Origin of the sequence: Pseudomonas sp. DWP3-1-3b3 (assembly GCF_049896305.1) — a bacterium.
Lineage (GTDB): Bacteria > Pseudomonadota > Gammaproteobacteria > Pseudomonadales > Pseudomonadaceae > Aquipseudomonas > Aquipseudomonas azotoformans_A.
The window spans coordinates 282167-338719 of sequence record NZ_JAFCUA010000003.1 but is presented as its reverse complement, the minus strand read 5'-3'; the positions used below and the strand labels follow the sequence as shown (position 1 = coordinate 338719).

Genomic DNA, 56553 nt, shown 5'->3' with positions numbered 1-56553 from the left:
GCGCGCGCCGGCATGGATAATTTCACCAAGACCGCCGCCTTCGAATGGGGCTACGCCGGCGTGCGGGTCAACGCCGTGGCGCCGGGCTGGATCGCCTCCAGCGGCATGGACACCTACGAAGGCGCGTTCAAGGCGGTGATCCCGACGCTGCGCGAACACGTGCCGCTCAAGCGTATCGGCACCGAGTCGGAAGTCAGCGCGGCCATCGTGTTCCTGCTCAGCCCCGCCGCCGCGTTTATCAGCGGCAGCACCCTGCGCATCGACGGAGCGGCCAGCCTGGGCAGCCGCGCCTGGCCGCTGCACAAGGCGCAGGCGCCGAGCGAGCCCTTCAATGGCTTTCACCGCGCCTACCTGCCGGATGTACTCAAGGCGGAGCAATAGACCATGCCGGTGATTGAATCCCAGATCGACGCCCACAGCGCCCAGTTCGCGCAAAACCGCGAGGCCATGCTCGCGGCCATCGCCCAGCTTCACCAGTTGGAATCCAACCTGCTCGCCAAGGCTCAGGAAGCCAAGCCCAAGTTCGACAAGCGCGGCCAACTGCTGCCCCGCGAGCGCCTCAACCGGCTGCTGGACCCCGGCGCGCCGTTCCTGGAACTGGCCAGCCTGGCCGGCTACAAGCTGCACGACGACAAGGATGGCAGCGCCGCCGGCGGTGGGCTGATCGCCGGCATCGGCTATGTCAGCGGCGTGCGCATGCTGGTGGTAGCCAACAATAGCGCGATCAAGGGCGGCACCATTTCCCCCACCGGCCTGAAGAAGTCCCTGCGTCTGCAACAGATCGCCCTGGAGAACAAGCTGCCGGTGGTGACCCTGGCCGAAAGCGGCGGCGCCAACCTCAACTACGCCGCCGAGATTTTCGTCGAAGGCGCGCGCAGCTTCGCCAACCAGGCACGTATGTCGGCCATGGGCTTGCCGCAGATCACCGTGGTACACGGCTCGGCCACGGCCGGCGGCGCGTATCAGCCAGGGCTGTCGGATTACGTGGTGGTGGTGCGTGGCCGGGCCAAACTGTTCCTCGCCGGGCCGCCACTGCTAAAGGCCGCGACCGGTGAAGTAGCGACGGATGAGGAGTTGGGCGGCGCCGAGATGCACGCACAAATCGCCGGCACGGCCGAATACCTGGCAGAAAACGATGCAGACGGCGTGCGCATCGCACGGGAGATCGTCGGCCTGTTGCCCTGGAATGATCGGCTGCCAATGACGCCAAAACGCACCTACGCAGAGCCGCTGTATCCCATCGAAGAACTGCTGGGCCTGATCCCCGACGACCCGAAAAAACCCTACGACGTCCGCGAAATTCTCGCGCGCCTGGCCGACGGCTCGCACTTCCTCGAATTCAAAGGCGAGTTCGATGCCCACACCGTCTGCGGCCACCTGCATATCCAAGGCCGCGCCGTCGGTGTGATCGGCAACAACGGCCCCATCACGCCCAAGGGCGCGAGCAAGGCCGCGCAATTTATCCAACTGTGCGACCAGAGCCGCACGCCGCTGCTGTTCCTGCACAACACCACCGGTTTCATGGTGGGCACCGAGTCGGAGCAGCAAGGGGTGATCAAGCACGGTGCGAAGATGATCCAGGCGGTGGCCAATGCACGGGTGCCTAAACTGACGATAGTGGTCGGCGGTTCTTATGGGGCTGGCAACTACGCAATGTGCGGGCGCGGCCTGGACCCGCGCTTTATCTTCGCCTGGCCCAACAGCCGCACGGCGGTGATGGGTGGTGCGCAGGCGGGCAAGGTGCTGCGCATTGTCACCGAGGCCAAGCAATTGAAGGACGGTCTGGTGCCGGATCCCAAGGTGCTCGACATGCTGGAACAGGTCACCGCGCAGAAGCTCGACAGCCAGTCCACCGCGCTCTACGGCAGCGCGAACCTGTGGGATGACGGGCTGATTGATCCACGGGACACGCGGACCTTGCTGGGCTTTCTGCTGGATATCTGCCACGAAGCCGAGGTGCGTGAGTTGCAGGCAAATACCTTCGGTGTAGCGCGTTTTTAGGAGAACCATAAAAATGATCTTTACCCAGGAACACCAGGAACTGCGCCGCACCGTCCGCGCCTTTGTCGACCGCGAGATCAACCCCCATGTCGACGCATGGGAAAAGGCCGGGCGCTTTCCCATCCACGATATTTTCCGCAAGGCTGGCGACCTCGGCCTGCTGGGCATTTCCAAGCCGGAGCAATTCGGCGGCATGGGCCTGGACTACAGCTATTCCATCGTCGCCGCCGAAGAGTTTGGCACCATCCGCTGTGGCGGCATTCCCATGTCCATCGGCGTGCAGACCGACATGTGCACCCCCGCCCTCGCCCGCTTCGGCAGCGATGAACTGCGCGACGAATTCCTGCGCCCGGCCATCAGCGGCGAGCAGGTCGGCTGCATCGGCGTCTCGGAAACCGGCGCCGGCTCCGACGTGGCCGGGCTCAAGACCCACGCGCGCAAGGACGGCGACGACTACGTGATCAACGGCAGCAAAATGTGGATCACCAACTCGCCCAGCGCGGACTTCATTTGCCTGCTGGCCAACACCTCCGACGACAAGCCGCACATCAACAAATCGCTGATCATGGTGCCGATGAACACCCCCGGCATCAGCGTCAGCCCGCCCCTGGAAAAACTCGGCATGCACAGCTCCGAGACCGCTCAGGTGTTCTTCGATAGCGTGCGCGTGCCCCAGCGCAACCGCATCGGCCACGAAGGCGCGGGGTTCATGATGCAGATGCTGCAATTCCAGGAAGAACGCCTGTTTGGCGCGGCCAATATGATCAAGGGCCTGGAGCATTGCATCGACAGCACCATCGAGTACTGCAAGGAGCGCCAGACCTTCGGCAAGGCACTGATCGACAACCAGGTCATCCACTTTCGCCTGGCTGAACTCGCCACCGAAATCGAATGCCTTCGCGCGCTGGTCTACCAGGCCACCGAGCAATACATCAAAGGCCAGGACGTGACGCGCCTGGCCTCCATGGCCAAGCTCAAGGCCGGGCGCCTGGGCCGTGAAGTCAGCGACAGTTGCCTGCAATATTGGGGCGGCATGGGCTTCATGTGGGACAACCCCGTGGCCCGCGCTTACCGCGACGTGCGCCTGGTCTCGATTGGCGGCGGCGCCGACGAAATCATGCTGGGCATCATCTGCAAATTGATGGGCACCTTGCCGGGGAAAAAACCATGAACACCCTGCTGCTCGAACCCCATAACGGCGTACTGCACATCACCCTCAACCGACCGGAATGCCGCAACGCGATGAGCCTGGCAATGGTCAATGAACTGCGCAGCGTGCTGACGCAGTTGGACAGCCAGACCCGAGCCGTGGTGATCAGCGGCGCAGGCGGGCACTTTTGCGCCGGAGCGGATGTGAAGGACCTGGTCACCGCGGGCAATCAACTGCAAGCACTGAATCGGGCATTCGGCAGCTTGCTGCAGACAGTGGAAGCCGTGCCGCAAGTGGTGATCGTGGTGCTGCAAGGCGCGGTGCTGGGCGGCGGTTTTGGCCTGGCGTGCGTGAGCGATATCGCCATCGCCGATCACCAGGCGCAATTCGGCCTGCCGGAAACCAGCCTGGGCTTGTTACCGGCGCAGATTGCACCCTTTGTGGTGAAGCGAATTGGCCTGACCCAGGCACGCCGCTTGGCACTCACCGCCGCGCGCTTTGATGGCGTAGAGGCGGAGCGACTGGGTGTCGTGCACTTTACCGAGCGCGATTCCCAGGCGCTGGCAGAACGATTGGATGAAGTGTTGGGCCAGGTGCTTAAGTGTGCGCCAGGCGCCAATGCACGGACCAAAGCGCTGCTGCTTGCGAGCGTGGATGAGCCGCTGGAGGCGGTGCTGGATCGCGGAGCGCAGTGGTTTGCCGAGGCGGTGAGGAGTGAGGAAGGGATTGAGGGGACGCAGGCGTTTGTGCAGAAGCGAAAACCGAAGTGGTGCAGATGACGCCTTCGCGGGCAAGCCCGCTCCCACATTTTTGACCTCGCACGACGCACAAAAAAGGTCGGCTTTCAGGCCGCCTCGCTTTTGATCTGGCTTTTGATCTGGAGCGCCCCGTCAAACACGCTGGCCGAACGCAGGCTTGAATCCGTGGGTAACCCGGCAGGACGCCGGGTTAGCCGTCCTGGGCCAAGGATGGCCCATGACGGCGGCCCACGGATTCAAGCCGGAGTGAGGGCACACCGAGCCTAGGCGAGGTGCCGAGTGTTGGGGCGAGGACCTTTTGGTTACTTTTGGGTCCTTCCAAAAGTGACCCGCTGTAAGAGCGGAACCGCCAGCAGCCGTTACCGCAGAAATGGATATGTACCCGAGGACCGCAGCAATGCCGCAGCTAACAAAAATCCTGATCGCCAACCGCGGCGAAATCGCCTGCCGTCTCCAGCGCACCGCCCAGGCCTTGGGCTATCGCACCGTGGCCATCTACAGCGACGCCGACGCCCAGGCCCTGCATGTACAGATGGCTGACGAAGCCGTGTACATCGGTCCGGCCCCTGTCCAACAGTACTATCTCAATATCGCAGCGATTCTGGAGGCAGCGCGCAAAACCGGCGCCGACGCCATCCACCCCGGTTACGGCTTCCTCTCCGAAAACCCCGACTTCGCCCGCGCCTGCCAACACGCCGGCCTCACCTTCATCGGCCCCAGCGTTGAGGCCATCGAACTGATGGGCAGCAAACGCCTGTCCAAACTCGCCATGCTCGACGCCGGCGTACCCTGCATCGCCGGCTACCAAGGCAACGCCCAGGACGACGCCACCCTGCAACAGGAAGCCGACCGCATCGGCTACCCGCTGATGATCAAAGCCAGCGCCGGCGGCGGCGGTCGCGGCATGCGCCTCGTCCACCAATCGAAAGACCTGCTGGACAACCTGCACACCGCCCGTTCGGAAGCCAAAAACGCCTTCGGCAGCGACGAACTGATCCTCGAACACGCCCTGGTCGACCCGCGCCACGTCGAAATCCAGCTGTTTGGCGACAGCCACGGCCACCTCATTTACCTCGGCGAGCGCGACTGTTCGATCCAGCGCCGCCATCAAAAGGTCATCGAAGAAGCCCCCTGCCCTGTCATGACGCCCGAGCTGCGCCAAGCCATGGGCGAAGCCGCGCTGAAGGCTGGACGTGCGGTGAACTACGTCGGCGCCGGCACCGTGGAATTCCTGCTCGACCGCCACGGCCGTTTCTACTTCCTGGAAATGAACACGCGCCTGCAAGTGGAACACCCAGTGACCGAACTGATCACCGGCCTCGACCTGGTGGACTGGCAGCTGCAGATCGCCGCCGGCCAGCCGCTGCCCCTGACACAGGCCGACGTCACCCTCAGCGGCCATGCCATGGAAGTGCGCCTGTACGCCGAAGACCCGGCCCAGGGCTTCCTGCCGCAAACTGGCGATGTAGTGCGCTGGGAGCCAGCCACTGGCGTGCGTATCGACCATGGCGTGATCGAAGGCCAACGCATCAGCCCGTTCTATGACCCGATGCTGGGCAAGCTCATCGCCCATGGCGCCACCCGCGAAGAGGCGCGTCGCAAATTGCTCCGGGCGGTGGAAGACACGGTGTTGCTGGGCGTCGCGACCAATCAGCCGCTGCTGGTGAGTTTGCTCAAGCATCCGGACTTTGTTGGCGGCGATTTCAGTACCGGGTTTATCGCTGAGCACTTTAGCGATATCCCAACCCTGACGCCGTCACCCGAACAACTCGCCCTGGCCGCCGCGCTGTTTTACCAGCACAGCGCCAACCAGCATCCCCAAGGCCTGGCGGGGTGGCGCAACAACGCCAGCGCGCCTTGTATTTATCGCTTGGAGGTCAACGGAGACATCCACACCGTCAGTGCCGAACCCCTGCAACTCACCACCGACGGCCGCCACGCCACCCTGGTATTCAACGGTATCCGCCGCCGCACCGCCTATCACCTTGACGGCAACCAACTGTGGCTACCCGGTCTCAGGGTGATCGACTGCACCCAGCAAGTCGCCAGCCGCCAGGCCGACGCCAGCAGCGGCACAGTCAAGGCGCCGATGGACGGCGCAATCGTCGATGTGCGGGTCAGCGCCGGCGACAGTGTGACCAAAGGCCAACTGCTGCTGGTGCTCGAAGCCATGAAAATGGAGCATCCGCTGACAGCCGGTATCGACGGCGTGATCAAAGGCGTGCAAGTGATTGCCGGTGATCAGGTGCGCAATCGTCAGGTTCTGCTGGAGATCGTCTGACCCCTAGGCGGAACTACAGGGCCGGGCTACGCTCTATCCCCAACAGAAAGGGAAGAGTACGGGAACCTGCACGATGCCTCATTGGCTGATTATTGACCTTGAAGCCACAACGGATGAAGGCGGCTGGCCCGTGACGGAGATGGAAGTCATCGAGATCGGCGCGAGCCTGGTCAACCGCCAGGGCCGCGAGCTGGACCACTTCCAGCGCTTTGTGCGGCCGCTGCGCCGGCCTTTGCTGACGCCCTTTTGCCGCCAACTGACCCACATCACCCAGGCCAACATCGATGGTGCGGCGCCGATCACCGAGGTGTGGCCGCTGTTCGAACGCTGGCTGAGCCAGCATCAGCCGCGCCTGGAAGGCTGGGCCAGCTGGGGCGACTATGATCGCCGGCAACTGGAACTGGAATGGCAACGCCATGGCCTGGCCAGCGCCCTCGCCACCACGCCCCATGTGAACCTCAAGCAGCGCTTCGCCAAGGCCCGGCGCCTGGACAAGCCCCTGGGACTCAATGGCGCCCTGCAATTGGCGGGGATGCAGTTCCATGGCCAGCAACATCGGGCGCTGGAGGATGCACGCAATACGGCGCGCCTGCTGCCGCTGATATTGCCGGTCTAGGCAGCTTCCCTGCCCTTGGGCATACTGGCCGACCTTTCCAGACCCTTTTCCGAGGAATCGCCCATGTTTAAAGTCAACGAGTACTTCGACGGCACCGTCAAGTCGATCGCTTTCGGCACCGCAGAAGGTCCGGCGACCATCGGCGTCATGGCCCCCGGCGAATACGAGTTCGGCACCGCCCAGCGTGAAATCATGCACGTGGTGTCCGGCGCCCTGACCGTCAAACTGCCGGATGCCAGCGAGTGGGAAACCTTCGCCGCCGGCAGCCAGTTCAACGTGCCGGCCAACAGCAAATTCCAGCTGAAGGTTGCCGTGGACACCGCTTACCTGTGCGAATACCGCGGCTAAGGGTTTCCCGGAAGCAAAAAAATGCCCGTCTCGCAGGAGACGGGCATTTTTTATGCGTGAAGAAAACTATTCCAGGATCGTCACCGGCATCCCGACTTCCAACTGCCCAATGCCATCGTTGACCAGGTTCTGGCCGAAAATCGCGCCGTCTTCTGTCTTGCGGTAAGCCTCCAGCGTGGCGAAGGGTTCGCGGTCAACGCTGCGCTCGCCGGTCTGCGGGTCAATGGTGGTGAGGATACAGCGCGAACACGGCTTGACCGCGCGGAACTCCACGTCGCCGATACGCAGGCGTTTCCAGCCGTCTTCGGCGAAGGCTGCGCTGCCTTCGATGACCAGGTTGGGACGAAAACGCAGCATTTCCATGGGGCGGCCGATGCGTTGGGAAAGATCGTCCAGCGACGCCTGGCCGATCACCAGCAGCGGGTAACCGTCGGCAAACGCGACCTGGTCATCGTCCTTGCCGTAACCGGCCTGGGTGGTGCGGGCGCGTTCGACGGGGATCTGTACCAGGCGCGTCGGCTTGCCGATGAAATCGCTGACCCAGGCCGCCGCCGCGTCGCCCGCGTCGGGCACGCGCAAGGTGTCACGCCAGATGGTCACGCCACGCAACTCGGCGTCGTTGCCGGGCAGCGCCACGTCCAGCGGCGTGTAGCCCGGCGAGCTCAGGGTGAGGCCGCCGCTGCTGTTCCACAGTGCCGACAGTTGGCTCATCTTCGCCACGGCACGCTGCGTGAGGAAACGCCCACTGCCTTCATCCACCAGCATCCAGCGTCGGTCCCCGTCCACCCCGAGCTTATCCAGGCCGACCTGTTGCAGGGTTTCGGCCTTGCCGGACTTCAAGGGGTAACGGTACAACGCGCTGAGACGAAGCATGGGCCTGCATTCCTGAGGGGCAAAGCCATCACCCTAAGGTCAAGCGGGCACTTCGTCCAGCATCAGACGCTGACGCACCACATCCACCAGCTTGTCGGGCTGGAATTTGGACAGGAAGTTGTCGCAGCCGACCTTCTTCACCATCGAGTCGTTGAAGCTGCCCGACAACGACGTGTGCAGCACCACATACAGGCCACGCAGGCGCGGATCGTTGCGGATCTCGGTGGTGAGGCGGTAGCCGTCCATCTCGGGCATTTCAGCGTCGGTGAAGATCATCAGCAGCTTGTCGGTCATCACCTGGCCGCTGTCGGCCCAGGCCTTGAGCATGTTCAGTGCCTTGAGGCCGTCGCTGGCGATGTGCATCTTCACGCCCAGTTGACCGAGGGTGTCGCGCAGTTGCGAGAGGGCCACGTTGGAGTCGTCCACCAGCAGCACTTCGCGGCCACGGGCGCGCTCCAGCACCGGATCTTCGAGTTTTTCCCGGGAGACCTTGGCGTTGTACGGCACGATCTCGGCCAGGACTTTTTCCACGTCGATGATTTCCACCAACTGGTCGTCGACCTTGCTGATGGCCGTGAGGTAATGCTGGCGACCGGCGCTGGTCGGCGGCGGCAGGATGGCTTCCCAGTTCATGTTGACGATGCGGTCCACGCCACCCACCAGGAACGCCTGCACCGAGCGGTTGTACTCGGTGACGATAATGGTGCTGTTGGGGCCCGGCACCAGCGGGCGCATGCCGATGGCCTGGGACAGGTCGATCACCGGCAAGGTCTGGCCCCGCAGGTTGACCACGCCACACACGAACGGATGGCGCTGCGGCATCAAGGTCAGCTTGGGCAGTTGCAGCACTTCCTGCACCTTGAACACGTTGATCGCGAACAGCTGACGCCCGAACAGGCGGAACATGAGGATCTCCAGGCGATTCTCACCCACCAGTTGCGTGCGTTGATCTACCGTGTCGAGAATGCCGGCCATTAAAAGCTCCTGATGCGCTAAGGGATTGTGCAGCTCACTTAAGGCTTGTTATCGGCGGCAAGCGCCAGACCTTGACCCGTGTAAAATGCCACGTAAATTCATTGATGTCACACTGACATCATGGTTTACTGCGCTGGCCTCTCCAGAGAGGGGTAGAGCGACGTTGCGCGACATTCAATTCGACGCAAGGTTCCGCCATGTAAGGGATTCCCCTACGCACAATCAGGCCCAACCTGATATTCGCAATATCTAATAGCCATTAATGTGACGCCATTCTCAATGCATGAATGGAGTCAGGCTTTTGTTTGCCATCCCAAGCCCTCGGCCCACGGGCCTTCCAGACATTCAACTGTCGGCAATTGAAGGTGTGCAATTGACCCCGTTCATGAGGGCCGCGCACAGCCGTCGCCATCACTCTAATAAGCTTCCTACTGATAATTCAGAAGCAACCTACAGATACCAGTCATATTTCAGCGCTACTTTTAAGCCATTCACCCGGTGCGACATCTCATCACCCGACCTTATGTTGTGGAGACTTGCATGATGAACAGCGCAAATGAATGGCAGACCACACTTCCTGAATTCTTGCTTGAAGCGGAAACCCTGCTGGCCAAGTCGGAAGAGTGCCTGAGCCATCTGCACCTGATCCGCGACGACAGCGATGCTATCGAGTGCATGAAATCCAGCCTGACCAAACTGGCCGAGAAGGCTGACAGCCTGGCCCTGCAGGCGATCAGCGAGTTTTCCCGGCATATCCAGTACCTGATTGCCAATGCTGTAAGCCCGATGCAATTGCATGATCAGGCGCTGGATGCCTTGCACGCGTGCCTGACGCTACTCGCGTGGCAGCTTGAACTGATCGACACCCGCACCGGCGAACTGGGTATGGATGAGAGTGAGCAAGCAACATTGATCGCCACTGTCACGCTGCAGATTCCGCAAAAAGACTTCAGCTATAAACCGCAGCAACGTGTGCACCACGCGTCTTGAGCGAATATCGAGTCGCGTTTAAACCTGAAGTTATCTGAAAACGACACGGCCCATTAATCCAGTGGAATTGAATTGCGCAGACAAAGATATCAATTAGCCATTAACGGTAATAACGATACAACCAAACAGCAATAATATAACTCCCCTACTCCATGAACTCTGGGAATACCGCCCGGAGCATTTGCGCGGCTAATAACTCAGTCGGACACAGCACCAGGCGACCAACGGTAATAGTGGTGGTACTATGCCCCGCTCGAAGTGACTCAACTTCATCATGCATAAAAACGATTCGATAACGCATTCCAAACAAAGCCCTGTCAGCCGCCGTGACCGGACTTCCCGCAGCGAACCTTCATTGGCTCCATCCGCTATGTACGCCAACCTCAAGACACTCATCGCAAGGTCCGCGTCCCGCAGTAATGCACGCCGTCTGATCCTCGCCCTGTGCCTTGGCTCGCTGCTGCTGAGCCTGTGGGCCTACAGTTTTTCCGCCGCCCTGCCGCTGCTGGTGCTGCTGAACCTGGCCACGCTGGTGGTGGTTGGCCTGCAACAGTGGCACTCGCGCAAATCCATCAAGTTCCAACCCCAGGAACTGGCCGATCGCCTGCTGCAAGTGCAGGAAAACGAACGCCACCGCCTGAGCCGCGAGCTGCATGACGATATCGGCCAGTTGCTCACCGCCGCCAAGCTGCAAAGCGAATGGCTCAAGCGCCGCCTGCCCGAAGACCTGCAAAGCCAGTGCACAGTGCTGTGCAACACCCTCAATGAAACCCTGGCCAAGGTGCGTGACGTCTCGGCCATCCTCAACCCGCGCCAACTGGCCAGCCTGGGCCTGGAAGCCAGCCTGCGCGCGCACCTGCTCAAGACCCTGGAAAACACCCCCATTCACTGGAGCCTGGAATGCCAGCAGCGGCTTACCGGTATCCCGGAAGAAATGGCCGTTGCGGCCTTTCGCATCACCCAGGAAGCGGTGACCAACATGCTACGCCACGCCCAGGCGCGCAATCTGTTGGTACGCCTGCAACGCCTGCCCGAGGGCCTGTCGCTGAGTATCTGCGATGACGGCCAGGGTTTTTCGCCGGCCATCAACCCGGGCCTGGAAGGCCAACGGGGCATGGCCGGCATGTCAGAGCGGATTGATCAGCTTGGCGGTTCGTTATCCGTCAACAGCCAACCAGGCAAAGGGACACGGATCGACGCGCTTTTCCCCTGGGCGCCACGCGCCCTCGAACGGGCCAGTTCCCCTAAGGTTCTCGAGTGACCTGCACATTACTCCTGGTGGATGACCATGCACTGATCCGGGCCGGCGTACGCGCGCTGGTCCAGGACATTCCCGGCTACACGGTGGTCGGTGAGGCCAGCGATGGCGCACAGTTGCTGGAGCAGTTCAGCGCCCTGCTGCCCGATATCGTGCTGTTGGACCTGTCGATGAAACACACCGGCGGCCTGGATGCCCTGCAGCAACTCAAGCGCGCCTATCCCAAGAGTCGCGTGCTGATCCTGTCGATGCACACCGACCCGGAACTGATCATGTGCGCGCTGGAATCCGGCGCCCATGGCTACCTGCTCAAGGACACCACCGCCAACGAGCTGGAACACGCGCTGCTGGCCCTGCGCAACAACGAGCGCTACCTGAGCCCGGCGATTGCCCACACCGTGATCAATCAGGCGCTGGTACGCAGCCAGGGCCCCACTACCCCGGCCGGTCACAGCCACAACCTTACGGCGCGGCAGCTGGAGATCCTGCGGTTGATTGTGCGCGGCAAGTCCACTCGGGAAATCGCCCACGGCCTGGGCCTTAGCATCAAGACCGTGGAAGCTCACCGCTCGCAGATCATGAAACGCCTGCAGATTTTCGACGTGGCCGGCCTGGTGTTATTCGCGGTGCGCGAGCAGATCATCAGCCTGGACGACTAACGGCGAATCCACCGGCAGGTGCACGCGCAAGGCCTTGGGCAGGGCCTCGAAGTGCAGGTCATCACCCTCCAGCGGTTCGCCATCCAGGTTGATGTACAGGCCCTGTGCGACCTTGATATTCACCCACGGCAGGCGCGCCCGGACGAACATGGTGTCCAGGCCCCAGCCGTTGTTCATCAACTCACGCAAGGTACCGACCACCTCCTGGGGCGCGGGCAGGATGCTGACATCCAGCAAGCCATCATCGGCCATGGCGCCTGGGCATAGCTCATGGCCGCCGCCTGCTTGGCGACCGTTGCCGATGCCCAGGGCGAGCAGCTCGCCTTTCCAGTGGAAATCGGGGCCATCGAGTTCGGCGTAGGCTGCCTTTAACTCGCTGAAACGGGTCAGGCCGGTGAACAGGTAGGCGGCGCCGCCGAGGACTTTCTTCAAATCTTCGGAGGTGTTGGCGGTGACTTGGCTGCCGAAACCGCCGGTGGCCATGTTGAGGAAGATTTGCCCGCCGACCTGGCCGAGGTCGATGGCCCTTGGCGGTACATCCAGCAGCGCCAGCGCCTGGGCGGGTTCGAGCGGCACGCCGGCGGCCTTGGCGAAGTCGTTGGCGGTGCCCAGTGGCATCAGCACCAGGCTGGCGTCGGTCTTGGCCTGGGCCATGGCTTCGGCGACGTCGCGCAAGGTGCCGTCGCCGCCGCCGGCGATGATGTGGGTGTAGCCGTCTGCCAGGGCTTCGTTGACCAGGCGTTGGGCGTCGCCGCCTTCCCATGTGACCCGCACCGCCAACTCGCCGCCCTGCTTGCGTCGGGCCTGCACGGCAGAGCGTACGTCCTCGTTGAGGGCTTGCTTGCCGTGGAGGATCAACAGGGCTTTGGGGGTGGTCATTGCGGGAATCTCCTGATTCAAGGGTGCTTGGAGGATGTGGACCTTGGGCGGGGAGAAAAAAGCCATTGGGGTTGGAAATTATTTGTTGGTCTATGCGGGGGCATATCCGTTTCTGCGGTAACGGCTGCTATTGGTTCCGCTCTTACAGCGGGTCACTTTTGGAAAAGAGCCCCAAAAGTAACCAAAAGGGCTCTTGCCCCAACACTCGGCACCTCGCCTAGGCTCGGTGTGCCCGTAATCCGACAGTGATTTGGGGGGTCGCCTCAGATCAAAAACAAAGCCAGAGCCAGAGCCAGAGCCAAAGCCAGAGCCAGAACTGAATCGGATCTGCTTTTCTGTGGGAGCTGGCTTGCCTGCGATGGCATCAACTCGGTGTGCCTGATATACCGAGGTGTCTACATCGCAGGCAAGCCAGCTCCCACATTTGACCGAGTTCGACCACACAATACCGGTCGGCTCTAAGGCCGCCGCGCTTTTGCTTTTGATCTGGGGCGCCCCGTCAAACACGCTGGCCGAACGCAGGCTTTGGAGCGTGGGTAACCCGGCAGGACGCCGGGTTAGCCGCGCTGGGCCAAGGATGGCCCATCGCGGCGGCCCACGCTCCAAAGCCGGAGTGAGGGCACACCGAGCCTGAGCGAGGTGCCGAGTGTTGGGGCGAAGCGTTTTTGGTTACTTTTTGCGCTTTTCAAAAAGTGACCCGCTGTAAGAGCGGAACCATAAGCAGCCGTTACCGCAGCAACGGATATGTACTCAAACCCCAATCAACTCTTATGCAACTTACTCATCAGTTGCGCCTCAGCCTGCGTCAACCCACACGACTGAGTAAGCTCATCCACCGTAGCCCCCATCCCCACCAACTTGGCGGCCTGGACAAACGAAAGACTCGAAGGATCCCGCTGCTCAATCTGCGCGAGTTTGTCAGGCAACGGCGCAAGAATCGCGCGCAATTCATGCACCTCGTCCCCGACTTTCACCGCACTCTGCTGAAAGTGATCAACCCGCTTGACCAGCTCCAGCACCCGCCGATCACGCAGAGCATCACGCTCAGCCTGCTGCAACAACAGTTCACGCTGCTGACGCACATAGCGCAACAGAAATGCCAAAGTCCCGGCCCACAGCAGGGCCAGGACAATCACCGCGGCCTCAAGGAACAATCAGATGCTCTCCAGTTCCGACCATTCTTCTTCGCTCATCATCTTGTCCAGCTCAACCAGAATCAGCAGCTCGCCGTTCTTGTTGCACACGCCCTGGATGAACTTGGCGGACTCTTCGTTACCCACGTTCGGCGCGGTTTCCACTTCCGATTGGCGCAGGTAGACCACTTCGGCCACGCTGTCGACCATGATCCCGACCACTTGCTTGTCGGCCTCGATGATCACGATACGCGTGTTGTCATTGACTTCAGTCGGCACCAGGCCGAAACGCTGGCGGGTGTCGATCACCGTCACCACGTTGCCGCGCAGGTTGATGATGCCCAGCACGTAGCTCGGCGCACCCGGCACCGGGGCGATCTCGGTGTAGCGCAGCACTTCCTGCACGCGCATCACGTTAATGCCGTAGGACTCGTTGTCCAGTTTGAAGGTCACCCATTGCAGGATCGGATCATCCAAACCTTGTGCGGACGCTGACTTGTTCATACCCCTGACCCCTTCAAATGCCGCATGACACGGCGTGTGTGCTTCACTGACCGCATTCGCATGCGGCCCTTATTGTTCAATCAACTGTGTTTGTTCAGTGGCATCGACTTGACGGCACCGCTGGCGATCAACTCGGCCAGTTGGGCGACGTCGAGCAACGCGCACATGTGTTCGATCACGGTGCCCGCCAGCCAAGGCCGTTGGCCGCGGTGGCTGCGCCATTTGATTTCGTTCGGGTCCAGGCGCAACGAGCGGCTGACTTGATGCACCGCCAGCCCCCACTCGTAGCCCTGCACCGAGATCACGTATTGCAGGCCCTGGCGGAAGTCGTCGCGGTAGCGGTCGGGCATGACCCAGCGCGCGGTGTCCAGCACTTTGAGGTTGCCGGCCTGGCTGGGCAGGATGCCGAGGAACCACTCCGGTTGCCCGAACAACGGCGTCAGCTCCTGGCCTTCCAGCGAATAGATCGAGCCCAGGCACACCAGCGGCACCGCCAGGGTCAAGCCGGCGACGTCGAACAGCAGGCATTCGAACGGTTCGGCAGCCCAGCTCGGTCGACCATCACCGGTCACCGGCGGCGGCGTGATGCTCGGCGGCAAATGCACTTCCACCACGGGCTCGACCACGACAGGAGCAGGGGCAACCACCACAGGCGCGACCACTGCCGGTGTAATCGGCACCACAACCTGCGCATCACGGGCTTGTTCTTCCAGCACCGCCAACTGGAATTCATCCAGCGCGGCTTCGGGTTCAACAGCCGGTTCCAGCACCAGGATCGGTTCCGGCAGTTCCTCGGCGGTCGCATCCTGCAGCAGGGCATCCAGGTAGGATTCCAGCGCCAGTTGCGGCCGGGTCTTGAGTTCGACAGGACGGTTCATCACGCCACCTGCGCCACAAGCTGTTGCGACAACAGGTGCTTGAGCAGCGCCCGGTAGGCAAGTACGCCACGGCTCTTGCCGTCGAACTGCGACGGTGCAAGGCCTGCGCGGCTGGCGTCACGCAGGCGTGTGTCCACCGGGATGTAGCCGTTCCAGATGGTGTCCGGGTAGGCATCGCGCAGCACGCGCAGGGTGCCAAGGGACGCTTGGGTGCGGCGGTCGAACAGGGTCGGCACGATGCTGAACGGCAGCGCTTGTTTGCGCGAACGGTTGATCATCGCCAGGGTGCTGACCATGCGCTCCAGGCCTTTGACGGCCAGGTGTTCTGTCTGCACCGGGATCACCAACTGCTGGCTCGCCGCCAAGGCGTTGACCATCAACACGCCCAGCAACGGCGGGCTATCGATGATTGCGTAGTCGAAGTCCTGCCACAGTTGCGCCAGGGTCTTGGCGATCACCAGGCCCAACCCGCTCTGCCCCGGCGACTGACGCTCAAGGGTGGCCAGAGCGGTGCTGGACGGCAGCAGGGAAATGCTTTCGTTGCTGGTAGGCAGCAGCAGTTGCCCCGGCAGATCAGCCGGTACGCTGCCCTTGTGCAGGAACAGGTCGTAGTTGCTGTGCTCCAGCGCGTCCGGGTCGTAGCCGAAATAGCTGGTCATGGAGCCGTGCGGGTCCAAGTCCACCACGACCACGCGCTTGCCCGCCTCGGCCAGCAAGCCGGCTAAGGCGATGGACGTGGTGGTCTTGCCGACCCCACCTTTTTGATTGGCAACTGCCCAGACTCTCATTCGGTTGGTTCCTCCCGGCAGGCACAGGCGCGACCGAGACATTGCATAAGGTTATTGAGCCGGCGACGGAGAATTGACGGCGCTCTGACGAACCGGCGGTTTTACAGGGGGCGGTGCAGTTTGTGTGCCAGCCCGCTTCAAGGCGGCATCCGGTGTTGCATTGGCGGTGCCGGTGCCGGTCAGGCTGCGGCGCACATCCAGGTTGCGCGACACCACCAACACCACCCGGCGGTTCTTTGCGCGGCCCTCTACCGTGGCGTTATTGGCCACCGGCTGGAACTCGCCATAGCCTACCGACGCCAGGCGACCTGGGTTCACGCCCTGCATCGCCAGCATGCGCACGATGCTCGCGGCACGCGCTGACGACAGTTCCCAGTTGGTCGGGTACTGCGCCGTGCTGATCGGAAAATTGTCGGTAAAGCCTTCGACGTGGATCGGGTTCTCGAACGGCCGCAGAATCGCCGCCACCTTGTCGATAATGGTGAACGCCTGGTCGCTGGGCATCGCATCGGCACTGGCGAACAGCAGGCTGGAATTGAGCTCGATCTCCACCCACAACTCGTTGCCGCGCACGGTCATCTGGTTGGAGCTGATCAGGTCGCCAAACGCCGCGCTGATGTCATCGGCGATGCTTTTCAGCGGATCGCTGGTGCCGCCCACGCCAGCAGCGGTTTCATCGCTGTCGTTGACCAGCGGCTTGGCCGGGGTCACGGTCTTGGGCCGCTCTTCACCGATGGGAATCGGCTTGAGCGAGCGGTCGGCGTCGTTGAACACGCCGATCAGCGCCTGGGAAATGACCTTGTACTTGCCTTCGTTGATCGACGAGATGGAGTACATCACCACGAAAAACGCGAACAGCAAGGTGATGAAGTCCGCGTAGGACACCAGCCACCGCTCGTGGTTGACGTGTTCTTCAGGCTCTCGACGGCGACGGCTCACAATGAATACCTCCCATCAATCCATGAAGCCCTGGAGCTTCAATTCGATGGAGCGCGGGTTCTCACCCTCGGCAATCGACAAAATGCCTTCGAGCAACATCTCGCGGTAACGCGACTGGCGCATGGCAATCGACTTGAGTTTGCTCGCCACCGGCAACAACACCAGGTTGGCACTGGCCACGCCGTAGATGGTGGCGACAAACGCCACGGCAATGCCGCTGCCCAGCTGCGAAGGGTCGGCCAGGTTGCCCATCACGTGGATCAGGCCCATCACCGCACCGATGATGCCGATGGTCGGCGCGTAGCCGCCCATGCTTTCGTAGACTTTGGCGGCGTTGATGTCACGGCTTTCCTGGGTGTAGAAATCCACCTCCAGGATGCTGCGGATCGCTTCCGGTTCAGCACCATCGACCAGCAATTGCAGGCCTTTGCGCGCGTAGCTGTCGGGTTCTGCATCGGCCACGCCTTCCAGGCCCAGCAGGCCTTCCTTGCGGGCGGTGAGGCTCCAGTTGACCACGCGGTCAATGCCACCCGGCAAGTCGACACGCGGCGGGAAAATGATCCAGATAAGGATCTGCATGGCGCGCTTGAAGGAGCTCATGGGCGACTGCAACAACGCGGCGCCCACAGTGCCGCCGATCACGATCAACGCGGCCGGACCGTTGGCCAGGGCGCCGAGGTGACCGCCTTCGAGGTAGTTGCCGCCAATGATCGCGACAAACGCCATGATGATACCGATCAGGCTCAAGACATCCATTAGAGGCAGGCCTCCACCAGATGCTTGCCGATGTCGTCCAGACTGTAAACGGCGTCGGCCAGGTCCGCCTTGACGATGGCCATGGGCATGCCATAGATCACACAGCTGGCTTCGTCCTGGGCCCAGATGGCGCTGCCGCCCTGCTTGAGCAAGCGCGCGCCTTCACGGCCGTCGGCGCCCATGCCGGTGAGCACCACCGCCAGAACTTTGTCGCCGTAGGACTTGGCCGCCGAGCCGAAGGTGATGTCCACACACGGCTTGTAGTTCAGGCGCTCATCGCCCGGCAGGATTTTGATCGCGCCACGGCCGTCCACCATCATCTGCTTGCCACCCGGCGCCAGCAACGCCAGGCCCGGACGCAGGATGTCGCCATCCTCGGCTTCCTTGACGCTGATGCGGCACAGCTTGTCCAGGCGCTCGGCGAACGCTTTGGTGAACGCAGCGGGCATGTGCTGGATCAACACGATCGGCGCCGGGAAGTTGGCCGGCAGTTGAGTCAATACGCGTTGCAGGGCCACCGGACCGCCGGTGGAGGTGCCGATAGCCACCAGCTTGTAGGCTTTGCGTTTTGGCGCAGGCGAGTGGGCAGCCGCAGGCGCAGCGGCGCGAACCGGTGCCACGGCAGGCCGTGCAACCGGCGCAGGCGCTGGGCGAGCAAACGATGACGTCGGCGCAGCCGGTGCCGCAACCGGTGCAGGCGTCGGCGCGGGCGCGCTGAACAAGCTGCGACGGTTGCTGCGCGAAATGCTGTGCACTTTCTCGCACAGCAGTTGCTTGACCTTCTCGGGGTTGCGCGAGATGTCTTCGAAATTCTTCGGCAGGAAGTCCACCGCGCCAGCGTCCAGCGCATCCAGGGTGACCCGGGCGCCTTCGTGCGTCAGCGAGGAGAACATCAATACCGGTGTCGGGCAGCGTTGCATGATGTGCCGGACTGCGGTGATGCCATCCATCATCGGCATCTCGTAGTCCATGGTGATCACGTCCGGTTTCAACGCAATGGCTTGATCAATCGCCTCTTTGCCGTTGGTGGCCGTGCCGACCACCTGGATCGTTGGATCGGCGGAAAGAATTTCCGAGACGCGGCGGCGGAAGAAACCCGAATCGTCCACCACCAGGACCTTGACTGCCATAAACACTCCGTTAGGCGGGGCGGGCAATACCGCCCTGCCCCACCAGAATCAAATACGCCGAGCGGCGTAACGCTTGAGCATGCTCGGAACATCGAGAATCAGCGCGATCCGACCGTCACCGGTGATGGTCGCACCCGACATGCCCGGGGTTCCCTGCAGCATTTTGCCCAAAGGCTTGATGACCACTTCTTCCTGGCCCACCAGTTGATCGACCACAAAGCCGATGCGCTGGGTGCCCACGGAGAGAATCACCACATGGCCTTCGCGCTGCTCTTCATGCTTGGCCGATGCCACCAGCCAACGCTTGAGGTAGAACAGGGGCAACGCCTTGTCGCGCACGATCACCACTTCCTGGCCGTCCACCACGTTGGTGCGCGACAGGTCGAGGTGGAAGATCTCGTTGACGTTGACCAGCGGGAAGGCGAACGCCTGGTTGCCGAGCATCACCATCAGGGTCGGCATGATCGCCAAGGTCAACGGCACCTTGATGACGATCTTCGAGCCCTGGCCCTTGGTCGAGTAAATGTTGATCGAGCCGTTGAGCTGGCTGATCTTGGTCTTCACCACGTCCATGCCGACGCCACGGCCGGACACGTCGGAAATCTCGGTCTTGGTCGAGAAGCCCGGGGCGAAGATCAGGTTGTAGCACTCGGTGTCGGTCAGGCGGTCGGCGGCGTCCTTGTCCATCACGCCACGCTTGACCGCGATATTGCGCAAAATCGCCGGGTCCATGCCTTTGCCGTCGTCAGTGATCGACAGCAGGATATGGTCGCCTTCTTGCTCCGCCGCCAGGATCACTTTGCCGTTACGGGACTTGCCCGAGGCTTCGCGTTCTTCCGGGGTTTCCACGCCGTGGTCGACAGCGTTGCGCACCAAGTGGACCAGCGGGTCGGCCAAGGCCTCGACCAGGTTCTTGTCGAGGTCGGTTTCTTCACCCACCAATTCCAGGTTGATCTCTTTCTTCAACTGGCGCGCAAGGTCGCGAACCAGGCGTGGGAAGCGGCCGAAGACTTTCTTGATCGGCTGCATCCGCGTTTTCATCACCGCGGTTTGCAGGTCGGCGGTGACCACGTCGAGGTTCGACACGGCCTTTTGCATGGCTTCATCGCCGCTGCTCAGGCCCAGGCGCACCAGGCGGTTACGTACCAGTACCAGTTCGCCGACCATGTTCATGATGTCGTCCAGGCGTGCGGTATCAACCCGCACGGTGGTTTCGGCTTCACTGGCAGGCTTCTCGGCAACCGGAGCGGCGGCGGCGCGTGCCGGAGCAGGCGCCGCTACAGGCGCAGGCTTGGCGGCCGGAGCCGGCGCTGCGGCTTTGGCGGCAACCGGTGCAGCCGTGGCCACCGCAGCGGCCGGAGCCACTTCACTGAACTTGCCCTTGCCGTGCAATTCATCCAGCAGCGATTCGAACTCGTGATCGGAGATCAAACCATCGCCAGCCGGTGCTGCACTCGCAGCGGCAGGCGCTGCGGCCGTGGCAGCGACTTCCGGCAAGGCGTCGGCCACGAAGGTGCCCTTGCCGTGCAGTTGGTCGAGCAACGCTTCGAATTCGTCGTCGGTAATGTCGGTGTTGGCTTTAGCAGCAGGCGCCTCGGGCGCAGCGGCAGGTGCCACAGCGTCGGCCGCGAACTGGCCTTTGCCGTGCAACTGGTCGAGCAGGGATTCGAACTCAGCGTCGGTGATGTCTTCGCTGGTTGGCGCAGCCACAGGCGCCTTTGGCGCTTCTGCCTCGGCCTTCACGGCACTGAGGGAGTTGAGCAGCTGTTCGAACTCGCTGTCGGTCACATCCGGTTCGGCTTCGGCCACAGGCTCGGGCGCCGCCTCGACCACAGGCGCAGCCGAGGTGTCGGCTGGTTCCGCCAGGCGCGCCAGGGCGGCCAGCAGCTCCGGGGTGGCAGCGGTGATCGGTGCACGGTCGCGCACCTCGCTGAACATGCCGTTGACCGCATCCAGTGCTTCGAGAATCACGTCCATCAATTCCGAATCAACGTGACGCTCACCCTTGCGCAGGATGTCGAACACGTTCTCGGCGATGTGGCAGCACTCCACCAGCTCATGGAGCTGGAGGAAGCCGGCGCCCCCTTTTACAGTGTGAAAACCGCGAAAAATTGCATTGAGCAGGTTCGCATCATCCGGTCGGCTTTCCAGCTCGACCAGTTGCTCGGACAACTGCTCTAAAATTTCGCCGGCCTCTACAAGGAAATCCTGAAGGATTTCTTCATCGGCGCCGAAGCTCATGTGGGTGCTCCTTAGAAGCCTAAACTGGATAACAGGTCATCGACATCATCTTGACCCGATACAACGTCTTCACGTTTATCGGCATGAATCTGCGGACCTTCACCCTTGGCGAGATGTTTTTGTGGATCTTTTTCCGAGAGGATCGCTTCACGGTCATGTTCAATGCCGGCAAAACGGTCTACCTGGCCTGCCATCAGCACTAATTTGAGCAAGTTGCTTTCCACTTCGGTGACCAACTGGGTCACACGCTTGATCACCTGACCGGTGAGGTCCTGGTAATCCTGGGCGAGCAGAATGTCGTTGAGGTTGCTGGAAACCGTGCGGTTTTCCTGCTCACTGCGTGACAAGAACCCTTCGACCCGACGCGCCAATTCACGAAACTCTTCAGCGCCCACTTCGCGGCGCATGAAACGGCCCCAGTCGTTGCTCAGGGCCTGGGCTTCGTTGGCCATGCCGTTGACCAGGGGCGTGGCGTTTTCCACCAGGTCCATGGTGCGGTTGGCCGCCGCCTCAGTCAGCCTGACCACATAGGACAGGCGTTCGGTGGCATCGGTGATCTGCGAGATTTCCTCGGCCTGGGGCATATGCGGGTCAATCTGGAAATTGACGATCGCACTGTGCAGCTCGCGTGTGAGCTTGCCCACTTCCTGGTACAGGCCGCGGTCACGGGTCTGGTTGAGCTCATGGATTAACTGCACCGCGTCGCCGAACTGGCCTTTTTCAAGGCTGTCGACCAACTGGTGAGCATGCTTTTTCAGGGTCGACTCGAAGTCTCCCTGTGACGTTTCTTTATGCTCCATAGCTCCCCCGCGATGGCATTAGCCGTGGATGCGTTCGAAGATTTTCTCGATCTTCTCTTTCAAGGCCAATGCAGTGAATGGCTTGACCACGTAACCGTTTACCCCGGCTTGGGCAGCTTCGATGATCTGCTCACGCTTGGCTTCGGCGGTCACCATCAGCACAGGCAGGCTGCGCAGTTTTTCGTCGGCGCGCACGTGGCGCAGCAAGTCGATACCGGTCATGCCAGGCATGTTCCAGTCCGTTACCAGAAAGTCGATGCTCCCGCTGTTGAGGATCGGAATCGCCGTAATGCCGTCATCCGCCTCGACCGTGTTAGTGAACCCAAGGTCACGCAACAGGTTTTTTATGATCCGCCGCATCGTTGAGAAGTCATCAACGATGAGGATTTTCATGTTCTTGTCCAATTCGACCTCCAAGCAGTCTTAAACGCGCCCAGCACCTGGACGCGCCATTTCAATCAACAGGCATTACACAAAAAGGACTGCCGGGGCACCACGGGTCGAACCCGCAAAGGCTGGTTGCCCTCGCGGTCTCGTCTGCAGTGTCCCCACACTGCCTGTCAGCGCGCTCGCCACTCTCCCAAACGCCCCCGCAAGCGGGCTGCGCACTGGCTGTGCAACTGGCTGACCCGCGACTCGCTGACCCCCAGGACCTCACCGATTTCCTTGAGGTTCAGCTCTTCGTCGTAGTACAGCGCCAACACCAGCCGCTCACGCTCCGGCAAATTGGCAATCGCGTCCGCCAACGCCCCCTGGAAACGCTCATCTTCCAGGTCACGCGATGGCTCCATATGAGCGCTCGCGCCGTCCTCGTGCAGCCCTTCGTGTTCGCCGTCCTGCAACAGGTCGTCGAAACTGAACAGGCGGCTGCCCAAGGTATCGTTCAAAATCCCGTAGTAATCGTCGAGACTCAATTGGAGTTCGGCCGCAACTTCGTGATCTTTAGCGTCGCGACCGGTTTTTGCTTCAATTGCGCGAATTGCGTCACTGACCATGCGCGTATTGCGATGCACCGAACGCGGCGCCCAGTCACCTTTACGCACTTCATCGAGCATCGCGCCACGGATACGGATACCCGCATACGTCTCGAAACTCGCACCCTTGCTCGCGTCGTACTTGGTCGACACTTCGAGCAGGCCAATCATGCCCGCCTGGATCAGGTCTTCGACCTGGACGCTGGCGGGCAGGCGTGCCAGCAAGTGATAGGCAATGCGCTTGACCAAGGGCGCGTAGCGCTCGATCAACTCGCCCTGACTGTCACGGGCAGACTTCTTGTACGCGTTGTAGCCAGTCGCTGTCATAGCACGGGTCCTGCGCTCGTCTGATGCACCAATCGCTCGACGAAAAACTCCAGATGCCCACGCGGGTTGGCGGGCAACGGCCAGGTATCGACCTTCTGGGCAATAGCCTTGAACGCCAATGCGCATTTGGAACGAGGGAACGCTTCGTAGACTGCACGCTGCTTTTGCACAGCCTTGCGCACACACTCGTCGTAGGGAACTGCGCCGACGTATTGTAAGGCGACATCGAGGAAGCGATCCGTGACCTTGGTCAACTTGGCGAACAGGTTGCGCCCTTCCTGCGGGCTCTGGGCCATGTTGGCCAGGACGCGGAAGCGGTTCATGCCGTAGTCACGGTTAAGCAGTTTGATCAGGGCGTAGGCGTCGGTGATCGAGGTGGGTTCATCGCAGACCACCAGCAACACTTCCTGCGCGGCGCGCACGAAGCTGACCACGGACTCGCCGATCCCGGCGGCGGTGTCGATCACCAGCACGTCGAGGTTGTCGCCGATATCACTGAACGCCTGGATCAGGCCGGCATGCTGCGCCGGGCTCAAGTGCACCATGCTCTGGGTGCCGGAGGCGGCCGGCACGATGCGGATGCCACCGGGCCCCTGCAGCAGCACATCGCGCAGCTCACAGCGACCTTCGATCACATCGGCAAGCGTGTGTTTGGGCGTCAGCCCCAGCAGAACGTCGACGTTCGCCAGCCCCAGGTCAGCATCCAGCAGCATGACGCGACGGCCAAGCTCTGCCAGGGCCAGGGACAAATTCACTGACACGTTAGTTTTCCCGACGCCACCTTTGCCGCCGGTCACCGCGATCACCTGTACGGGATGCATGCTGCCCATTTTATTTCTTTACCTTGTCTTGCTTAGACGCAGGCTACATGGCTTGGCCGCGTGAATCGCTTGCAGACCATCGATGTAGATACATTTCACGGTGTTCATCCTGCCTCAACCCACCCGTTTTGCCGGGTTGTGGTAGAGGTCGGCGAACATATCGGCCATCGCTTCCTCGCTAGGCTCTTCTTGCATTTGCACGCTGACTGCACGGCTGACCAACTGATGACGGCGCGGCAGATGCAGATCATCCGGGATCCGCGGCCCGTCGGTCAGGTAGGCGACCGGCAATTCATGACTGATGGCCAGGCTCAGCACCTCGCCCAGGCTCGCGGTTTCATCGAGCTTGGTGAGGATGCAACCGGCCAGGCCGCAGCGTTTGTAGCTGTGGTATGCAGCGGTAAGAACCTGTTTCTGGCTGGTGGTTGCAAGCACCAGGTAATTTTTCGACTTGATGCCACGCCCGGCCAGGCTTTCCAGCTGCATGCGCAACGCCGGGTCGCTGGCTTGCAGGCCGGCGGTGTCGATCAACACCACGCGTTTGCGCAGCAGCGGGTCGAGAGCGTTGGCCAGGGACTGGCCCGGGTCTACATGGGTCACCGACACATTGAGAATGCGGCCCAGGGTCTTGAGCTGTTCCTGGGCACCAATACGGTAGCTGTCCATGCTCACCAGCGCGATATTCTGCGCGCCGTATTTGAGTACGTAGCGGGCCGCGAGCTTGGCCAGGGTGGTGGTCTTGCCCATGCCGGCAGGGCCGACCATGGCAATCACACCGCCTTCTTCCAAGGGTTCGATTTCCGGGGTGACGATCATCCGCGCCAGGTGGGCCAGCAACATGCGCCAGGCCTGGCGAGGTTCTTCGATTTCGGTGGTCAGCGCCAGCAGGTCGCGGGACAACGGGCCAGACAGGCCGATGCGTTGCAGGCGACGCCACAGGTTGGCCTGTTGCGGCTTGCTGCCTTGCAGCTGGTTCCAGGCCAGCGAGCCCAACTGCACTTCCAGCAGTTCCCGCAGGCCGTTGAGCTCAAAGCGCATCGAGTCAAACACCCGCTGGTCAACCGCAGGCGCCGGAGCAGGCGCAGCAGGACGCGGCGGTTCTTTGAAGGTCGGCTCGACCAGCGGCTCGGCAGCGGTCAGCGGCAAGCCGGCGAACAACTGGCGATTGGTGGTGGCATCGCTGTCGCCGCGCATGCTCAGTTCAGCCTGGGCCGAAACAATGCGCGAAGCGGTCTTGCGCAGCTCGTCTTCGAGCTCCATGTTCGGCACACGCGGCGCCAAGGCCTGGGGGGTGTAGTCCAGGGCAGCCGTCAGCTCGACACCGCCGGCAATACGACGGTTTCCGATAATCGCGGCGTCGGCGCCCAACTCATCACGCACCAGTTTCATGGCCTGACGCATATCGGCGGCGAAAAAACGCTTCACTTGCATAACCCACTACCCTCAGCCGTTGGGCCCTACTGTCGCGACGATAGTCACTTGCTTGTTGTCAGGAATTTCCTGATAAGCCAAAACGTGCAAATTCGGTACTGCCAGGCGTCCAAACCGCGACAACATCGCCCGGACGGGGCCTGCCACCAGCAGGATCACCGGTTGGCCCTGCATTTCCTGGCGCTGTGCGGCGTCGATCAACGAGCGCTGCAGCTTCTCAGCCATGCTTGGCTCCAGCAGAACGCCCTCTTCCTGGCCTTGTCCTGCCTTCTGAATACTATTGAGCAATATTTGTTCCAACCTGGGTTCCAAGGTGATCACAGGCAGCTCGGAGTCAAGCCCTACAATGCTTTGGACGATTGCACGCGACAATCCGACGCGCACCGCGGCCACCAGGGCGGCAGTATCTTGACTCTTGGCGGCATTGTTGGCGATGGCCTCGGCAATGCTGCGGATGTCGCGGACCGGCACCTGTTCGGCCAGCAGCGCCTGCAACACCTTGAGCAATTGCGACAGCGACAGAATGCCCGGCACCAGTTCTTCGGCCAGTTTTGGCGACGCTTTGCCCAGCAAACCCATCAATTGCTGGACTTCCTCATGGCCGATCAACTCATGGGAGTGCTTGTACAGGATCTGGTTGAGGTGCGTTGCGACCACGGTGCTGGCGTCCACCACTGTGTAGCCGAGGGATTGTGCCTGGCTGCGCTGGCTGATTTCGATCCATACCGCGTCCAGGCCAAAAGCCGGATCTTTGGCGGTGATGCCGTTGAGGCTGCCGAACACCTGCCCTGGGTTGATCGCCAGTTCGCGGTCCGGGTAAATCTCGGCTTCCGCCAGGATTACGCCCATCAGGGTCAGGCGGTAGGCACTCGGCGCCAGGTCAAGGTTGTCGCGGATGTGCACGGTGGGCATCAAGAAGCCCAGGTCCTGGGACAGTTTTTTGCGCACGCCCTTGATCCGCGCGAGCAGTTGGCCGCCCTGGTTGCGGTCCACCAGTGGGATCAGGCGGTAGCCGACTTCCAGGCCGATCATGTCGATCGGGGTAACATCATCCCAGCCAAGCTCCTTGGTTTCCTGGGCGCGGGCCGGGGATGGCAGCAATTCCTGCTGGCGGGCGATTTCCTGCTGGGCAATCACTTTGACCTGGTTCTGCTTCTTCCAGAACAGGTACGCAGCACCGCCGGCCAGGGCCGCCATGCTCAAGAACGACACGTGCGGCATGCCCGGCACGATACCCATGATCGCCATGATGCCCGCCGCCACGGCCAGCGCCTTGGGCGAAGCGAACATCTGCCGGCTGATCTGCTTGCCCATGTCTTCGGAGCCCGAAGCACGGGTCACCATGATGGCCGCCGCTGTTGATAATAACAGTGATGGCAATTGCGCCACTAAACCGTCACCAATGGTCAGCAAGGCGTAGACCTTGCCCGCATCGCCGAAGGTCATGCCGTGCTGGAAGATACCCACGGCCATGCCGCCGATGAGGTTGATGAACAGGATCAAAAGGCCGGCGATGGCGTCACCGCGCACGAATTTGCTGGCACCGTCCATGGAACCGTAGAACTCGGCTTCCTGGGCCACTTCCAGGCGGCGCGATTTGGCTTGGTTCTGGTCGATCAGGCCGGCGTTGAGGTCGGCGTCGATGGCCATTTGTTTGCCGGGCATCGCGTCGAGGGTAAACCGCGCGCTCACCTCGGAAATCCGCCCGGCGCCCTTGGTCACCACCACGAAGTTGATGATCATCAGGATCGCGAACACCACGATACCGACCACGTAGTTACCGCCGATCACCACCTCACCGAAGGCCTGGATCACCTTACCGGCAGCAGCATGGCCGTCCTGGCCGTGGAGCATGACCACACGCGTCGACGCCACGTTCAGCGCCAGGCGCAGCAGGGTCGCCACCAGCAGAATGGTCGGGAATACCGCAAAATCCAATGGCCGCAGGGCGTATACGCACACCAGCAGTACCACGACGGACAGGGCAATGTTGAAGGTAAAGAACACGTCCAGCAGGAACGGCGGCATCGGCAACATCATCATTGCCAGCATCACCAGCAACAACAACGGCACACCCAGATTGCCTCGCGAGAGGTCAGTCAGGGTGCTGCGGGCGTTGCCGAGCATTTGAGAGCGATCCACCACCGGTATTCCTCGTGTCCTTTGAAGCAAAGTTTTGACGCAATTGGGCGTCTTGCAGGCGGTATTGCAAGAAGCCTTCCAACTTTTGCTTTGGCCCTTCGATGACCTCCCAAGCGATCAAGGCAGCCGGCTGTAAATCAATTCAACTGTGGGAGCGGGCTTGCTCGCTCCCACATTTTGGATTTGTGTTCACCGGCCGCTACCGAGGAAATTTCCGACAAGGTTTTGGGGTTGCCCCTAGGAAAGCCGCTCTCTAGTCTCCGTACACCGCTGCAAACGCAGTGGACGGGCGTCGCGGCCCGGATTTTCAAAGAGCAAAAGCACTATCGCCCGCTTTCAGTTAACGCTTTTTTAGCGTCTACTGTGCGGCGCTATTGCGGCTGTGCGCGGGATACCTTCGGGTATGCCGGGTTGCTCCTAGACCGGTCCGCGAACCTGCGCACAGCTGTCACCCCATCGCGTCGCGGCGATCAGTGGCAGCTCCACTTTTAAGGAGCCTCATAATGATCAAACCCACCCCAAATCCCCCCATCAGTCTGTTTACCGTCGTAGACACTCTCAAAACCGAAGACCTGCTGGTCAACCTCACCGAAACCCTCGCCTCGGCCGACGCGCTGATGAGTGATTTTGCGTTTGAATTGGAAGGGCCAAAACGCGAAGGCGCGCTGGGTATTGCACAGTTGATTGGGCTGGCAAAGCTGCTGGCTGACAGAGTGTTGGCGGACAGCGAGCACTTGATGGCCTGAGGACGGATCGTTCCTGCACTACCCTGCGGGAACGATCATCAAGCTCATACGACGCGGACGTTCTCGGCCTGAGCGCCTTTGGCCCCCTGCGTTACGTCGAACTCCACTTTTTGGTTCTCTTCAAGCGTCCTGAAACCGTCGCCCTTGATGGCGGAAAAGTGGACAAAAATATCGCCGCCCCCGTCTTGAGTAATAAACCCAAACCCCTTCTCCGCGTTAAACCACTTCACCGTACCTGTTGCCATTGCCGTTCTCCTGACTTACGGGATAACGCGAACGTCGGATGCATAGACCGCATCGCGCCCATGGACTCTCTTGACCTCAACCCGCAGGCCCACGGCAAGCCGAATACCTCGCGAACCGATGAAATTCACTCGCACGTCGTCTTCACCGTTTTCCAGGGCAATCAAGCCCATCCCGGATTTCTGGTCGTAATATTTGACAGCGCCTCTGACCGCCTTCAAAACCACTCTCCCTGCATCTCATCTACAGCTTTCGCGCAGTGCTTTAAGCAATGGAACCGCGAGAACGCCCCTCTGGCTACTGTCAAAGTTGACAGGTATACAGGCATTCACGACGAGTGGTAGGGAGTGAGAAATCAGGAATCGCGGCGCAAATCCGGTGGAATCGGCAGATCCTTGAGTGGATCCGGACGCTTGCCCTTGCCCGCGCGGTACTGGCGAATCTGATAGACATACGCCAACACCTGAGCCACGGCCAGGTAGAGCCCGGCGGGGATTTCCTGGTCCAGGTCGGTGGAATAGAAGATCGACCGCGCCAGTTCCGGCGATTCCAGCAGCAGGATGTCATTGGCCACGGCGATTTCGCGGATCTTCAGCGCGGTAAAGTCACTGCCCTTGGCCAGCAGCATTGGCGCGCCGCCCTTCTCTGGGTCGTACTTGAGCGCCACGGCGTAGTGGGTCGGGTTGGTGATGACCACGTCGGCGTCGGGCACTGCGCCCATCATTTTGCGCTGGGACATTTCCCGTTGCAGCTGGCGAATACGCTGTTTCACCTCTGGGCGGCCTTCCTGGTCCTTGTGCTCGTCGCGCACCTCCTGCTTGGTCATCAGCAGTTTCTTGTGGCTCTCCCACAACTGGATCGGCGCATCCACCGCGGCAATGATGATCAGCCCGGCAGCCATCCACAACGCACTCCAGCCCACCACCTGCACGCTGTGGATGATCGCCGACTCCAGCGGTTCATGGGCGATGCGCAGCAGGTCGTCGATGTCGGACGACAACACCATCAACGCCACAAACAGGATCAGGATGAATTTGGCCAGGGCCTTGAGCAGCTCCACCAAGGCCTTGGCGGAAAACATGCGCTTGAGCCCGGCGGCGGGGTTCATGCGGCTGAACTTGGGCGCCAGGCTGCCGGCGGCGAACAGCCAGCCACCGAGGGCGACCGGGCCGATCAGCGCAGCCAGCAGCAAAGTGATCAAAATCGGCTGCACCGCAAGGATCGCGATCTTGCCCGAGTGCAGCAGGTACTGGCCCATGGCATCGGGGTTGAGCAGTACTTCACGGGGCAAGGTGAAGTTGTGCTTCATCAGCTCCATCAAGTCCAGCGCCAAACCGCCGCCGTAGATCAGCAAGGCGCCGGCACCGGCCATCATGGTGGCAACGGTGTTCAGCTCTTTGGAGCGCGCAATCTCGCCCTTTTCCCTGGAGTCCTTTTTGCGTTTCTCCGTGGGGTCTTCTGTTTTGTCCTGACCACTCTCGCTCTCGGCCATGGCTCAGCGCGCCCGTGCCAGATCACGTAAAAACTGCAAGGCGTCGGTCGCCAGCGGTTGATACTGATTGAGAATGTCGGCCAGGCCGATCCAGAAAATCCCCATGCCCAAGACCAGGGTCAACGGGAAACCAATCGAGAAGATGTTCAGCTGCGGCGCCGCACGGGTCATCACGCCGAACGCGATGTTGACCACCAGCAACGCGGTAATCGCCGGCAACACCAGCAACAGCGACGCGCCGAAGACCCAGCCCAGGCGCCCGACGATTTCCCAGAAATGATTGACCACCAGCCCCGAGCCCACCGGCAAAGTAGTGAAGCTTTCAGTCATCACCTCAAACGCCACCAAGTGGCCGTTCATCGCCAGGAACAACAAGGTCACCAGCATGGTCAGGAATTGCCCGATCACCGCCGCCGACACACCGTTGGTAGGGTCGACCATGGAGGCGAAGCCCATGCCCATCTGGATCGAGATGATCTGGCCGGCCACCACGAAGGCCTGGAAAAACAGCGTGAGGGAAAACCCCATCAGCGCGCCGATCAGGATCTGTTCGGCAATCAGCAGCAAGGCGCTGAGGTCAATGGCATTGACCGGCGGCATCGGCGGCAAACCCGGCACGATCACCACGGTAATCGCCACTGCGAAGTACAGGCGCACGCGACGTGGTACGAGGGTGGTGCCGAACACCGGCATGGCCATCAACATCGCCGTCACGCGAAACAGCGGCAGGATGAAGGACGCCACCCAGGTGCTGATCTGGGTGTCGGTCAATGCCAGCAACGACTGCATCCGGTCAGCCGATCAACTGCGGAATACTGCCGTACAACTGCAGTATGTATTCCATGAAGGTCTGTACCAGCCACGGGCCAGCCACGATCAGGGTGACCAACATCACCAGCAAACGCGGCAAAAAGCTCAAGGTCTGTTCGTTGATCTGGGTCGCGGCCTGGAACATCGCCACCAGCAGGCCCACCAACAGGCTGGGCACCACCAGCACGGCGACCATCACGGTGGTCAGCCATAGCGCTTCGCGGAACAGGTCGACAGCTACTTCTGGCGTCATCGCGCTATACCCCGCCGAAACTGCCGGCCAACGTGCCGATAATCAGCGCCCAGCCGTCCACCAGCACGAACAACATGATCTTGAACGGCAACGAGATGATCAGCGGCGACAGCATCATCATACCCATGGCCATCAGCACGCTCGCCACCACCAGGTCGATGATCAGGAACGGGATGAAGATCATGAAGCCGATCTGGAACGCGGTTTTCAATTCGGAGGTGACAAATGCCGGCACCAGGATGGTCAGCGGCGCCTGGTCCGGGGTGGCAATGTCGGTGCGCTTGGACAGACGCATAAACAGCTCAAGGTCGCTGGAGCGGGTTTGCGACAGCATGAAGTCCTTGATCGGGCCCTGGGCCTTGTCGATCGCGTCCTGGGCGGTCATTTTCTCCGCCAGGTAGGGTTGCAGGGCTTGTTGGTTCACCTTGTCGAACACCGGCGCCATGATGAACAGCGTCAGGAACAAGGCCATGCCGGTGAGGATCTGGTTCGACGGCGTCTGCTGCAGGCCCAGGGCCTGGCGCAGGATCGAGAACACGATGATGATCCGCGTGAAGCTGGTCATCAGCATGACAAACGCCGGGATAAAGCTCAGCGCGGTCATGATCAGCAGGATCTGCAGGCTGACCGAATACTCCTGCGCGCCGGCCGCGTTGGTGCCCAGCGTGATCGCCGGGATCGACAGCGGATCGGCGCCAAACGCCAATGGCGCCGCCAGCAACAGCATGAGCGTCAATAAAACGCGCATTACTTCTTATCCTTCTGATCCTTGCCCAGCAACTCCATCAGGCGCTGGGCGAATTCTGGCGTGGCGGACTGGCTCTGATCCACGCTCACCGGGGTCTTGAGCACGTGCAGCGGGGTGATGCGACCGGGCGTGATGCCCAGCAGGATCTGCTCCTCGCCCACTTGCACCAGTACCAGCCGATCACGCGGGCCGAGGGCGCGGGAACCGATCATCTCGATTACCTGGCCGTTGCCCGGCCCCACGCGCTGCACGCGGCGCAGCAGCCAGGCCAGTGCGAAGATCAAACCCACCACCAGCAACAGGCCCAGCACCAACTGGGTCAATTGCCCGCCGATGCCGCTGCTCACCACCGGCGTTGCGGCTGCGGTGGCTTGCGCAACCGGCTCAGCCGCCAGGGCGCTCAATGGCAGCGCCAGAAACAGTCCCGCCATCGAATACTTCATCTCAGCGCAACTTCTTGATGCGTTCGCTCGGGCTGATCACGTCGGTCAGGCGGATGCCGAACTTCTCGTTGACCACCACCACTTCGCCGTGGGCAATCAGGGTGCCATTGACCAGCACGTCCAGCGGCTCGCCGGCCAGGCGGTCCAGCTCGATCACCGAACCCTGGTTGAGTTGCAGCAGGTTGCGGATGTTGATTTCGGTGCTGCCGACTTCCATGGAGATCGACACCGGAATGTCGAGGATCACATCCAGGTTCGGGCCATCGAGGGTCACCGGGTCGTTGTTCTTCGGCACGCTGCCGAATTCTTCCATCGGCAGGCGGTTGCCGGCCGGCGCGGTGGCGGCATCAGCGGCCAGCAGCGCATCGATATCGTCTTGGCCGACATCGCCGGTTTCTTCCAGGGCAGCCGCCCATTCGTCAGCCAGGGCCTGGTCTTCGGCGGAAGTGTTTTCGTGTTCGGTAGCCATTACATGTCCTCGGCGGAGCAGAAATTAGTGTTGATCAGCGACGATTGATCGGTTCAACCACTTGAAGAGCCAAGTTGCCCTTGTGGGAACCGAGCTTGACCTTGAATGACGGCACGCCGTTGGCGCGCATGATCATTTCATCCGGCAATTCGACGGGGATGATGTCCCCCGGCTGCATGTGCAAAATATCGCGCAGGCGCAACTGGCGACGGGCCACGGTGGCGCTCAGTGGCACGTCGACATCCAGCAAGTCTTCGCGCAGGGCCTTGACCCAGCGCTCGTCCTGGTCGTCCAGGTCGGACTGGAAGCCAGCGTCGAGCATCTCGCGCACCGGCTCGATCATCGAGTACGGCATGGTCACGTGCAGGTCGCCGCCACCGCCATCGAGTTCGATGTGGAAGGTCGACACCACAATGGCTTCGCTGGGGCCGACGATGTTGGCCATGGCCGGGTTCACTTCCGAGTTGATGTACTCGAAATTGACTTCCATGATCGCCTGCCAGGCTTCCTTCAAGTCGATGAACGCCTGTTCCAGCACCATGCGCACCACCCGCAATTCGGTCGGGGTGAACTCACGGCCTTCGATCTTGGCGTGACGGCCGTCGCCGCCAAAGAAGTTGTCCACCAGCTTGAACACCAGCTTGGCATCCAGGATGAACAGCGCGGTGCCGCGCAGCGGCTTGATCTTGACCAGGTTGAGGCTGGTGGGCACGTACAGCGAGTGCACGTATTCACCGAACTTCATCACCTGCACGCCGCCCACCGCCACGTCCGCCGAGCGGCGCAGCATATTGAACATGCTGATGCGGGTGTAGCGGGCGAAACGTTCGTTGATCATCTCCAGGGTCGGCATGCGTCCACGGACGATGCGATCCTGGCTGGTGAGGTCATAACTTTTGACGCTGCCGGGCTCGGCAGCCATTTCGGTCTGTACCAGACCATCGTCGACGCCATGCAGCAGCGCGTCGATCTCATCCTGGGACAGCAGGTCTTGCACGGCCATGTCGTGATCCTACTGCAATACGAAGTTAGTGAAGAGCGCCTGCTCGACCACGACTTTGCCGAGTTCCTTCTGGGCCACTTCCTGCACGCTGGCGGTGACCTTCTGGCGCAGCATTTCCTGGCCCACCGGGGTGGCAAGTGTGTCGAAGCTCTGGCTGGAGAACAGCATCACCAGGTTGTTACGGATCACCGGCATGTGCACCTTGAGGGCGTCCAGGTCCGAGGCATTACGCGCCAGCAAGGTGATGCTCACCTGCAGGTAGCGTTGGCGGCCGTTCTGGTTGAAGTTGGCGACAAAGGCCGGAAGCATCGGCTCGAAGATTGCCGGTTGCTTGACGTTACTGGCGGTTTCGGCGGCAGGTGCCGGCTTGCTGGCACTGCTGTGCATGATGTACCAGGTGCCGCCGACCGAGGCGCCGATGGCCAGGAGCAGGCCCAGGACTATCAACAGGATAAGCTTGAGCTTACCTTTGCCTGCGGGTGCTTTTGCTGCGTCGTCGCTCTTCGCCATGCCAATAATCCGTCACTATTCGGGGATTCATAGATCTACGGAAAGGCAAGAGCAAGTGTTATGCCAGAGTTGTCTGGTGGATTTGGAAGTGCGTGCCGATATCTGCCACGCAACAGATCCCCTGTGGGAGCGGGCTTGCTCGCGAATGCGGTTTATCAGTAACAGATATGCTGACTGATCCACCGCATTCGCGAGCAAGCCCGCTCCCACATTTGGGCCTGCGCAACGTTCAAATCAGGCGTAGTAGTCGACGGCGCTGGTACCGATCACGGTTGAGGTGACCGGCGCCACGGCTTCAGCCACATCAATGTGATTACCACTGTCGCCGTTATCCCCGCCACGCCCACCGCTGCGGCTCACGCCACCGGTCTGGGCCTGTTGCTGCTGTTGCTCCTGGCCACGGGACTGGTCAGAGACGTTGACGTCCACCTGCCCCATGCCCTGCTGAGCGAACATCTCCCGCAAACGGCCGGACTGGCTTTCCAATGCTTCACGCACCACCGGGTGGGCGCTCATGAAGTTGACCTGGGCTTGCTGGTCGGCGGTCATGTTGACCTTGATATCCAAGCGACCGAGCTCGGCTGGCTGCAACTGGATCTCCGCCGACTTAAGGTTGGCGCTGGAGAGGTACATCACGCGGTTGACGATTTCGTCGGTCCAGCCGCTCTGGTGCATGGCCAATGGCGCATTGGTCACCGGCGGCAAAGCGTTGGCGGTTTTTGGCGTGGCGGCCTGGGTCAATGCCGCCAGGCGGTTGGCGAAGTCATCGACACGGGTGTCGCTGCTGGCGTTCTTCAGGTCTTTGAGGCCGTCTTCGATCAGCCCGCCGAAGGCCTTGTCGCCGCCCGTGTCAGTGCTGTCCTTGGTGGCTTGCTGGTCGACCATATTGGCCAGGCCGGCGGCAAAGTTCTGTGCGGCGGTGGGTTGATCCTGGGTCGGGGCCGGGGCGGTTTTGGCCTGGGCCTGGCTGCTGGCCGAGACGTGACCGCCCTGCTCCATCGCCAGGCGCACGGCGGGCATGGCGTCCAAAGGATCGGCCTCCGGATCGAAGACTGGCTTGGCTTCTTCGGTCGCCGCTACCGGTGCCGCGACCACCGGCTGGGCCTTGTCATCCTTGGCCGTGGTGACAGGCGCCGGGGTTTCCACCGGCACTGGCACAGCTACCGGAGTGACGGTGGCAATCAGGGCCGGGTCGACCACCGGGTCAGCCGGAGGCTGCTGCACCAGGGTCGGGTCGGTTGGCGCCTCGTCATCTTTGCTGGCGCTGTCGTCGGTCTTGGCCGGCGGGGTGGCAGGCAAGGGTTTGCCGCTATCGGCAACGGCTGGCGTGCTAGCGGCAGGTTTGTCGCTGCTTGCCACTGGCTTGGCGCTGGCATCGGAGGACTTGCCAGCGGTGGGCTTGGGCGAGTTGTCGTCGGACTTGACCGTGGGTTTGGAAGCCTGGTTGGCGAACACTTGAGCGAAGCCAGGGCCCTTGTCCCGTGGGTCCGCAGCCACTGCCGGTGGGTTGGCGGCGGGCGCTTGAGGCTTGGCCGCGGGGGCAGCCTGAAGGAGCGAATTGGGGGCGACTGGCATAGGTAAAGGTCTCCACTGCATGGGGGTCGGGGATGCAGTATTGGGAGGTAGAGCAAGAGTTGGGCCAGGTATGAGTTGGGGTTGGTTTTATTGAGTACATATCCGTTATTTGGGTAACGGCCGGTATTGGTTCCGCTCTTACAGCGGCTCACTTTTGAAAAGCGCAGAAGTAAGCAAAACGCTCTTGCCCCAACACTCGGCACCTCGCTCACGCTCGGTGTGCCCGTAATCCGACAGTGATTTGGGGGGCCGCCTAAGATCAAAATCAAAAACAGAGCCAGAGCCAGAGCTGAGTTAGATCTGCTTTCTGTGGGAGCTGGCTTGCCTGCGATGGCATCAACTCGGTATGCCTGATGTACAGAGTCGCCTGCATCGCAGGCAAGCCAGCTCCCACATTTGACCGAGTTAGACCAAACAATACCGGTCGGCTCTAAGGCCGCCGCGCTTTTGATTTTGATCTTAGGCGCCCCGTCAAACACGCTGGCCGAACGCAGGCTTTGGAGCGTGGGTAACCCGGCAGGACGCCGGGTTAGCCGCGCTGGGCCAAGGATGGCCCATCGCGGCGGCCCACGCTCCAAAGCCGGAGTGAGGGCACACCGAGCCTAGGCGAGGTGCCGAGTGTTGGGGCGAAGACCTTTTGCTTACTTTTGGGTCTTTCCAAAAGTGAGCCGCCGTAAGGGCGGAACCCTAAGCAGCCGTTACCGCAGCAACGGATATGTACTCAACAAATCATCAAATCTGAAACCGCTGCCGCTCCGACTCATACAACGGCTTAACCAACGCAAACTCCCGATCAATCTGATCCACCAACTCCCCCAGATCCCCAACCGCAGGCCCAACAGACTCAGCCTCCAACCGCTGACACAACTGCGCCAACCGCACCGCCCCAAGGTTCCCACTGCTCCCCTTGAAACTATGCGCAATCCGCCCCAACGCCTTCGCATCATCCCTAGCCTTGCGCAACGCCTCGACGCGCTTCTGGGAATCATCAAGAAAGGTATCCAGCAACTTCGGATACTCGCCTTCCATGACTTCCTGCAAACCCGACAGCACCTGCGGGTCCAGATGTAGATCAACCACTTGCTCGCTCCTTGATCAAGAATCGGCGGATTATGCCAGAGCCCCCCAGCAAAACTCCACGCACACACTGCGCCCGCCATCCGACCAGCCTACATGGCTGCTCAACTGACGGACCAGGCTCAAGCCCCGGCCAGACAGACGGTCGATATCCAGCGGCCGCGCCAGCACCTGGTCCACATCAAACCCCGGACCGCTGTCTTCGATACGCAGGGTCATCCTCCCGCCCGCCTCAGTCGGCACCACCTGCACATGCACCCGGATATACCCGCTGTCGAGTTGCGCCAGGCGGTCATTACGCTGGCGGTAATACTCGGCAAATCCCAGGGCATCACGCTTTAGCCGCGAATCCAGCCCCAGCACCCCATGCTCAAGGGCATTGGAATACAACTCGGCCATCACGCTGTACAACGCCCCGCTCTGCTCGCGCAGACCATGGATTTCCAGCAACAGTTGCAGCAGATACGGCAACGGGTTGTAGCGTTTCAAGGTTTCGGCGCGGAACTCGAAACTCACCGACCAATCCAGCGGGCACGACTGCCCGCTGTCCGCATACAACGGCCCGGAGGCACGCAGTGGCTGGCCAGGCTGCAAGGTGATTTCCACCAGGCTCACGTCATCGCGCACTTCACTGCGAAACGCTGCCAGGGCCTGTTCGATCTCTTCAAACAAACGATCAGGCTCGCGATTGGCGGCAAACACCTGCTGCAAACGTTCGGCGCCGAACAGTTGGTCGTTGGCATCGGCGGTATCCAGCACCCCATCGGACAACAGGAACACCCGGTCGCCCAGGGCCATCGGCCAGACTTCAGTACGATCATCAAAGGCTTCGGCCGACAGCACCCCCAACGGCAAATGCCGCGATTCCAGCGGCGTGCGTTTGCCGGTGGCGATTTCATGCACGTAGCCTTCGGGCATGCCGCCGTTCCATACCTCCACGACTCGCCGCTGCGTGCTCAGGCACAACAGGGTGGCGCAGCAGAACATGTCCACCGGCAGGATGCGCTTGAGCTTGGCGTTCATCTCGCGCAGGGTCTGTGCCAGGCCGTAGCCCTTGGCCGTCATGCCGTAGAACACTTCAGCCAGGGGCATGGCCCCCACCGCCGCCGGCAGGCCATGGCCGGTGAAGTCACCAAGCAGCACGTGCATATCGCCGGACGGCGTATAGGCGGCCAGTAGCAAGTCACCGTTAAACAGCGCATAGGGCGATTGCAGGTAACGGATATTCGGCGCGGCATTGATGCAGCCCGAATGCGCGACCTTATCGAACACCGCCTTGGCCACCCGCTGCTCATGCAGAAGATAGTCGTGATGCTTGGCGATCAGGTCGCGCTGTTGCAGGACCGTGGCCTGCAACCGGCGCAGGCGGTCCATGGCGTTGATCTTCGCCGCGAGAATCAGCTGGTTGTAGGGTTTGGGCAGGAAGTCATCGCCGCCGGCATCCAGGCACTGGGCCAGGGCTTCGCTCTCGCGCAGGGAGGTGAGAAAAATCAGCGGCACCAGCTCTTCACCTGCCAACTGCTTGATCCGGCGTGCCGCTTCAAAGCCGTCCATCACCGGCATCAGCGCGTCCATCAACACCAGTTGCGGTCGCTCACGGGTAAACACTTCGACTGCCTCAGCGCCGTTAGTGGCCGTGAGCACCTGATGCCCCTGGCGCCGGATGATGGTCGACAGCAACAGCAGGTCGGCGGCGCTGTCTTCGGCGATCAGGATCGTCAGCGGTTCGATGATCGGGGCCAGGGCGCTCAACTGATGTCGAACAGTTTGTCGAAGTTGGAGATGGCGAGGATCTTGCGCACGTCGGAGTTGCTGTTGATCACCTGAACTTCAGCATTATCGCCACCGGCATGGTCGCGCAACAGCAGGAGCATGCCCAGCGCGGAACTGTCCATGTAGGTGGCCTCTTTCAGGTCGACGACGTACAACTCAGGCACTTTATAGAAACGCTCGTAGGCATCACGAAACGCCTGATGGCTGCCGAAATCAAACCGGCCCTTGACCGCTATCGTCAACTTCGTCCCGTCCAGGGATACTTCTGACTCGACTGACATGCGACTGCTTCCTTGTCATTGGCAATGACACAAGGTTTAGCAGGAGAAGGAGATGTGGGCAACTTTCAATAGACGTCTTTGCGCGGCATGCGCTGAGACAGCTCGTCGAGCAACTTCTGCTCGCGCTTATCTTCCAGCGCCCGCGCTTCGTCGATATAGCGCTGCACCAGTTTGCGCAGGCCTTCAACCCGGGCAAACGCCGCTTGCCAGCTTTCGCGGGCTTTATCGAGGTTGTTCTGGTGCCAGGCCAGGCTTTGGCGCTGCTGGCCAACGGCCGTTTCCAGTTGATTGAGAAAGCCCTGGTAGCCCATCAGCCACTGGCCCGAGACACCTTTGGAGCCCCGCTCGATCCACTGCTGCTGGTACTCGCCACGAAAGCGCTCGAGGTCGCCCAGCTTGCTTTCCGCCAAGCGCACCTGGCCCTGGAAGTAACCCAGGCGCTGCACGGCGGTTTTCTCGGCCTTTTCGGCCATGTCCACCACCGGTGCCAGGCGCGCGGCGCGGCTGTTGGCCATGGCTTAGCCGCCCGGCGCCGGGGCGAAGATCGACTGCAGGTGCGCTTCGCTTTCGCCCATGCTGATCTTGTCGTTGAGGCCCTGGCGCAGGTAGGTCACCAACTGCGGTTGCAGGGCAATGGCCAGGTCGGTGTCGCGATCGCCGCCCGCCACGTAGGCGCCGACGCTGATCAGGTCACGGCTCTGTTGGTAGCGCGACCACAACTGCTTGAACTGTTGCGCACGGATCATGTGTTCCGGCGTCACCACGGCCGGCATCACCCGGCTGATGGACGCTTCGATATCGATGGCCGGGTAGTGACCCTCTTCAGCCAAGCGCCGCGACAGCACGATGTGACCGTCGAGCACGCCCCGCGCCGAGTCGGCAATCGGGTCTTGCTGGTCATCGCCTTCGGACAGCACCGTGTAGAACGCGGTGATCGAGCCGCCCCCGGCTTCGGCGTTACCGGCACGCTCCACCAGTTTGGGTAGCTTGGCGAACACCGACGGCGGATAGCCCTTCGTGGCCGGCGGTTCGCCGATGGCCAGGGCGATTTCCCGCTGGGCCTGGGCGAATCGGGTCAGCGAGTCCATCAGCAACAAGACATTCTTGCCCTTGTCACGGAAATATTCGGCGATGCGCGTGCAGTACATGGCGGCGCGCAGGCGCATCAACGGCGCATCGTCCGCCGGGGACGCGACGACGACCGAGCGCTTGAGGCCCTCTTCACCGAGGCTGTGCTCGATGAATTCCTTTACCTCGCGGCCCCGTTCGCCGATCAGCCCGACCACGATGATGTCGGCCTCGGTAAAGCGCGTCATCATGCCCAGCAGTACTGATTTACCTACGCCGGTACCGGCAAACAGGCCCAGACGCTGGCCACGGCCGACCGTCAATAATCCGTTGATGCTGCGAATGCCCACGTCCAGCGGCACGCTGATGGGGTTACGGTTGAGCGGGTTGATGGTGGGGCCGTCCATCGGCACCCAGTCTTCGGCCTTCATGCCGCCTTTGCCATCCAACGCGCGACCAGCGCCGTCAAGTACACGGCCGAGCATGCTCATGCCCATCGGCAGGCGGCCGGTGTCGGCCAAGGGCACCACGCGAGCGCCGGGAGCAATGCCCGCCAAACTGCCCACAGGCATCAGGAAAATCTTGCTGCCGGAAAAGCCCATCACTTCGGCTTCGACCTGCACCGGGTGGTAGCTGTCGTCGTTGATCACCATGCAGCGGCTGCCCATGGCGGCGCGCAGGCCTTCGGCTTCGAGGGTCAGGCCGACCATGCGCAGCAGGCGCCCTTCAAGGATCGGCTGGCCAGGCAACTCGGCGGCTTCGGCATAACCGCTCAAGCGCTTGGCGAAGCTGGTGCGATCAAGGCGCATCGGGGGCGTCCAGGTCCACGCTCAGATCAGGCTCGGCAGGGTTCAACACCTGCTCATGGGCCTGATCCAACAGCTTGGCCATGATCTGGCTGATGCGGGTTTCCACCGTGGCATCGATGCGACTGTGTTCGGTCTCGACGCGGCAACCACCGGGTTGCAGCGACGCGTCCTCGACAATGCGCCAGGTTTCTTCATGGCGCTCGCGCAGGGCTTTGACCTGTTCGAAATCCTGCGGATTGATGTACAGCCGCACATTACCGACGCCCAGGGGCAGCAGCTTGAGGGCTTCGCGCATCACGCTTTCGATATGACTGGAGTCCAGCACCAGCTCGCGCTGAATCACCTGGCGGGCGATGTGCTGCACCAGCTCGACCATGGCTTTTTCGATCTGCGCATCCTGCTCGGCGATAGGATCGAACAGCCCGCCCATCAAGCGTTCCAGGCTGGCCAGTTTGACGCTCAGCGCCTCCTCGGCTTCCTGGCGGACCTTGAGGGTGGTGCTGCGAAAACCATCTTTTTCACCTGCCGCGAAGCCCTCGTTGTAGGCCTCCTGGCGGATGGCTTCCAACTCTTCCAGGGTCAGTGGCTGGACTTCATCCAGCGGCACTTCTTCCATTTCCGCCGGTGGCTCTTCAACCGGTTCAGGCTCGGGCTCGGGCACATGCGGATCGAAGCTGGGCAACGACCAGATGTCGAACCCACCGACGTCCCGTGCGCGAATCAGATCGCTGGGCGCCTCATCTTTGTTCGACATGAGAGGCGCCTTAGATCATTTCTTCGCCGCCCTTCCCGCCGAGAACGATTTCTCCGGCTTCGGCCATACGGCGGGCAATGGTGAGGATTTCTTTCTGCGCGGTTTCCACGTCGCTGACGCGTACCGGGCCTTTGGCTTCCAGGTCGTCGCGCAACAGTTCCGAGGCGCGCTTGGACATGTTCTTGAAGATCTTTTCCTTGACGCCTTCGTCCGATCCCTTGAGGGCCAGCACCAACACATCGGAGGACACTTCGCGCAGCAACGCCTGGATGCCACGGTCGTCGACATCGGAAAGGTTGTTGAACACGAACATGAGGTCTTCGATCTGGCCGGACAGGGTGTCGTCGATCTCGCGGATCGAGTCCATCAACTGGCCTTCGACCGAGCTGTCCAGGAAGTTCATGATGTCGGCCGCACGCTTGATACCGCCCAGGGTGGTACGCGAGGCATTCGAGTTGCCGGAGAACTGCTTCTCCAGAATCGTGTTGAGTTCTTTCAGGGCCGCCGGCTGCACGGTGTTCAGCGACGACACACGCAGGATGATGTCCAGGCGCACTTTATGGTCGAAGTGGCCGAGCACTTCACCGGCCTGGTCCGGGTCGAGGTAGGCCACCACGATCGCCTGGATCTGCGGGTGCTCGTAGCGGATCACGTCGGCCACGGCGCGCGGCTCCATCCATTTCAGGCTGTCGAGGCCGCTGGTGTTGCCACCGAGCAGGATGCGGTCGATCAGGCCGTTGGCCTTGTCTTCGCCCAGGGCCGAGGTGAGCATCTTGCGGATATAGCTGTCGGAGCCGACACCCAGGCTGGTCTGGTCGCCGACGATCTCGACGAACTCGCTCATCACCTGCTCGACTTGCTCGCGGTGCACATTGCGCATCTGCGCCATGGCCACGCCGACACGCTGAACCTCTTTGGGGCCCATGTGGCGCAGCACTTGGGCGGCGTCGGTTTCACCGAGGGACAGCAGCAGGACTGCGGCTTTGTCGACCTTGGTGAGCTTGGCAACAGCGGCTCGATTATCACTCATCTGCGTTGATCCACTCTTTCACGACCTGGGCCACACGGCCCGGGTCTTCTGCCACCAGACTCTTGATTGCGTTCAGCTGAGCGTCGTAACCCTCGCTCGGGCTTGGCAACAGGATGCTTTGCGGGCCGCCGAGGCTGACGCGGTCGTTGGCCAGTTCGCCGTCGAGGCCGCCCATGCCACCCAATTCCACGTCGCCACCGGCCAGGGCCAGCTGTTTCTTGCCGTTGCCGGTGATGTTGTTGAGCACCGGACGCAGCACACCGAACACCAGCACCAGGATGAACAACACACCCAGCACTTGCTTGACGATGTCCCAGAACCACGGCTGCGAGTAGAACGACGGTTCAGCGATCACTTCGCCACGCTCGGCGGAGAACGGCATGTTGATCACGCTGACACTGTCACCCCGGCTGGCGTCAAAACCCACGGCGTCCTGCACCAGGCGAGTGAAGCGCGCCAATTCGTCGGCGGTCCAGGGGGCACGGGTAACGGCGCCATCGGCGGCATTGACCTTGACTTGGTCATCCACCACCACCGACACCGACAGGCGATTGACGCGGCCCTGTTGCTGCTTGGTGTGGCTGATGGAACGGTCGAGCTCGAAGTTCTTGGTGGACTGGTTACGTTTGTCCGCCGGGTACGGGGCGAGCATCGGCTGGCCGGTGGCCGGGTCCATGATCTGCTGGCCGTTGGCGTCCAACAATGGCTGGCCTGGCTGGATCGCGCCAGCGCTGGCAGTAGCGCCACCGGTAGTTTGCGGCGCAGAAGCCGGGGCTGGCGGCTGGTTGCTCAGGGCACCCGGTACACCTTGCGGCGGACCATTGGCGGCGGTGCGTTGTTCGCTGGTGGACTGTTCGCTGCGCAAAGCAGGCTGGTCCGGGTTGAACTGCTCGGAGGTCGACTCGACGGCGCTGAAATCCACATCGGCCGACACTTCAGCCTTGTAGCGGTCGTTGCCCAGCACCGGTTGCAGGATGTTGTGCACCCGCTGGGTGAGCATGCTTTCGACGCGGCGGCTGTAGTCAAACTGCTTGCCGGCTTGAGTCAGCGCGGAGTTTTCGCCCTGGTCGGAGAGCAGGTTGCCCTTCTGGTCGACCACAGTGATCTGGGATTTGCTCAGTTCTGGCACGCTGGTGGCGACCAGGTTGACGATCGCCAGGACCTGGCCAGGCTCCAGGGAGCGGCCGGCAAACAGCTCAACCAAGACCGAAGCACTTGGTTTGCGCTCGTCGCGCACAAATACCGAGCTTTTCGGAATGGCCAGGTGCACGCGGGCGCCCTTGACGTTGTTCAGGCTGGAGATGGTGCGCGCCAGTTCGCCTTCCAGGCCACGACGGTAGCGGGTGGCTTCCATGAACTGGGAAGTCCCCAGGCCCTGGTCCTTGTCGAGGATCTCGAAACCGATGTTGCTGTCGGACGGAGTCACGCCGGCGGCGGCGAGTTTCATGCGCGCACGGGCCACATCGTCGGCCTTGACCAGCAGGGCACCGGAGTTGGGCTCCACGGTGTAGGCGATGTCGGCGGCGGCCAGGGTTTCCATGATCTGCTTGGAGTCCATGCCCGCCAGGCTGCCGTACAGCGGCCGGTAATCAGGTTGCTGCGACCACAACACCACGGCAAAACCAATCGCCACGCTCGCTGCCAGGCCGACCATCAGGCCCACCTGACGCAGCATGGTCATTTCGGAGAGGTTTTCCAGGAACGACAGGCCAAACAGCGGCGGCTTGCCGTCTGCCTTGGCGGGTGCGTTGTCCACGACTGCTTCTGCCATGACTTAAATCTCGTCCTTAAACCGGCATCTGCATGATGTCTTGGTAGGCCTGAACCAGCTTGTTACGCACTTGGGTCAGGGCCTGGAAGGAAACGCTGGCTTTTTGCGAGGCGACCATCACATCGGTGAGGTCCACACCGCTTTTGCCAATTTCAAAGGCGTTGGCCAACTGGCTCGAGGCTTGCTGGGTGTCACTGACTTTGTTGATGGCCTGGCCGAGCATATCGGCGAAGCTGCTTTGGCCCAATTCCGGCGCTGGCGCGACGGATTTCGGTTGAGCCATGGCATCCATTTGCATGGAGCGCATATCCAACATCAACCGATTGAACTCAATACCCTGGCTCATGAACTTCTCTCTCCGACAACCCGCATGTTTTTTGACGCTACGCCGCAATTACTAAGGGAGGTAGCAACAAGGGTGCCAGCTCTGTACCAACTCGTAAGAAAAGGCGACAAACCTTGTCGACCTTGTTACCGGTTATGTGGCGAACAGATACGCTTCCACATCCATCCCGGCATCACGCATCTGCGCCAGCTTGTAGCGCAAGGTGCGCGGGCTGATACCCAGACGTTCGGCAGCCTCTTTGCGACGGCCGCGCTCGGAGCGCAGGGTGTCGATGATCATCTGGAATTCACGGCGACGCAGGTCATCGCCCAAGGCGCCAGCGGTCTCGGTTTCGACCACCACGGGCGCCGGCGCCAGGGTCGGCAGCGGTGCGACACCACTGCCCATGGCCAGGCAGAAATCCTGGGGCTGGATCAACCCGCCCTGTTGCAGGATCAACGCGCGCTGGATCGCGTTATCCAGTTCACGCACGTTGCCCGGCCATGGGTAGGCGATCAGGCAGGCTTGGGCCTCGGCCGACAGGCGCGCCTGGGCATGCTTCATTTTTTTGACGTGGTTGTTCAGCAGGCGCTCGGCCAGCGGAATGATGTCTGCCGGGCGTTCGCGCAATGGGCGCCAGGCCAGCGGGAATACCGAGAGCCGGTAGAACAAGTCTTCACGGAAACGCCCCGCCGCCACTTCGCCCGCCAGGTCGCGGTTGGTGGTGGCGACTACACGGATATCCAACTGGATCGGCTTACGCGCGCCGACGCGCTCAACCTCACGCTCCTGCAGCACCCGCAGCAACTTGGCTTGCAGGCCCAGGGGCATTTCCGAAATCTCATCGAGCAGGATGGTGCCGCCGTCAGCCTGCTCGAACTTGCCTGCCTGGGCTGCGATGGCGCCGGTGAACGAACCCTTTTCGTGACCGAACAGCGTCGCCTCGAGCATGTTGTCAGGGATCGCCGCGCAGTTGATCGCGATAAACGGCTGCTTGGCGCGGGTCGATTGCTGATGGATGTAACGTGCCAGCACCTCTTTGCCCGTGCCGGACTCGCCGGAAATCAACACAGTGGAATCGCTGCGCGCCACGCGGGCCGCCAGCTCCAGCAATTGTGCACTGGCCGGCTCAAAGGCAATCGGGCCTTCGCCTTCGTTGGCCGAGATCACACCCAAGGCATGCCGCGCGACGAGTTCGATCAAGGCTTTAGGCTCGAAGGGTTTGACCAGGTAATCCGCCGCGCCCTGGCGCATGGCGTCGACCGCACGCTCGACGGCGCCGTGGGCGGTCATCAGCAGCACCGGCAACTGCGGCTGACGCGCCCGCAGCAGACCGAGCAATTGATGACCGTCCATGCCCGGCATATTCACATCACTGACCACCAGGCTGAAGGACTCCTGCTCCACCGCCTCCAAGGCGTCCTCGGCAGAACCGACCGCCCGGTAGTCATGGCCCGCCAACAGCAGCGTGTCAGCCAATGCTTCACGCAGGGCGCGATCGTCTTCCACCAACAGAACCTTGATAGCCATAACTACTCCGCGCTTGCCGCGCTGGAAAACAGCGGCAAGGTCATCAATGCACAGGTGCCACGCCCAACGCGGGAATGCAGCTGCAATTCTCCCTGATGAGCACGTGCCACTGCCTTGACCACGGTCAGGCCCAGGCCCGTACCGTTGGTCTTGGTGGTGAAAAACGGTTCGCCTAGGCGCTGCAACACAGCAGGCTCGATACCACTTCCGTTGTCGCTGATGCACAGGCGCAGGTTTTGCCCACGGTTGTACAGGTGCACCTTGAGCCGTGCGCCGGGGCCGCTGGCCTGGGTGGCGTTTTCGATCAGGTTGAGCAGCGACCCCACCAGCGTGTCGCGGTTGCACAGCAACTCACCGAGATGGCTGTCGCACTGCCAGCGCACCTGGACGTCCTGAATATGGGTGGCGGCCGCTGCTTGCAGGGCCTGCATCAACGCGGACGGCGTGATGCGGTCGGTGAGCGGCAATTCGCCACGGGCAAACACCAGCATGTCACGCACCTGGTGCTCCAACTCATGCAGACGCTCCTTGAGGCGACCGGCAAAACGTTGATGGGTGGCGGCGGGCAATTGCTCATCAGTCAAATGACTGGCGTAGATCAGGGCAGCCGACAGCGGCGTGCGGATCTGATGCGCCAAAGAAGCGACCATGCGCCCCAGGGACGACAAACGCTCATGCCGCGCCAACTGGTCTTGCAGGTGACGGGTTTCAGTCAGGTCGTTGAGCAGCACCAGTTGACCCGGCTCCGCGTCCAGGGAACGGGTGGCGATGGACAAACGGCGGCCGTCTTTCAGGGAAATTTCGTGACCGTCATCTTCACGCGGCGCAAAGCAGCGGGTGATGACATGCCGCCACAGCTCGCCTTCCAGCGGCAGCCCAAGCATGTCGCAGGCCGCCGGGTTGGCTTCGCGCACACGGCCTTCTTCGTCGATGACGATCACACCGCCGGGCAGCAGTGACAGCAGGTTTTGCAGACGGTTGGCCAGGCGCTCTTTCTCGGCCAGCTCTTCCATGCGCTGTGCGCTGACCACCGCCAACTCGCCTTTAAGCTCGGACACCCGAGCTTCAAGCAGGCTGTAGGAATCGGTCAATTGGCTGGACATCTGGTTGAACAGCGAAAAGGCCTGTTCCAGGCCCTGGCGACTTTGCTGTTCTACAGAAGGAACCAGCCCCGCAATGGCAGGACTGGAAGAGTGTTGGGCGGCGTGGGGCATCATGCTCTCTCGCTTGGCTGACCGTCAGTTAAACGGAACGTTGCGAGGGCTGTAGCAATACCCGTGCCTAAAAAAATAGGCTTAGTTTTCAGTCAGTTGAAAAACAGGCGTCAATCATCCGCCTGTTCATCACCTTCTTTGCGGCTCATACCGTACTTGCGCATCTTCTCCACCAGAGTGGTTCGACGGATGCGCAGGCGTTCGGCGGCACGGGCGACGATGCCGTTGGCGTCGTCCAGAGCCTGCTGGATCAGGCCTTGTTCCAGGTTGCCGAGGTAGTCCTTCAAGTCCAGGCCTTCGGGCGGCAGCATGGCAGTGGAACCGAAGTCCGGGGTATGGCCGTTGATGGCTACCCGTTCTTCCATATCGCTGCGCAGGCTGTCGACCAGCTGCTCGTCTTCATCGTCGACGTAGCGGAATTTCTTCGGCAGCTCGACCACACCGATCACGCCGTAGGGGTGCATGATCGCCATGCGCTCCACCAGGTTGGCCAGCTCGCGCACGTTGCCCGGCCAGCCGTGGCGGCACAGGGACATGATCGCGGCAGAGTTGAAACGGATAGAGCCGCGCTTTTCGTGCTCCATGCGCGAGATCAGTTCGTTCATCAGCAGCGGGATGTCTTCCACGCGCTCGCGCAGCGGGGCCATCTCGATCGGGAATACGTTGAGGCGGTAGTACAGGTCTTCACGGAAGCTGCCGACCTCGATCATGCTTTCGAGGTTCTTGTGGGTGGCCGCGATGATGCGCACGTCGACGCTCTGCGTCTTGTTGCTGCCCACGCGCTCGAAGGTACGCTCCTGCAGCACACGCAGCAGCTTGACCTGCATCGGCAGCGGCATGTCGCCGATTTCGTCGAGGAACAGCGTGCCGCCGTTGGCCAACTCGAAACGCCCGGCACGGCTGGTGATCGCGCCGGTAAAGGCGCCCTTCTCATGGCCGAACAGTTCGCTTTCAAGCAGCTCTGCCGGGATCGCCCCGCAATTGACCGGCACAAATGGCCCGTCGCGGCGCTTGGAATGATAGTGCAGGTTGCGCGCGACCACTTCCTTGCCGGTGCCGGACTCGCCGAGGATCAGCACGCTGGCGTCGGTGTCGGCCACTTGCTGCATCATCTGGCGCACGTGCTGGATGGCACGGCTAGTGCCGACCAGGCTGCGGAACAGGTTGGGTTCGCGATGGCGACCGCGCTCGCGGGCCTGGTCGTACATCTCGCGGTAGACCTGGGCACGGTGCAGGGAATCGAGCAGTTTGCTGTAGCTGGGCGGCATTTCCAGGGTGGAAAGCACCCGGCGGCGCTGGTCTTCGGGTAGGTCGACGGAAGAAATATCGCCCATCAGCAACACGGGAAGGAACTCATCCCAGGTTGACAGTGTCTTTAACAAGCCCAAAACAGCGCCAGGAGCGTTTACCGTCCCGATCAGCACACAAATGACTTCACGGCTCGATGACAATGAGCTGACCGCCTGCTGCCAATCATGGCTGCCGCAGGGCAGATTTTCTTCGCCAAGAAAATTCAAAATCACCGCTAAATCGCGGCGGCGGACGCTATCGTCATCAATCAGCAGAATTTTGGTTTCACGCCACATGCAATAGCAACTTCCCTAGTTAACTCAAATGCCCTCGAGTCGGGGCAATCTAGATGGCTGTAGGTTTTTTCTGCCTGCAGCCGTCTGAATTCTGAAAACAGCACTAGTTAAGTCAAAAAATCGCGCGCAGTCAAATTTATGACGCGCGTTCGGATTAACTGAGCCAGTTCAGCCGAACAGATGGTAAACCTTTGACGCATTTTTCGCTTGGTTGATCTGCGACATCTCTTCGAAAATCGCCTGGCGTTCGCCAGTCGTCACCTCAAGCAACTGCTGATAAACCGCCAGCAGGCTTTCAAGCTTTTCGCGCAACGCATCCTCATCGACCGGCGCTTCACTGAGCACCTGCTCGATGACGTCGCGACAGCCCATGTCCAGTTCGCCAATGGCGTCCCAGTTACGGTCCGCCAGCGCGCCCATCAGCGCCTCACGGGTTTCATCAATGCGTTGCAATGCTTGACTCATGACGTATTCCTCAAGGCCTTCAGGCCTTTTTCTGCTGCGCCTTATTCGGTGACAGCCGGCGCTGCGATGGCATCCCAGCCCTCTTTTACGGTAATCAGCAAACGCGCCACTTCGTCGATCATGTCGGCATCGTTGTGCAGGTTTGCTTCCATCAGACGGTTGGTCATGTACGCATACAGACTTTCCAACTGCTGGACGTAAGCCGGGTTATCACTCTTTTCCGCATCCAGGCCGTCACGCAGGCCGATCACGATGTCGATTGCCTTGCCGAGCATCAGGCCCTTGGTCGCGATGTCGCCGCGCGCCAACGCGCCTTTGGCCTGGGCCATGCGGTCGAGGCCGCCTTCCATCAGCATCTGCACCAGACGATGAGGGCTGGCTTCGGAGATCTGAGCATGGGAATTGACCTTCTGGTATTGGCGAAGGGCTCTCATGGGATTCATGTTTCTACCTCGTGACAGGCGACAGCGAAAAGGGTTTCAGTAACCAATATGTCGACTGGGTCGCAAAAAGCTTTAGCGCCAGTCGTCCTCCGATACAAAAAGGCCAGGCAGGTTGCCTGGCCTTTTGCGTCAGTTGGAATCAACTGTTGGTTTTAGGGTTGTTCAAGGCGTTGAGCGTGGTCATGACGCTGGTGCTTTGTTGGCGCAATTGGGCGACCAGGGTATCCATGGCGTTGTACTTGTCGGACAGGCTCTTGGTCAGCAGGTCCATGCGTTCGTTCAAGGTTTCCTGCTGCTTGCCCAGGTCTTTCAGGCTGTCAGACAGCGAGGTGGAACGCGTGGCCAAAACACCCGTGGTCGCCTTGGCGAAGTCATCGGTCGCGCTTTTCATGCGCGCCAACATGCCGTTCTTGCCGGTAAACATGCTGTTGATGTCGGCCGCGTTGGTTTTAACCGCTGCATCCCACTTCTTGTCATCCATGGTCAGCAACCCGGTCGTGGAGCTGGTGCTCACGCCGAATTGAGCCAAGGACTTGAAAGTGCCAGTGCCGGAGATCGTATTGAATTCATTTCGGATCGCAGCCTGCAGCGAACGCATGGTCGAGTCGCCCGTGAGCGCCGCCGCGGTGGTGCTACCGTCCAGGTTCTTGGTGATCTTGGTTTCGGCGTTCATCGCCGTGATCAAGGCGTTGTAGCTATCGATGAAGCCCTTGACGCCGGATTTCAAAGCGGTGTTGTTGGTGCTGACCGTGATCAGCGTTGCGGTGCGTTCCGCTGTAGGGCTGGTGTCGCCAACCGTCTTGGTCGGGGAAACCGACACCAACTTGATATTCACGCCACTGAGCGCGCCTTCGATATTGTTCGTCTTGGAAACCGACGCAACGCCATCGATGCTGTACAGCGCATCCTTTGGAGGATCAACAACCGTGGAACCTACATCCAGCCCGGAAGTACCCGACAACGTCAAATCCGAACCTGTACCCATGGTGGTTGAGGTGAGGATCAGCCGCGAACCATTGGAGTCAGTCTGAATGTTGGCACTCAGGCCAGAGGTACCGAACTGGGTGTTGATCGAATCGCGCACCTGCTGCAAGGTCGCGCCGGCCGGGATATTGACGTCGTAGTTCTTGCCCGACTGACTGATGGTCAGGGTCGTTGGCTTGTCGGTAGCGTTGACCACCGTCGACGTGCCGCCGGCGAAGTTCTTGGTTGACAGCTTGGACGCCTGGGCCAGCTGGCTGACGATCAGCCGGAAACTGCCGTTCGACGCCGTGTTGCTCGCCGTCATCGTGGCGACCTTTTCATCCGACGATGAGCCGGTCAAGCCCGTGAAGCTGGAGCTGGCGGTCATGTTGTCCAGCGCGCCGCGGAAGGCGTCCAGCGCCGCCTGAATCTTGCCGATCGAAGACAGCGTGGTGGTCGCCTTCTGGGACGCGGTATTGATCTGCGTCTGCTTGGGCACCTTTTCGGCGTCCACCAAGGACTTCACGATCGCTTGCGTATCGATATTCGAACCGATACCACTTACCGTTGAACCCGCCATCTTCGTTTCTCCTGTTCGGTGGCTGCCGTTATCTTGACTGGTTATGCCTCAAGACAAGACAGCAACAAGTTTCATGCCAGCTCACGCCTTGTCGTCAAACAACACGTTGCTTGCGCTGGATAGGCTTTGTGCCAGCTTCAATGCCGTTTCCGACGGAATCTGGCGGATCACTTCACCGCTGTCGGTGGCGATGACCTTGACCACCACGCGATGGGTGGAATCATCAATGGAAAAATCCAGTTTGCGCTGGGCCGCTTGTACGAATTCGCGAATATCAGTAACTGCTTTTTCCAGGTCAGCTCGCTCAGGCTCTTTACCTGTTGCAGCGACTTCCTGGACTTTCGGGATGCTTTTGTCAGTCACTGCCTGGGTAGGCGGGTTCTGCGATGCAACCGGCGGATAAGACTGGTTCAGCTTTACACTCATGTCCATGTCCAATCTCCTCTAAACCGAAAAAACGGAAGGGCACGTAGACGCGCCCTTCCGTTAGTTACCAAGCGCTGGGATTACTGAAGCAGCTTCAGTACAGCGGATGGCAGCTGGTTAGCCTGCGACAGGATCGCGGTGGAAGCCGATTGCAGGGTCTGTTGCTTGGTCAGTTCGGCGGTTTCGGAAGCGAAGTCGACGTCCTGAACGGTGGAACGTGCAGCGGTGGAGTTCTTCTGAATGTTCTGCAGGTTGTCTGCAGTGGTAGTCAGACGGTTCTGGGTAGCACCCAGGCCCGAACGCACGCTGTCGATGGTGCCGATGGCCTTGTCGATAACGGACAGGGCGTTTTGCGCGTTGTTGGCGTCGGTCACGTCGGTTTGAGCAACAGCAGTCTTGGTGGAAGACTTCTGAGCAGCGCCGAACAGGTCAGTTACCGAAGTACCGGTAGCGCCGTTTGCCAGGGAGTAGCCTTTGGACGAGTCCAGGGAGATCTGGCCAGTGGCAATGATCACGCCAGCAGCAGCGGCAGCCAGAGGAGTAGCGGCAGCAGCGTATTTGCCAGCGCCATCTTTCACGTTAACGCTGATAGCGTCGCCGCCAGCTGCGTCGGTGGTGAACTTGATGTTCTCGCCCGAATCGGATTTGACTTCCAGGGTGCCCTTGGCTTCGTCGTAGTTAACGCTGACGCCCAGTTTGGCAGCGTTGGACTTCAGTTGGTCAGCCAGGTCAGCGGTGCTGGTTACGCCGACGAATTTAACGCTGGCACTGCCGACACCGATGGTGAAGTTAGCTGGAACACCTGGAACAGCTGGAACAACCGGAGGACCTGGCTGAGCAGGAGTACCCTTGGTTTTAGCTTCGTCAACCGAGAACTTGACTTCGGTGCTGGCGGTAGCGCTCAGGCCACCGATAGCGCCGTTCAGGCCGGCAGCGATAGTCTTGGCGGAGTCACCAGCAGCGATAGCAACGTTTGCCGACTGACCGTTACCGGTGATGGCGATCGAACCAACCGCTACGCCAGTGGCGTTAGGGGTTTGAGCGGCGGATTTGATCTGCTGCGAACCAATGTTGTTGGCTGCAACGTTTTCCAGGCTCAGGTTGATGGTTTCGTTGGCGTTGGCGCCAACCTGGATAGCTTTGGTACCGTACGAACCGTCCAGCAGCTTCTGGCCACCGAAAGTAGTGGTTTGCGAGATACGGGTCAGTTCCGAAGTCAGAGCCTGGTATTCGTCGTTGTTCGACTTACGGTCGTCAGGGCTGAGCGAGCCAGTAGCGGAAGACAGAGCCAGGGTACGCATTTTTTGCAGGATGTCGGTCGAAGCCTGCATCGCGCCTTCAGCGGTCTGAGCGATCGAGATACCGTCGTTCACGTTTTTGACTGCTTGGCCCAGGCCGTTGATTTGGCTGGTCAGGCGGTTAGCGATCTGCAGGCCGGCAGCGTCGTCTTTAGCGCTGTTGATACGCAGGCCGGAAGACAGGCGCTGCATAGAAGTGGCCAGGGCGCCGCCAGCTTTGTTCAGGTTGCTCTGAGTAGTGATCGAAGCAATGTTGGTGTTTACTGTTAAAGCCATGACGAAATCCTCGTTGGATGGATACTGCGGCTTCCGGCCCTGGCAACCGCCGGGTGTGGCCTGAGAACCTACGTAATAGTTATCGTCGTGGTAGCCGGTTGCTTGAGGATTTTTTTTGATTTTTTTACTGGCGCCGTGCCACCCCTTGCAATTCAAGGGTTTACGCGGGCGCGAAACCCCGTTTTCATTGGGTTTTCTGGCGCCAAATAAAAAACGCCGAAACTCTTTCGAGCCTCGGCGTTTTTTTGTTGAAGCTATCAAGGCCTCAAGGGCGATAGAGAATCGCCGAGCCCCACGACAGGCCTACACCAAAACCGCTGATGGCGACGCGCTTCCAGGTGGCGTCCATCACGTGCTTTTCCAGCAGCAGCGGAATGCTCGACGACACGGTATTGCCGGTCTCGACCATGTCCTTGATGAACTTGTCCACCGGCGCATCTTCAAAGCGACGCGCCACGGCGTCGACAATCGCCGCACTGCCCTGGTGAATGCAGAACGCGTCAATCTCGTCAGCCTTCAGGTCCGACTCATTGAGCAGCTCATGCAAGTGCGCCGGCACTTTGAGCAGTGCGAAGTTGAACACCTGACGACCGTTCATGAAGAACACGCCATCACTGACCTTCAGGTGCGGCGCACCGGAACCGTCGGTGCCGAACTTCGACTTGCCCAGCAGCCACGGCGCATCTTCGCCCATCCAGGTAGCTGTGGCGGCATCGCCGAACAGCATGGTGGTGTTACGGTCTTGCGGGTCGACAATTTTCGAATACGGATCGGCGGTGATCAACAGGCCGTTTTTCAGGCCGGCGGCTTCCATGAAGCCCTTCATCGCGTAGATGCCGTAGACGTAGCCGGAGCAGCCCAGGGAAATATCGAAGGCCGCGACGTGAGTCGGCAGACCGAGCTTGTCCTGGACGATGGCCGCCGTGTGCGGCAAGCCCTCTTCATCGCCGTTCTGAGTGACGACGATCAGCGCGTCAATCGACTCGCGTTTCAAATCCGGGTTGTTGGCAAACAAAGCGTTGACCGCCTCGACACACAGATCAGAGGTTTCCTGCGCGGCTTCCTTGCGCGGCAGGAACGCCGAACCGATCTTGCCAATGATGAATTCTTCATCCTTGGCGAATTTGGCACCCTGGGCGTAGTTATCGATCCCGTCTGCCGGCACGTAACTGGCGATGCTTTTTATGCCAATCATTGTGGCTTCCCAATACTAAATAGCTGGAGAACACCCCTGGGCCACGCCCGGAGTGCTGACAATAAAGGGGATAACCCCATAAAAATCTCGCTGAAAGCCGCCTCGCAAGGACCCTGTGACGACTTATCCTTTTCACACGATACAGTGAAGATGCGCTTTATGACTCACAGGTCACTCAATTTTGTGTGCTTTGTGCAAAACCTTCAAACAATTAAATCCCAGAAACGACAACGGCCCGCCCTGTTTCCAGAGCGGGCCGCTTGACGTAAAGGTACTTACATCTTGTTGAACAGGCTCAACTGCGAGATTTTCACGAAGGCCAACTGCGACGCTTCCAGCATGGTTTGCTGCAGGGTCAGGTTGATCGCCGCTTCACCCATGTCGATGTTCGCCAGGGCGCTCATGGTGGATTTGTTGGCCAGGCCGACACTTTCGTTTTCGCTGGACTGCACGGTGAGCGCATTCTGCCGCGCACCGATGGAGCCGCGCACGTTGTCCACCTGGTCCGCCGAGCTGGTCAGGTTGCTGACAGCGGCGTTGAGTGCATCCTGCAGCTTCACCCGTGCGCCTGGAATACCATCGGCCGGTTGTTCCAGGGCCTTGCGCAATTGGCTCAAGGTGTCGAGCGCACTCTGGGTCTTCTGGGTGCTGGCGCCGACCGCAAACTGATCACCTACATTAGGTGTGCCACTGAGGCCAAAGGTCACACCGGCCACTGTGATCGAGCTCGGCGTGGTGGTGGTGTCGATGACGCCCGAATCAATCGGCTTGCTGTTGGCGTTGTAGGGCTGTGCAAACACCTGGAAGGCCGACGAATCAGTGTCGCTGAACTTGACCAGCACACCGCTGTTGGCCGGAAAGGTGCTGGCATATTTAGCGGGATTGCTGACTGTGGCATTGGTCAACTGCGTCGACGAGGTGTTGCTTGCCGTGCGGGACACGTTAAAGGTGTCCGGCTTGGCGGCCAGGGTGAACTCGCGACCTTTGACCATGGCATCGGCATCAGGGCCAGTGGCCTTGTCCGTGAGATCGACGGTGATATCGAACTTGACCCCGCGCACGTTGATACTGGCACTGCCTTCCTTGGTGGAGTCGAACGTGCCATTACCCGGGAGCTGCGAGGTAATGTCGTTGTTGTCCTTGTCAGTCACCACGTACTGGGTGCTGCTGGTGAACGTTACCTTGTACGGCTGACCGTCGGCGAACGACTTGTTGTAGTCGACGCTCGATGTCACCAGACCGGCCGAGATGGCGACTTTATGGTCATCCACTTGCGACGGTGTGGTTGCCGGTGGCACGGGTGCGGGCGTGGTGTACTTGGACTGGGTGCGGCTGTTGTTGGCCGCGCCTTCCAGAATGGTCTTGCCGGTGTCGCCCGTTCGCACGGTCAACGTCTCGGACACCTGCAGGCTCAACTCGTTTTCGTCGCCCTGATAGTTGTAGGTGCCATCAATGTTGCGCGAGTACGGCGGCGTATCGGTCTTGGAGCCGGAGAACAGATAGTTGCCCGCCGCATCCTTGCTGTTGAGCAAGCCCAGCAGTTGGTCTTCAAGGGCACCCACTTCGACCGAGATGGATTTTCGGTCGGCATCACTGGTCACGCCACCGGCCTTCAACGCCAATTGGCTGGCGGCCTGGATCGTTGCATTGATCGCCGTCAGCACGCTTTCTTCGTTGGTCAGCGAGCTGTTGATGTTGGAGATATTGCCGCTGAACTGCGCCAACATGTCTTTCTGCTGCTGCAG

At 60.9% G+C, this 56553-nt stretch carries 58 protein-coding genes (2 of these 58 only partly in view); 11 read left to right on the top strand and 47 right to left on the bottom strand.

Annotation, left to right across the window (positions count from 1 at the left end; translation table 11 throughout):
- From ACP7BX_RS11585 to ACP7BX_RS11555, 7 genes are all read left to right on the top strand, one after another.
- Positions 1 to 381, top strand: the 3' portion of a protein-coding gene (locus tag ACP7BX_RS11585; protein ID WP_038844363.1) for an SDR family oxidoreductase. The gene continues 492 nt to the left of window position 1, outside the view; 381 of the gene's 873 nt are visible here — the last part of the coding sequence; its start codon lies off the left edge, out of view; it ends in the stop codon at positions 379 to 381.
- Positions 382 to 384: 3 nt separating this feature from the next.
- Positions 385 to 2001: a geranyl-CoA carboxylase subunit beta gene (gene atuC, locus ACP7BX_RS11580; protein WP_426126536.1), complete on the top strand. Its 1617-nt coding sequence runs from the start codon at positions 385 to 387 to the stop codon at positions 1999 to 2001.
- Positions 2002 to 2014: 13 nt separating this feature from the next.
- Positions 2015 to 3172: a citronellyl-CoA dehydrogenase gene (gene atuD, locus ACP7BX_RS11575; protein WP_426126534.1), complete on the top strand. Its 1158-nt coding sequence runs from the start codon at positions 2015 to 2017 to the stop codon at positions 3170 to 3172.
- Positions 3169 to 3930: an enoyl-CoA hydratase/isomerase family protein gene (locus ACP7BX_RS11570; RefSeq protein ID WP_426126532.1), complete on the top strand. Its 762-nt coding sequence runs from the start codon at positions 3169 to 3171 to the stop codon at positions 3928 to 3930. The genes atuD and ACP7BX_RS11570 overlap by 4 nt, the downstream gene beginning before the upstream one ends.
- Positions 3931 to 4306: 376 nt before the next feature.
- The gene (locus tag ACP7BX_RS11565) at positions 4307 to 6190 is read left to right on the top strand and encodes an acetyl-CoA carboxylase biotin carboxylase subunit (protein WP_426126530.1); all 1884 of its coding nucleotides are present in this window, start codon (positions 4307 to 4309) and stop codon (positions 6188 to 6190) included.
- Between the two features lie 73 nt (positions 6191 to 6263).
- Positions 6264 to 6806 carry an exonuclease domain-containing protein gene (locus ACP7BX_RS11560; protein ID WP_426126528.1) on the top strand — a complete coding sequence of 181 codons (543 nt, stop codon included), beginning with the start codon at positions 6264 to 6266 and terminating at the stop codon, positions 6804 to 6806.
- Positions 6807 to 6869: 63 nt separating this feature from the next.
- Entirely contained in the window at positions 6870 to 7154 is a 285-nt protein-coding gene (locus ACP7BX_RS11555) for a pyrimidine/purine nucleoside phosphorylase (protein ID WP_010208796.1), read from the top strand.
- 66 nt (positions 7155 to 7220) lie between these two features.
- Here ACP7BX_RS11555 and ACP7BX_RS11550 read toward each other — a convergent pair whose 3' ends face one another.
- Positions 7221 to 8027, bottom strand: coding sequence for an MOSC domain-containing protein (locus ACP7BX_RS11550; RefSeq protein WP_426126526.1), 807 nt, complete (start codon positions 8025 to 8027; stop codon positions 7221 to 7223).
- Between the two features lie 39 nt (positions 8028 to 8066).
- Positions 8067 to 9002 (bottom strand): chemotaxis protein CheV, encoded by a 936-nt coding sequence (locus tag ACP7BX_RS11545; RefSeq protein WP_010208794.1) that lies wholly within the window; start codon positions 9000 to 9002, stop codon positions 8067 to 8069.
- Between the two features lie 540 nt (positions 9003 to 9542).
- Between ACP7BX_RS11545 and ACP7BX_RS11540 the strand changes: the two genes are divergently transcribed.
- The 3 genes from ACP7BX_RS11540 (at position 9543) to ACP7BX_RS11530 (ending at position 11909) form a co-directional block, all read left to right on the top strand.
- Positions 9543 to 9992, top strand: coding sequence for a hypothetical protein (locus ACP7BX_RS11540; protein WP_269131550.1), 450 nt, complete (start codon positions 9543 to 9545; stop codon positions 9990 to 9992).
- A 370-nt stretch (positions 9993 to 10362) separates the two neighbouring features.
- A complete protein-coding gene (locus ACP7BX_RS11535; RefSeq protein ID WP_038844349.1) occupies positions 10363 to 11253 on the top strand; it encodes a sensor histidine kinase in 891 nt (296 codons plus the stop codon).
- Positions 11250 to 11909, top strand: a complete 660-nt coding sequence (locus ACP7BX_RS11530; RefSeq protein ID WP_061449176.1) for a response regulator transcription factor — start codon at positions 11250 to 11252, stop codon at positions 11907 to 11909. Before ACP7BX_RS11535 ends, ACP7BX_RS11530 begins: the two co-directional genes overlap by 4 nt.
- On the opposite strand, the gene yegS is transcribed toward ACP7BX_RS11530, so the two are convergent.
- From yegS to flhA, 15 genes are all read right to left on the bottom strand, one after another.
- Complete coding sequence (gene yegS / locus ACP7BX_RS11525; protein WP_038844345.1) at positions 11868 to 12788, bottom strand: lipid kinase YegS; 921 nt, start codon at positions 12786 to 12788, stop codon at positions 11868 to 11870. The genes ACP7BX_RS11530 and yegS overlap by 42 nt on opposite strands.
- Positions 12789 to 13549: 761 nt before the next feature.
- A complete protein-coding gene (locus ACP7BX_RS11520; protein WP_426126522.1) occupies positions 13550 to 13942 on the bottom strand; it encodes a DUF2802 domain-containing protein in 393 nt (130 codons plus the stop codon).
- Positions 13943 to 14425 carry a chemotaxis protein CheW gene (locus ACP7BX_RS11515; RefSeq protein ID WP_010564003.1) on the bottom strand — a complete coding sequence of 161 codons (483 nt, stop codon included), beginning with the start codon at positions 14423 to 14425 and terminating at the stop codon, positions 13943 to 13945.
- Positions 14426 to 14505: 80 nt separating this feature from the next.
- Positions 14506 to 15303 (bottom strand): CheW domain-containing protein, encoded by a 798-nt coding sequence (locus ACP7BX_RS11510; RefSeq protein ID WP_426126520.1) that lies wholly within the window; start codon positions 15301 to 15303, stop codon positions 14506 to 14508.
- Positions 15303 to 16091, bottom strand: coding sequence for a ParA family protein (locus ACP7BX_RS11505; RefSeq protein ID WP_028617310.1), 789 nt, complete (start codon positions 16089 to 16091; stop codon positions 15303 to 15305). Before ACP7BX_RS11505 ends, ACP7BX_RS11510 begins: the two co-directional genes overlap by 1 nt.
- Before the next feature lie 51 nt (positions 16092 to 16142).
- Complete coding sequence (gene motD, locus ACP7BX_RS11500; protein WP_033900786.1) at positions 16143 to 17030, bottom strand: flagellar motor protein MotD; 888 nt, start codon at positions 17028 to 17030, stop codon at positions 16143 to 16145.
- A 15-nt stretch (positions 17031 to 17045) separates the two neighbouring features.
- Positions 17046 to 17786 carry a flagellar motor protein gene (locus ACP7BX_RS11495; protein WP_033900785.1) on the bottom strand — a complete coding sequence of 247 codons (741 nt, stop codon included), beginning with the start codon at positions 17784 to 17786 and terminating at the stop codon, positions 17046 to 17048.
- Complete coding sequence (locus tag ACP7BX_RS11490; RefSeq protein WP_269131554.1) at positions 17786 to 18916, bottom strand: protein-glutamate methylesterase/protein-glutamine glutaminase; 1131 nt, start codon at positions 18914 to 18916, stop codon at positions 17786 to 17788. The genes ACP7BX_RS11495 and ACP7BX_RS11490 overlap by 1 nt, the downstream gene beginning before the upstream one ends.
- Before the next feature lie 48 nt (positions 18917 to 18964).
- Positions 18965 to 21157 carry a chemotaxis protein CheA gene (locus ACP7BX_RS11485; protein ID WP_426126517.1) on the bottom strand — a complete coding sequence of 731 codons (2193 nt, stop codon included), beginning with the start codon at positions 21155 to 21157 and terminating at the stop codon, positions 18965 to 18967.
- Between the two features lie 11 nt (positions 21158 to 21168).
- Positions 21169 to 21957 carry a protein phosphatase CheZ gene (locus ACP7BX_RS11480; protein WP_033900779.1) on the bottom strand — a complete coding sequence of 263 codons (789 nt, stop codon included), beginning with the start codon at positions 21955 to 21957 and terminating at the stop codon, positions 21169 to 21171.
- Between the two features lie 18 nt (positions 21958 to 21975).
- Positions 21976 to 22350, bottom strand: a complete 375-nt coding sequence (locus ACP7BX_RS11475) for a chemotaxis response regulator CheY (protein WP_015885173.1) — start codon at positions 22348 to 22350, stop codon at positions 21976 to 21978.
- Between the two features lie 167 nt (positions 22351 to 22517).
- Positions 22518 to 23258, bottom strand: a complete 741-nt coding sequence (gene fliA, locus ACP7BX_RS11470; RefSeq protein ID WP_016976604.1) for an RNA polymerase sigma factor FliA — start codon at positions 23256 to 23258, stop codon at positions 22518 to 22520.
- Positions 23255 to 24088, bottom strand: coding sequence for a flagellar synthesis regulator FleN (gene fleN / locus ACP7BX_RS11465; protein ID WP_003192912.1), 834 nt, complete (start codon positions 24086 to 24088; stop codon positions 23255 to 23257). The genes fliA and fleN overlap by 4 nt, the downstream gene beginning before the upstream one ends.
- A 105-nt stretch (positions 24089 to 24193) precedes the next feature.
- Positions 24194 to 25510, bottom strand: a complete 1317-nt coding sequence (flhF, locus tag ACP7BX_RS11460) for a flagellar biosynthesis protein FlhF (RefSeq protein ID WP_033900777.1) — start codon at positions 25508 to 25510, stop codon at positions 24194 to 24196.
- A 12-nt stretch (positions 25511 to 25522) separates the two neighbouring features.
- Positions 25523 to 27637 carry a flagellar biosynthesis protein FlhA gene (flhA, locus tag ACP7BX_RS11455; protein ID WP_218168778.1) on the bottom strand — a complete coding sequence of 705 codons (2115 nt, stop codon included), beginning with the start codon at positions 27635 to 27637 and terminating at the stop codon, positions 25523 to 25525.
- A gap of 518 nt (positions 27638 to 28155) precedes the next feature.
- On the opposite strand from flhA, the gene ACP7BX_RS11450 reads away from it, so the two are divergent.
- Positions 28156 to 28398 carry a DUF6124 family protein gene (locus ACP7BX_RS11450; protein WP_426126515.1) on the top strand — a complete coding sequence of 81 codons (243 nt, stop codon included), beginning with the start codon at positions 28156 to 28158 and terminating at the stop codon, positions 28396 to 28398.
- A gap of 44 nt (positions 28399 to 28442) precedes the next feature.
- Here the strand turns inward: ACP7BX_RS11450 and ACP7BX_RS11445 are convergent, their stop codons facing one another.
- The 30 genes from ACP7BX_RS11445 to ACP7BX_RS11300 form a co-directional block, all read right to left on the bottom strand.
- The gene (locus ACP7BX_RS11445) at positions 28443 to 28643 is read right to left on the bottom strand and encodes a cold-shock protein (protein WP_426126513.1); all 201 of its coding nucleotides are present in this window, start codon (positions 28641 to 28643) and stop codon (positions 28443 to 28445) included.
- A 15-nt stretch (positions 28644 to 28658) separates the two neighbouring features.
- A complete protein-coding gene (locus ACP7BX_RS11440) occupies positions 28659 to 28868 on the bottom strand; it encodes a cold shock domain-containing protein (RefSeq protein ID WP_016976562.1) in 210 nt (69 codons plus the stop codon).
- 128 nt (positions 28869 to 28996) lie between these two features.
- The gene (flhB, locus tag ACP7BX_RS11435; protein WP_033900771.1) at positions 28997 to 30133 is read right to left on the bottom strand and encodes a flagellar biosynthesis protein FlhB; all 1137 of its coding nucleotides are present in this window, start codon (positions 30131 to 30133) and stop codon (positions 28997 to 28999) included.
- A gap of 3 nt (positions 30134 to 30136) precedes the next feature.
- Positions 30137 to 30922 (bottom strand): flagellar biosynthetic protein FliR, encoded by a 786-nt coding sequence (gene fliR, locus ACP7BX_RS11430; RefSeq protein ID WP_016976564.1) that lies wholly within the window; start codon positions 30920 to 30922, stop codon positions 30137 to 30139.
- Positions 30923 to 30926: 4 nt separating this feature from the next.
- Entirely contained in the window at positions 30927 to 31196 is a 270-nt protein-coding gene (gene fliQ, locus ACP7BX_RS11425) for a flagellar biosynthesis protein FliQ (protein WP_010208761.1), read from the bottom strand.
- A 4-nt stretch (positions 31197 to 31200) separates the two neighbouring features.
- Entirely contained in the window at positions 31201 to 31944 is a 744-nt protein-coding gene (gene fliP / locus ACP7BX_RS11420; RefSeq protein WP_016976565.1) for a flagellar type III secretion system pore protein FliP, read from the bottom strand.
- Positions 31944 to 32387 carry a flagellar biosynthetic protein FliO gene (gene fliO, locus ACP7BX_RS11415; protein WP_033900767.1) on the bottom strand — a complete coding sequence of 148 codons (444 nt, stop codon included), beginning with the start codon at positions 32385 to 32387 and terminating at the stop codon, positions 31944 to 31946. Before fliO ends, fliP begins: the two co-directional genes overlap by 1 nt.
- 1 nt (position 32388) lies before the next feature.
- Positions 32389 to 32856, bottom strand: coding sequence for a flagellar motor switch protein FliN (gene fliN / locus ACP7BX_RS11410; protein ID WP_033900765.1), 468 nt, complete (start codon positions 32854 to 32856; stop codon positions 32389 to 32391).
- Between the two features lie 34 nt (positions 32857 to 32890).
- Positions 32891 to 33859, bottom strand: coding sequence for a flagellar motor switch protein FliM (gene fliM / locus ACP7BX_RS11405; RefSeq protein WP_027603859.1), 969 nt, complete (start codon positions 33857 to 33859; stop codon positions 32891 to 32893).
- A 9-nt stretch (positions 33860 to 33868) separates the two neighbouring features.
- Positions 33869 to 34369: a flagellar basal body-associated protein FliL gene (gene fliL / locus ACP7BX_RS11400; protein ID WP_033900763.1), complete on the bottom strand. Its 501-nt coding sequence runs from the start codon at positions 34367 to 34369 to the stop codon at positions 33869 to 33871.
- A 234-nt stretch (positions 34370 to 34603) separates the two neighbouring features.
- A complete protein-coding gene (locus tag ACP7BX_RS11395) occupies positions 34604 to 35944 on the bottom strand; it encodes a flagellar hook-length control protein FliK (protein ID WP_426126509.1) in 1341 nt (446 codons plus the stop codon).
- Positions 35945 to 36676: 732 nt separating this feature from the next.
- The gene (locus tag ACP7BX_RS11390) at positions 36677 to 37024 is read right to left on the bottom strand and encodes an Hpt domain-containing protein (protein WP_314528980.1); all 348 of its coding nucleotides are present in this window, start codon (positions 37022 to 37024) and stop codon (positions 36677 to 36679) included.
- A 30-nt stretch (positions 37025 to 37054) separates the two neighbouring features.
- Entirely contained in the window at positions 37055 to 38773 is a 1719-nt protein-coding gene (locus ACP7BX_RS11385; RefSeq protein WP_426126507.1) for an ATP-binding SpoIIE family protein phosphatase, read from the bottom strand.
- On the bottom strand, positions 38770 to 39075 hold the full coding sequence (locus ACP7BX_RS11380; RefSeq protein WP_033900756.1) for an STAS domain-containing protein: 306 nt from the start codon (positions 39073 to 39075) through the stop codon (positions 38770 to 38772). Before ACP7BX_RS11380 ends, ACP7BX_RS11385 begins: the two co-directional genes overlap by 4 nt.
- Positions 39076 to 39140: 65 nt before the next feature.
- Positions 39141 to 39590, bottom strand: a complete 450-nt coding sequence (gene fliJ, locus ACP7BX_RS11375; protein WP_016975640.1) for a flagellar export protein FliJ — start codon at positions 39588 to 39590, stop codon at positions 39141 to 39143.
- Positions 39591 to 39593: 3 nt separating this feature from the next.
- Positions 39594 to 40952 carry a flagellar protein export ATPase FliI gene (fliI, locus tag ACP7BX_RS11370; protein ID WP_010208746.1) on the bottom strand — a complete coding sequence of 453 codons (1359 nt, stop codon included), beginning with the start codon at positions 40950 to 40952 and terminating at the stop codon, positions 39594 to 39596.
- Positions 40942 to 41706 (bottom strand): flagellar assembly protein FliH, encoded by a 765-nt coding sequence (gene fliH / locus ACP7BX_RS11365; protein WP_269131562.1) that lies wholly within the window; start codon positions 41704 to 41706, stop codon positions 40942 to 40944. Before fliH ends, fliI begins: the two co-directional genes overlap by 11 nt.
- Before the next feature lie 10 nt (positions 41707 to 41716).
- Positions 41717 to 42736, bottom strand: a complete 1020-nt coding sequence (gene fliG / locus ACP7BX_RS11360) for a flagellar motor switch protein FliG (protein WP_010563975.1) — start codon at positions 42734 to 42736, stop codon at positions 41717 to 41719.
- The gene (gene fliF, locus ACP7BX_RS11355) at positions 42729 to 44507 is read right to left on the bottom strand and encodes a flagellar basal-body MS-ring/collar protein FliF (RefSeq protein ID WP_028617328.1); all 1779 of its coding nucleotides are present in this window, start codon (positions 44505 to 44507) and stop codon (positions 42729 to 42731) included. The genes fliG and fliF overlap by 8 nt, the downstream gene beginning before the upstream one ends.
- Positions 44508 to 44523: 16 nt before the next feature.
- Entirely contained in the window at positions 44524 to 44853 is a 330-nt protein-coding gene (gene fliE / locus ACP7BX_RS11350) for a flagellar hook-basal body complex protein FliE (RefSeq protein WP_015885194.1), read from the bottom strand.
- A gap of 132 nt (positions 44854 to 44985) precedes the next feature.
- Positions 44986 to 46362 (bottom strand): sigma-54-dependent transcriptional regulator, encoded by a 1377-nt coding sequence (locus ACP7BX_RS11345; RefSeq protein ID WP_033900750.1) that lies wholly within the window; start codon positions 46360 to 46362, stop codon positions 44986 to 44988.
- A 2-nt stretch (positions 46363 to 46364) separates the two neighbouring features.
- Positions 46365 to 47576, bottom strand: a complete 1212-nt coding sequence (locus ACP7BX_RS11340; protein ID WP_426126838.1) for a sensor histidine kinase — start codon at positions 47574 to 47576, stop codon at positions 46365 to 46367.
- 110 nt (positions 47577 to 47686) lie between these two features.
- On the bottom strand, positions 47687 to 49162 hold the full coding sequence (locus ACP7BX_RS11335) for a sigma-54 dependent transcriptional regulator (RefSeq protein ID WP_033900748.1): 1476 nt from the start codon (positions 49160 to 49162) through the stop codon (positions 47687 to 47689).
- Positions 49163 to 49330: 168 nt separating this feature from the next.
- Positions 49331 to 49627 carry a flagellar protein FliT gene (gene fliT / locus ACP7BX_RS11330; RefSeq protein ID WP_028617332.1) on the bottom strand — a complete coding sequence of 99 codons (297 nt, stop codon included), beginning with the start codon at positions 49625 to 49627 and terminating at the stop codon, positions 49331 to 49333.
- Positions 49628 to 49668: 41 nt separating this feature from the next.
- Positions 49669 to 50070, bottom strand: coding sequence for a flagellar export chaperone FliS (fliS, locus tag ACP7BX_RS11325; RefSeq protein WP_269131565.1), 402 nt, complete (start codon positions 50068 to 50070; stop codon positions 49669 to 49671).
- Positions 50071 to 50209: 139 nt separating this feature from the next.
- Entirely contained in the window at positions 50210 to 51613 is a 1404-nt protein-coding gene (fliD, locus tag ACP7BX_RS11320) for a flagellar filament capping protein FliD (protein ID WP_426126502.1), read from the bottom strand.
- Between the two features lie 81 nt (positions 51614 to 51694).
- Positions 51695 to 52045, bottom strand: coding sequence for a flagellar protein FlaG (locus ACP7BX_RS11315; protein WP_426126500.1), 351 nt, complete (start codon positions 52043 to 52045; stop codon positions 51695 to 51697).
- Between the two features lie 74 nt (positions 52046 to 52119).
- Positions 52120 to 53613, bottom strand: coding sequence for a flagellin (locus tag ACP7BX_RS11310; RefSeq protein WP_426126499.1), 1494 nt, complete (start codon positions 53611 to 53613; stop codon positions 52120 to 52122).
- 265 nt (positions 53614 to 53878) lie between these two features.
- Positions 53879 to 54808, bottom strand: a complete 930-nt coding sequence (locus ACP7BX_RS11305) for a ketoacyl-ACP synthase III (RefSeq protein ID WP_314529004.1) — start codon at positions 54806 to 54808, stop codon at positions 53879 to 53881.
- 275 nt (positions 54809 to 55083) lie between these two features.
- Positions 55084 to 56553: the 3' portion of a flagellar hook-associated protein 3 gene (locus ACP7BX_RS11300; RefSeq protein WP_314529005.1), read on the bottom strand. 153 nt of this gene lie beyond the right edge of the window; the window shows 1470 of its 1623 coding nt (coding positions 154-1623); its start codon lies beyond the right edge, outside the window; the stop codon is at positions 55084 to 55086.

Coding starts and splice junctions, on each gene's coding strand:
- atuD (WP_426126534.1), top strand. CDS start 2,015: ATGATCTTTACCCAGGAACACCAGGAACTGCGCCGCACCGTCCGCGCC.
- fliH (WP_269131562.1), bottom strand. CDS start 41,706: ATGTCGAACAAAGATGAGGCGCCCAGCGATCTGATTCGCGCACGGGAC.
- ACP7BX_RS11450 (WP_426126515.1), top strand. CDS start 28,156: ATGATCAAACCCACCCCAAATCCCCCCATCAGTCTGTTTACCGTCGTA.
- fliP (WP_016976565.1), bottom strand. CDS start 31,944: ATGCGCGTTTTATTGACGCTCATGCTGTTGCTGGCGGCGCCATTGGCG.
- fliF (WP_028617328.1), bottom strand. CDS start 44,507: ATGGCAGAAGCAGTCGTGGACAACGCACCCGCCAAGGCAGACGGCAAG.
- ACP7BX_RS11550 (WP_426126526.1), bottom strand. CDS start 8,027: ATGCTTCGTCTCAGCGCGTTGTACCGTTACCCCTTGAAGTCCGGCAAG.
- ACP7BX_RS11540 (WP_269131550.1), top strand. CDS start 9,543: ATGATGAACAGCGCAAATGAATGGCAGACCACACTTCCTGAATTCTTG.
- ACP7BX_RS11480 (WP_033900779.1), bottom strand. CDS start 21,957: ATGGAGCATAAAGAAACGTCACAGGGAGACTTCGAGTCGACCCTGAAA.
- fliT (WP_028617332.1), bottom strand. CDS start 49,627: ATGAGTCAAGCATTGCAACGCATTGATGAAACCCGTGAGGCGCTGATG.
- fliR (WP_016976564.1), bottom strand. CDS start 30,922: ATGCAGTCGTTGCTGGCATTGACCGACACCCAGATCAGCACCTGGGTG.
- ACP7BX_RS11570 (WP_426126532.1), top strand. CDS start 3,169: ATGAACACCCTGCTGCTCGAACCCCATAACGGCGTACTGCACATCACC.
- atuC (WP_426126536.1), top strand. CDS start 385: ATGCCGGTGATTGAATCCCAGATCGACGCCCACAGCGCCCAGTTCGCG.
- fliO (WP_033900767.1), bottom strand. CDS start 32,387: ATGAAGTATTCGATGGCGGGACTGTTTCTGGCGCTGCCATTGAGCGCC.
- ACP7BX_RS11335 (WP_033900748.1), bottom strand. CDS start 49,162: ATGTGGCGTGAAACCAAAATTCTGCTGATTGATGACGATAGCGTCCGC.
- ACP7BX_RS11340 (WP_426126838.1), bottom strand. CDS start 47,576: ATGCCCCACGCCGCCCAACACTCTTCCAGTCCTGCCATTGCGGGGCTG.
- flhA (WP_218168778.1), bottom strand. CDS start 27,637: ATGCTCGGCAACGCCCGCAGCACCCTGACTGACCTCTCGCGAGGCAAT.
- ACP7BX_RS11315 (WP_426126500.1), bottom strand. CDS start 52,045: ATGGACATGAGTGTAAAGCTGAACCAGTCTTATCCGCCGGTTGCATCG.
- ACP7BX_RS11380 (WP_033900756.1), bottom strand. CDS start 39,075: ATGTCAGTCGAGTCAGAAGTATCCCTGGACGGGACGAAGTTGACGATA.
- ACP7BX_RS11345 (WP_033900750.1), bottom strand. CDS start 46,362: ATGGCTATCAAGGTTCTGTTGGTGGAAGACGATCGCGCCCTGCGTGAA.
- fliE (WP_015885194.1), bottom strand. CDS start 44,853: ATGAGCCAGGGTATTGAGTTCAATCGGTTGATGTTGGATATGCGCTCC.
- fliS (WP_269131565.1), bottom strand. CDS start 50,070: ATGAATCCCATGAGAGCCCTTCGCCAATACCAGAAGGTCAATTCCCAT.
- ACP7BX_RS11485 (WP_426126517.1), bottom strand. CDS start 21,157: ATGAGCTTCGGCGCCGATGAAGAAATCCTTCAGGATTTCCTTGTAGAG.
- fliL (WP_033900763.1), bottom strand. CDS start 34,369: ATGGCGAAGAGCGACGACGCAGCAAAAGCACCCGCAGGCAAAGGTAAG.
- flhB (WP_033900771.1), bottom strand. CDS start 30,133: ATGGCCGAGAGCGAGAGTGGTCAGGACAAAACAGAAGACCCCACGGAG.
- ACP7BX_RS11490 (WP_269131554.1), bottom strand. CDS start 18,916: ATGGCAGTCAAGGTCCTGGTGGTGGACGATTCGGGTTTCTTCCGCCGC.
- fliM (WP_027603859.1), bottom strand. CDS start 33,859: ATGGCCGTGCAAGACCTGCTGTCCCAGGATGAGATCGACGCGCTGCTG.
- fliI (WP_010208746.1), bottom strand. CDS start 40,952: ATGCGCCTTGATCGCACCAGCTTCGCCAAGCGCTTGAGCGGTTATGCC.
- fliN (WP_033900765.1), bottom strand. CDS start 32,856: ATGGCTACCGAACACGAAAACACTTCCGCCGAAGACCAGGCCCTGGCT.
- fliQ (WP_010208761.1), bottom strand. CDS start 31,196: ATGACGCCAGAAGTAGCTGTCGACCTGTTCCGCGAAGCGCTATGGCTG.
- ACP7BX_RS11510 (WP_426126520.1), bottom strand. CDS start 15,303: ATGAACCGTCCTGTCGAACTCAAGACCCGGCCGCAACTGGCGCTGGAA.
- ACP7BX_RS11545 (WP_010208794.1), bottom strand. CDS start 9,002: ATGGCCGGCATTCTCGACACGGTAGATCAACGCACGCAACTGGTGGGT.
- ACP7BX_RS11535 (WP_038844349.1), top strand. CDS start 10,363: ATGTACGCCAACCTCAAGACACTCATCGCAAGGTCCGCGTCCCGCAGT.
- ACP7BX_RS11475 (WP_015885173.1), bottom strand. CDS start 22,350: ATGAAAATCCTCATCGTTGATGACTTCTCAACGATGCGGCGGATCATA.
- fliJ (WP_016975640.1), bottom strand. CDS start 39,590: ATGGCCAACAGCCGCGCCGCGCGCCTGGCACCGGTGGTGGACATGGCC.
- fleN (WP_003192912.1), bottom strand. CDS start 24,088: ATGGGCAGCATGCATCCCGTACAGGTGATCGCGGTGACCGGCGGCAAA.
- ACP7BX_RS11445 (WP_426126513.1), bottom strand. CDS start 28,643: ATGGCAACAGGTACGGTGAAGTGGTTTAACGCGGAGAAGGGGTTTGGG.
- ACP7BX_RS11515 (WP_010564003.1), bottom strand. CDS start 14,425: ATGAACAAGTCAGCGTCCGCACAAGGTTTGGATGATCCGATCCTGCAA.
- ACP7BX_RS11505 (WP_028617310.1), bottom strand. CDS start 16,091: ATGAGAGTCTGGGCAGTTGCCAATCAAAAAGGTGGGGTCGGCAAGACC.
- ACP7BX_RS11565 (WP_426126530.1), top strand. CDS start 4,307: ATGCCGCAGCTAACAAAAATCCTGATCGCCAACCGCGGCGAAATCGCC.
- fliD (WP_426126502.1), bottom strand. CDS start 51,613: ATGGCGGGTTCAACGGTAAGTGGTATCGGTTCGAATATCGATACGCAA.
- ACP7BX_RS11555 (WP_010208796.1), top strand. CDS start 6,870: ATGTTTAAAGTCAACGAGTACTTCGACGGCACCGTCAAGTCGATCGCT.
- ACP7BX_RS11305 (WP_314529004.1), bottom strand. CDS start 54,808: ATGATTGGCATAAAAAGCATCGCCAGTTACGTGCCGGCAGACGGGATC.
- fliG (WP_010563975.1), bottom strand. CDS start 42,736: ATGAGTGATAATCGAGCCGCTGTTGCCAAGCTCACCAAGGTCGACAAA.
- yegS (WP_038844345.1), bottom strand. CDS start 12,788: ATGACCACCCCCAAAGCCCTGTTGATCCTCCACGGCAAGCAAGCCCTC.
- ACP7BX_RS11560 (WP_426126528.1), top strand. CDS start 6,264: ATGCCTCATTGGCTGATTATTGACCTTGAAGCCACAACGGATGAAGGC.
- ACP7BX_RS11395 (WP_426126509.1), bottom strand. CDS start 35,944: ATGCCAGTCGCCCCCAATTCGCTCCTTCAGGCTGCCCCCGCGGCCAAG.
- ACP7BX_RS11495 (WP_033900785.1), bottom strand. CDS start 17,786: ATGGATGTCTTGAGCCTGATCGGTATCATCATGGCGTTTGTCGCGATC.
- ACP7BX_RS11310 (WP_426126499.1), bottom strand. CDS start 53,613: ATGGCTTTAACAGTAAACACCAACATTGCTTCGATCACTACTCAGAGC.
- fliA (WP_016976604.1), bottom strand. CDS start 23,258: ATGACAGCGACTGGCTACAACGCGTACAAGAAGTCTGCCCGTGACAGT.
- flhF (WP_033900777.1), bottom strand. CDS start 25,510: ATGCAAGTGAAGCGTTTTTTCGCCGCCGATATGCGTCAGGCCATGAAA.